Source organism: Helicobacter apodemus (genome assembly GCF_000765745.2).
Taxonomy (GTDB): Bacteria; Campylobacterota; Campylobacteria; order Campylobacterales; family Helicobacteraceae; genus Helicobacter_D; species Helicobacter_D apodemus.
Genome location: NZ_JRPC02000012.1, coordinates 1 through 57281 on the forward strand (window position 1 = coordinate 1; position 57281 = coordinate 57281).

The window sequence follows — 57281 nt, forward strand, 5'->3', positions numbered from 1 at the left end:
TATATAAAGACTAATCATCCTTATCCCCCTTTACTTAATCCTAAGAGATTATATAAGAAAGAAAGCATAGAAGTAAAATCTCAAAGAGAGGATAAGGAGGGTAAAGAAGAGCTAAAGAGTAAAGAGATTAAAAGCAATAATGAGGTAAAGAGTAAGGAGATTAAAGAGGATAGAAATAGAGAAACTAAAGAGGGTAAAGAAGTAGAGATTCAAAGTAAAGAAACTCAAAGTAATAGTAAAGAAACGAAAGAGAAAGAAACGCAAAATATAAAAGGGATTATTAAAGAAATAAGTAAGCAACAAGAGATACAAAATCAAAAAGAGAATAGGGAGGAATTAGTAGAAGTAAAAACAGAGATAAATAAAGGGATAGGGGATAGAGATAGTGAAAATGTAGAATCTAAGAATGAAGAATCCTTACAACCTTATGCTAATTTAAGTTATGAGAGTATTCCTGCTTCCCTTGCTTGGGATTTGAATTTGCCATTAGTTGGGGGGTATAATGGTATTTGGCTTTATAATAGCTCTGCAGGTGGGGAGGCAACACAATTCTTTTTTGGTTATTGTGAGGGGATTGAATTTTGCACACTATGTTGGAGGTTTAAAGAATACAAAAGTGCGTATATTTATTTATATCAAAATTATTTAGAGAGTAAAAATATTATATTTTCTTTTAATGCTTGGCAAAAGGGTGCAGAAAAATTTGGTAATTTGTTAGATAAAAAAGTTCCCATCTTTAGTATTACTAGAGATTATATTAGTCGATTAAAAACAGGTGTTAATCATATTGTTAGCACAGAGTCTATAACTAAGTTTAAAAATTTTTCTTTAAAGGATGAAATATCATTTCCGCAAATTTATTATCGTGGAGCTTATAAAAATAAACCCGATATTAATATCCTCAAGGGGAATAATTTTTCTTTAATGTGGGGAGACTTGGGAGGGCTTGGGTTAAGATTGAAATGGCTCAAAAATGCCATTTCTAAAGTTTATTTTATCCCTATTGATGCAATTAGTGGAGAGAGGGCTTTTTATACTTTTATGCAATTATCTAAAATCTTACATTTTAATCTTCCACAAAATTCCAAAGCTTTTAGTGGTAAGGTTAATAGGTATGAGGGTTTAATAATGCTGCCTTGTAACTTAAGAGTGGATACAAAAGATGTTGATAAACACATACAAGAAATACAAGTATTGATTACAACCTATCAATTGCATCCAAATTACGATAATAAGCTTATAAATATAATGAATTTTATAAAGGTTAAAGCACCACAAGATAATCTTGTTTTGTATGTTAAGCAAGAGGAATTTAGAGTATTAATGGAAAATAAAACTTTATTGCGATTGCTTCAAGAATATTTTAAGAAATATTTTAGTGCATTAAGGGGTTATATCAAAAATACTCAAGACAATCTTTTTAGCGAACAAGATATATTAAACTATTTTAAAAATCATCCGCAACTTGCCTTAGAATTTAAAAAGCAAGTTCAAGGAGATATTGAAATTATTAAATCGCAATCTCCCCATATTATAGATTCTTGGAAATATTATCAAGAGTTTCTTAGGATTTGTGAGGAAGGATAAGGAATAGCAACTTATAGCTTTCTTGGCATTTTTAATACATTCAAGTTTTAAGAACAAGATAAATTTAGATTATTTAAGAATTGTAAGTAAGAGGATTACAAACAATAGATAATAAAGGTATTTTAAGTATCAAAACTGCATAAAAGTTGCAAAGTATAAGGATTAGGCAGTATCAAACAAACTTTAAGTGTCAAGAAAAAGAATATTTGCGGTATTGTTAATTCCGATATAATGAATTTTTTTCTATAATCTCCTTGCATTTGGAGTTACTAAAATAAGTTTTATGTAATTGATAAATCTTAAATTTGGCATTTTAAGATATTAGGTAGATGTTTGGAATCCTAGATTATTGAGTAAGCATTTATCATAAATTTTTAGAATTCTTAAATTCTTTTAGAGAAAATATAAAAATATGAGGAGATAATATGAGATTAATGCCTAAAGAATTAGACAAACTAATGCTTCATTATGCCGGAGTATTAGCTAAATCGCGTAAAGAACGCGGAATTAAACTCAATTATGTAGAATCCATAGCCCTTATTAGTATGGAGGTTATGGAGCTTGCCCGAGAAGGAAACAAAAGCGTAGCAGAATTAATGCAATTTGGTAGAGAGATTCTTAGAGCTAATGAAGTAATGGATGGCGTAGCAAGTATGGTTGATGAAGTGCAAGTAGAAGTAAGCTTCCCTGATGGCACAAAGCTTGTAACAATCCATAATCCCATTGAGGATAATGGCAAACTTACTCCTGGTGAATATATCTTAAAAAATGAGGATATTATCCTTAATGCCAATAAAGAATCTATAAGCATTAAAGTCTCTAATAAAGGTGATAGACCCATACAAGTAGGTTCTCATTTTCATTTTTTTGAAGTCAATACACTCTTAGAATTTGATAGAAAACAAGCCTATGGCAAACGTTTAGATATTGCCTCTGGCACCTCTGTCCGTTTTGAACCTGGTGAAGAAAAAAGCGTAAATCTGATTGATTTTGGGGGCAAACAAAAGATTATTGGATTTAATGACTTAAGCAATATTCCAATAAATCAAAACAATAAGGCGGATAAGGATAGGATATGATAAAGATTTCAAGAAAACAATATGTTTCTATGTATGGACCAACTACTGGTGATAAAGTGCGTCTAGGGGATACAAATTTATTCGCAGAAATTGAAAAAGACTATACGACCTATGGCGAAGAGATTAAATTTGGTGGCGGAAAAACTATCCGTGATGGTATGGCTCAAAGTGCAAGTATGTATGAAAATGTGCTTGATGTGGTTATTACCAATGCAATGATTATTGATTATACAGGGATTTATAAGGCGGATATTGGTATCAAAAATGGAAAAATTATAGGCATTGGTAAGGCTGGGAATCCTGATATTCAAGATAATGTATTCCAAACAATGGTTGTAGGTGCAGCAACAGAGGTTATAGCCGGCGAAGGACAAATACTTACAGCAGGTGGGATTGATACACATATCCATTTTATCTCTCCTACACAAATCCCAACCGCACTTTATAGTGGTATAACAACAATGATTGGTGGAGGCACAGGACCCGCAGCTGGAACAAATGCTACTACTTGCACACCTGGAAAATGGAATATACAACAAATGTTACGTGCTGCTGAAGAATATGCTATGAATCTAGGGTTTTTAGGCAAAGGCAATAGCTCTAATGAGGAGGCATTAGAGGAGCAAATTACATCTGGAGCATTGGGGTTAAAAATTCACGAGGATTGGGGTTCTACTCCTGCTGCGATTAACCACGCTTTAAATGTCGCTGAAAAATATGATGTGCAAGTGGCTATTCACACAGATACTTTAAATGAAGCAGGTTGTGTTGAAGACACAATGAGAGCAATTAGGGGGAGAACTATCCATACATTCCATACTGAAGGTGCGGGTGGAGGACACGCTCCAGATATTATTAAGGCTGCAGGAGAGCTAAATATCCTACCTGCCTCTACAAACCCTACAATTCCCTTTACAAAAAATACCGCCGATGAACATTTAGATATGCTTATGGTATGCCATCATTTAGATAAAAAAATTAAAGAGGATGTGGCATTTGCTGATAGTAGAATCCGCCCAGAAACTATTGCTGCAGAAGATACACTCCACGATATGGGGATTTTCTCCATTACAAGTTCAGATTCTCAAGCTATGGGTAGAGTGGGTGAAGTCATCATAAGGACTTGGCAAACTGCGGATAAGTGCAAAAATGAATTTGGGGCTTTAAAAGAGGAATGCGGGGAAAATGATAATTTTAGAATCAAAAGATATATTTCAAAATATACCATTAATCCAGCTATTGCTCATGGAATTTCAGAATATGTAGGCTCTGTTGAAGTGGGTAAATTTGCAGATTTAGTGCTTTGGAAACCTAGTATGTTTGGTGTAAAGCCAGAAATGATTTTAAAAAATGGAATGATTGTAGCGGCAAAAATGGGAGATTGTAATGCTTCCATTCCTACTCCAGAACCTGTTGTCTATGCACCAATGTTTGGTAGCTATGGAAAAGCAAAATATGATTGTGGAATTACTTTTGTTTCAAAAATTGCCTATGATACAAATATTAAAGAAAAATTTGGGCTTCAAAGAATCCTTTTGCCCGTTAAAAATTGTCGCAAGATTACCAAAAAGGATATGAAATTTAATGATGTTGTTACACCCATTAAAGTCAATCCGCAAACCTATGAAGTCAGTGTAAAGGGTAAAAAAATCACTTCTAAATTTGTTGATAAAGTCTCTTTAGGGCAACTTTATAGCTTATTTTAGGGTGTAAATATTAGGCATTATTAATGGATGTGGCTATTGTTTTAATGAATAATGGTGTTTGTCACTTTACTTGTATTGATAGCAAAAGTGCTTCTATGATAAATATCTTTGCAAGATGGCTTTTGGGCTTTATCTATCTTTTACCCCCTCTATGGTGCTTTAATGTGGGGGCGGTGGCTTATTTAAACCCTCTTAAAAGCAAAAAAGTGGGTGTTGGGTTTGCTTTTATAGGGTTTATTTGGCGTGTTTTGTGTGGTTGGAGGAAGAGTGTTGTAAAAATTGAGTTTCAATTTATGCCTTATTTAGCCATTGCAGAGGGAATCTTCACCGCTTGGATTCCATCTTGGCTTATCCTTATAGGATATTGGCACTGATGCAAGTAGAACATATTATTGGCAACATTAAAGATATAGATGCAACGCATTTAGAGATTGATGAAGTGCAAATGGCTTGGTATGATACAAGAAAAAAAATTGCACGTTTAAGCTCACAAAATGGGCAAGTTATAGCAATGAAGCTTATTCAAGCACCAGAATGTGGATTAAATAATGGAGATATTCTTTTTTTAGATGAAAATAGAGCAATCATTATCTCTATTTTGCCTACTTGGGTGCTTTGTATGCAACCAACGCATTGGCATATTATGGCTAGATTATGCTATGAGATTGGGAATTTGCATATACCACTTTTTTGCAATAAAACCACAATGGAGTTTCAAGCACCCTTTGAAAAACCATTACAAAGAATCCTCCAAAGGCAAGGTATCGCATTTGAAAAAAAATGGTGCGTGCTAGATTCTAAAGATAGAATCAATATTACCTATCCTATTGCAAGTGAGCCAAAAATTATTCAAAGCCAACATTTTTCTATCAAAATTACAAAAAAGGAATAAATTGAACTTTTTGCTTTTACAAATCAATGATACACTTTTTCCCATAGGTAGCTATACGCATTCTTTTGGATTAGAAAGCTATGTGCAATTAGGCAAGATAAAAAATAAATATGATGCTAGAGATTATCTTAAAGCTTATTTGCATACGCAAATGTTATATACTGATTTACTAGCCATAAAGCTTATAAGAAAAGCACATTGTTTAGAGGAAATTTTTGAAATAGAATCTATTATTGCAGCAGCAACCTCTGCAAGAGAAGTTTTAAATGCTATACGAAAATTAGGGCTGCGATTTATAAAAACTATTAATGCTATAAAATTAGAGCAAAAAGCATTCTTTACAGCCTATACACAAACAAGCAAGAATCCTATTTATGTGGTTGCCTATAGTGTATTTTGTGTAGCTTATGGATTAAATTATCAAGATTCTTTATGCCATTATTTATATGCCCAAAGCTCTCAAGCTTTAACTAACTGCGTAAAACTCATTCCGCTTGCACAAAGTGATGGGCAAGAAATTTTAGCTTCTTTACATAAGGAATTTGATATTTTATGCCAAAAATTAGAGTGTCTTAAAAAACAAGATTTGTGTAATAACGCTATTGCAAATGAAATTAAAGCAATGCAACATCAATATTTACCCACAAGATTATATATGTCATAAAGGAGAAATATGGTAAAGATAGGCGTATGCGGACCTGTGGGAAGTGGCAAAACTGCCCTTATAGAATCCCTTACACGCAAGATGAATGAACAATATTCCCTTGGGGTTATTACCAATGATATTTATACACAAGAGGATGCAGAGTTTATGAGTAAAAACTCTGTGCTTCCTAGTGAGAGAATAATAGGAGTAGAAACAGGTGGTTGCCCTCATACTGCTATTAGAGAAGATGCTTCTATGAATCTTGAAGCCATAGAAGAAATGCAGGAGAGATTCCCAGATATTGAGATTTTATTCATAGAAAGTGGGGGGGATAACCTTAGTGCGACATTTAGTCCAGAATTAGCGGATTTTACCATTTTTGTTATTGATGTGGCACAAGGAGATAAAATCCCAAGAAAAGGTGGTCCGGGTATTATGCGTTCAGATTTGCTTATTATCAATAAAATTGACTTAGCCCCTTATGTGGGTGCAAATTTAAGCATAATGGAAGCAGATACTAAAAAAATGCGTGGGGATAAGCCATTTTTATTCACCAATATCCGCTCTCAAGAGGGAGTTAATGCGGTGATTGAATGGATAAAAAAATACGCACTTTTAGAAGATTGTCTATGAGTAGCTTTACACAAGAGAGTATTTTAAAGCTTAAAACCAAAAAAGGGTTAAATGGTAAAAATATCATTGATGAGATGTTTTTTACTCCACCCTTAAAAATAATAAGCCCATTAGAAGATGGAGATATGGCTGAAATTATGCTTATATCCGTATCTGCTGGGCTACTTAAAGATGATAAACAAGATATTGCTATACATATTGGCAAAGAAAGTAAAATAAGATTAACTTCACAAAGTTATGAAAAAATACACGATACACAAGGTGGTTATGCCAGCAAACAAACACAAATCATAGTTGAAGAAAATGCTTTTTTAGATTATGCCCCTTTACCCACATTGCTTTTTAAAAATGCTTCTTTTAAAAACACAATGGATATTTATCTTTATAAGAATGCTAAATTACATTATAGTGAGATCTTATGTGCTAGAGCTTGTGGTGAAATATTTGATTTTTTAGAGTTTCGCTCAAAGGTTTGTATTTATAAAGACAATAATTTGGTATTTTTTGAAAATATGCACCTTAAGCCTGCAGAAATGGATTTACAAAATCCTTGCCTTTTTGATGAATATACCCATATTTTAAGTATTATTATATTTGATGATACTATAAATATCCAATCCTTAGAGCAAAAAATCCAAAATAGCTCTTTAAATGTCGGAATAAGCACAAATAATGGGGCTATCATCATTAGAGCACTTGATAATCAAAGTGAAAGATTGCTCCAATTTAAACAGGATTTAGCCCTAAGCTAAATATTAGGAGTAAATAAATAAATTTGAAACAGAAAGCTTTGTTTCAATTTTTGAATTTTTGTGCCTAGAAAAAGTGGAATCTTAGAGTTTTACCCCCTCTAAGAGCAAATAAAGCTGATATTTCACATTTATTAAAATATTTCGATAGTGGAGTTTTAATGTTTAAGCTTACAAAAATGTATGAGGAGGTGGGTAGATGGACTTAATACTAAAAAGGGCATTCTTTACCTTTTATCCTTAAAATAACAAAAGGTAAGTCAAAGGCTTTTACTAGATTTAGCTAAAGTCTTAGAATGAGCTATTACAAGGAAATTTTATTTTTGCTTTTACCTTTGTTTTTCTTGAAATTCTCTTTTTAATCTAGGTATTACTAAGAAGTAGAATCTTAAATACCCTCCTTTATACCAATTTTTATCCGCTTCTATAAGCATTTCTCCAAGCTTATAAGTAAAGTATTGTTTTCCTTTTAAAGCTTCCTTGTAATCTGCATAGGATTCCAGTTTAGGAAGCTTGTCGGCGGGATTTTTTGTAAGGTTTTTTGGTATTTCTCTTGCTCCATTTTATGTTGAGCTTTTAGATAGCTAAGAGCATAGGGCATTCTGATATATCCTAAGAAGCTTTTAGAGTTTAGGATTAAGCAACTTCCTAATTTATAGGCTAGATGATTTTTTACCCTGTTTGCAGCTCCAGTGAGTAAATGTTTTTGTGTAGGGGGATTTATATCCGGAGTGGTAAAAGTTATCTTATGGAATAATTTAGGAAATGGTGGCAAGGGGGTATTGAGGTCGCAATCTTTAAAATAAGCAAAGCGGTTTTTAGAGCGGTTGCAATAGAGGCAATCATAGAGCAATTCTAGTTTTTCTAAGGCATTATCTAGGGATTGCAGCTTTGCTTCTAAGGATTTGGGAGAGGAATTTGTCTTTTTGGTAAATATAGTGAAAATCATTTGTTTCTCTTTGAGTATGGAGTGTAGTTTGCTCTTGTGTCCAAAGCTCATATACTGGATCATCGCGTAGCCAAAATCTATGTTCTTTGATACATAGTGCCAGATTTCCTGCATAAATGCTATTAGATTCTTTATGCCACTAATCACGCTTTAGCCCCTATAATACTACCGCTTGGGATAAATGCACCCTTAAGTATTGCACTCTCTTGCCCACACCAAATGTGGTCTCCTATATAAATGCTTTTGCTAAAATTTGTTCTTTGGAAGTTATTAGAATCAAAAATCAAATGATGATCGCAAGTGTTAAGCCAAATACTCCACGAAAACATACAATCATTCCCAATAATGATGTGTTTGCTCTCATAGACTTTAATACTTACACCATTAAAAGTAGAATCATCACCAATATAGCAAACTCCATTTGTGGTAGTTGTTATCGTGCCATTGAAGCGGATATTATTTCCAATAAAAACTAAGCTATTATTGCCATAAAAGTGATATTGATGTTATGACTAACCCCTGCGAAATATAAAATATTATGAGAGCCTACAAAATTTACTTTGTGATTCTTTTGTTGGTTTAAATCTCCATAGATAATATTATGCTTTTCTTTGAGAGTTTTTTGCATTTTTTAACCTAGAAAATAAAAATTAAATCCTATTTTTACTCTTTTTATAATTAAAAAGCCCTAAATTTACCTTGTTGTGTTTTAAAGCGATAAAGGATAGATTTTTGCAAAATTTAAGAGGTTTGAAATGACGCAACGCGATCTTGCAGGTAAATTAGATATTAATGTGAAAACTTTGAGGAAGCGGAAAAAAGATCGCCCAAAGGTTTATAGACTCTTGATGATTGGCTTAAAGGCAGAAAACGCACTGGTAAGCTTCAAAGAAAACATTGAAGCATTAGAGCAATTAATCCAAAGTCAAGAGGGAGAGGAATGTACAATAAACATTAATGATTTGGAAAAATAAATACCCCTAAAAACTCTTTAGATTCTAAACTTAAAGTTTATGTATAGAATCTTAAAACCTTTGCAAAGCTCAAAAGATAGCCTTAATAAAGGATAAGATAATCTAAACTTCCTTAAGGATTTTAATATTTTAAAACTTCAATCAGGGATTCCCTTTATTAAACCATAGCACAAGTTCATTGCATTTTATGCCTAAGTGCATCTAATGATGGGCTAATCTTGTAAAAAAAGTGCTAGAGAATCGCTTAGAAAATAATCTTTTGCATAGATTTTATCGCCCCTTTTTTCAACCTTTTTTTCTTCTAAGAGTATTTTTAAATGTTTGGTTTGAGTAATTTTCTTTTCTGCCACTCCAACACAAGAGCGAAACCCTAAAAATAAAGTTTCTAGCTCTATATCTTGGGGGCTTAAAACTTCTTTGCTTTCTTTATCTTGGTTTTTTTCTTGGATATAGGTTTTTATATCTTTTTGTGTATAACTCCTTATATCATTAATGCAACTAACCGCACCTGCACCAACTCCTAAATAAGGCTTTCTCTCCCAATAATTAAGATTATGTTTGCAACGATAATCCCTTGCGTAGTTACTAACTTCATATTGATAAAATCCACAAGATTGTAAATAAGACTTAATAAAATGCCCCATACTAGGGAATTCTTCAAAGTCTCCCTCTCTTTCTTGTTTGTTTTGTAAGAAAAATTTACTCCCCTCATCAATGCTTAATTGATAAGCAGAGAGATGATTAATTGGCATTTGTGAAGCTTGTGCTAATTCTAGCTCTAAAATTTCTTTTGTGCAAAAAGGAGTGCCATAAATCAAATCTAAGCTTACATTTTCTATTTTTGCTTGTTGGATTACTTCAAAGGCTTTAGCAATGCAATCCTTTTGGTGAATCCTCTCTAGGAATTGTAGTTTTTTATCAAAGAAGCTTTGCACCCCTAGGCTTAAGCGATTAACCCCAAGACTTTTTAAACTTTTAAGCCATTGCAAAGTTAGTGAGTTAGGATTAGCTTCAATATTGACCTCACTATTATTTGAGATATAGGGTTGCAAGGTTTCAAAGATAGGTTTATAAAAGCCAGAATCAATGACATTAGGCGTCCCCCCACCGATATAAACAGAAGAGAATTGAGAGATTTGTAAATATTGTATTTGACGCTGCAAATGTTTATGGAGTGCTTCCATATAAGAGGTTTTGAGATGATTTTGATTGGTAGCAGAGTTAAAAGCACAATAACCACATTTGCTATCACAAAAAGGAATATGTAAATATAGAGCAACTTCCATAGCCTACCTTATAAATAAAAATGTATGCTAATGTGTTTTTGTTGAATCCCCCTTTATTTTTAAAAATTTAAGTAAATTTTCGTAATAATGTAAGAAATATTTAGGAGTTTAGGTTGTTGTTACGGGTATGGTTTTGCCTTTTGTCGCTTTTAACAATCTTAGAAGCTAAGGGCTTAAAAGAACTTCTTTATCAATCCTCTAAAAACTCTCTTTTAGAAGCACAAGAATACCAGACAAAGGCTTTGCACTCTCAAAAACAAGCTCTTTATGCAGGCTATTTACCAAAGGTTGAAATAGGCTATGCTTATACAGAATTTAAAAATCCTGATATTTTCTATCCTAAAAATACTAATGGTGTTTATTTAGAAGCTTCTTGGTTACTCTTTGATGGGCTAAAAAGAGAGGGGAAGCTTACTAGTGCAGATTATCAAATACAATCTTCTAAATTCCAAACACAAGCAACACAAGAGCAGATTCATCTGCAAATTATCCAAACTTATTTTCAAGCCCTAAGTGTAGAATCTCAAATCAATGCTTTAAAGTACCAACAAAAAGAGCTAGAAGAGAGTATTGCTAAATACCAAATACTTGTTTTTTCAGAGCTTACTTCCAAAGATACTTTAGAAGCTATTAAGGCACAATTTTCACAAAATGCTTATCAATTAGAAAGTGCTAATGTCGCTTTAAGGGCTTATAAGGAGCGTTTAAGCCTTTTAAGCGGAGTGGAAGTGGAGGATTTAAACCCTAATACGCAGTTAAAAAGCATTGAGGTTTATAAACCAAGTAGTGATACCTTTGCTTTGCAATCTAAGTTTTATCAAGTTAAAGGTATAGAAGCCACAACTTCACAATATACTTATCTCCCAACCATTACCTTTTATAATCGTTACACCAATTTTGATTATCGCCATAGGAATATCCCTACGCTCCCTTTTCCTTTAGCCTTGCAAGAACCTAAATACCAAAATGTGTTTAGGATTGATATTTCTATGACTATTTTTGATACCCTTGCAACTTTTAGGCAAAGGGAATCTTCTAAGTTTTTAGCATTAGCTGCAAATGCGGAATATTTTTACCAAAAGGACTTGCAAAAAAGGGAGCAAGTTATCGCTAAAAATGCCCTAAATAGCGCTAAAGAAAAGATAAAATGGGCAAAATCTAGTTTGGATTCTGCAAATATTGCTTATGCCTATGCCAAAGAAAAGTTTAACGCAGAGCTTATTGATTATACCCAATACCTTAAATCCCTTTCTTTATTATTAAATGCGGAATCTTTTTATGAGGAATCCCGTTTTGATTATGAGATTAAAAAGGCAGAATTTCTCTTTAAGAATGGGGAAAAATTAAGTGATTATTTATAAGGTCTGGTTATGCGGTGGTTGAATGTTTTTGTTGTTTTATTAGGGTTTTTACCTGTTATTGGTAAAGAGAGTATAGAAAGGGGAATTTATGCAACCTTTATCGTGAGAGCTTCCCAAAGTGCTACTTTAAGCCTTGCAAGTAGTGGGATTGTAGAATCTATTTTTGTAGAGGTTGGAGATAAGGTGGAAAAAGGGGATAGGCTTTTGCAGCTTAAAACAAAAGAACTTTATCAAAAGTTACAAATTGCTAAGGCTACAATGGAGGCTTTAGAACAAAAATACCAATTTATCACACACCAATATGAACGTTACCAGAAATCCCAAATGGCACTTGATAAGAACACTTTAGAAAAAATCAAAACTGAATATTACACAAGTGGTTTTGAACTAAAAAAAGCACGAGCTAATTATGCTTTGCAAAAAGAATTGCTAGATAATGCAACCCTTTATGCACCCTTTAGTGGAGTGATTGTTGCTAAAAATGTAGAAGTTGGTGAGGCTATAGGTGGCTCTCCATTGTTGGGTTTAGAAACTTTTGACAAAAAGGCTATATTAGAATTTGATTCAAAGTATTTTCAAGAAGTCAAGGTGGGAGATAAATTCATCATCTCTCTTAATGGAAAGAAGCAAGAAATACCTTTAGTGTTAAACAAGGTTTATCCTAGTATTAATACAAAGAGCAAAAAAGCTATGGCGGAGGCTTTGATAGTGGATATAGAAATTCCTTCAGGGACTTTTGGTGATGGATTTATTGTGGAGTAGGAATGTCTAAAATTGCCATTGCTAGACCTATTACTACTTTGATGTTTGTTTTAGCTTTGATGTTTTTTGGTGTGAATGCCTTAAGGAATCTTAGTATCTCCCTCTATCCTAATGTAGATGTTCCCATCATCACCATTACGACTTTTTATCCCGGGGCTAATCCAGAAATTATTGAGGGAAAAATAACCGATAAAATTGAAGAAGCCATTAGTGGTATAGAATCACTTAAAAAAATTACTTCCCTTAGTGCGGATAGTGTTAGTGTGGTAGCGGCGGAATTTGAGCTAGAAAAACCTATTGAAATAGCGGCTAATGATGTGCGTGATAAGGTTTCAGGCGTAAGTTTTGGGAGTGAAGTAAAATCTCCTATTGTTGAGAAAGTTAATATTGGGGGAGCTCCTATTATTTCTTTGTTTATTGCCCCTAAAGAGTCTTTTGCTAATACGCAAGAAACTTTAGCCTTTCATACTTATGTTAATGGAAACATTAAGCCTTTGTTGCAACGTATTAAAGGAGTGGGGAAAGTCAATCTTGTAGGGTTTTTAGAGCGAGAGATTAGAATATACCCTAATTTGGGTGCTTTAAATAAATATAATCTCTCTTTTAATGATATTGCCTATGCAGTTTCTACGCAAAATATTGAAATTGATGGTGGGAGGCTTGTTGATAAGCAAAGAGAGTGGAGGCTTGTAACAAAGGCAGATGCACAGAATATTCAAGGATTAGAGGATATTATTGTCGCTAACAACATTAAGCTTAGTGATATTGCTAGAGTTGAAGATTCTACACAAGAGGCTAGGAGCTTTTCTTCGCTCGGGTTAAAGAGTGATACTTATGAGGGTATTTTATTAGAGATTCAAAAAATCACCGGAGCTAATGAGATAGAAATTGCTAAAGCAGTGCAAGAGTTATTACCCATTTTGCAAGAGCAAAATGCAGAGTATTCCATAAAAATTGTGCGGAATACTACTTCTTATATTCAAGATAGCATTAATGCGGTGGAATTTGATTTAATCTTAGGGGCGTTTTTAGCGGTTTTTATTGTTTTTTTCTTTTTAAGGAATATAAGGATTACTTTTATTTCAAGTCTTAGTATCCCTGCTTCTATTTTGGGGACTTTTGCTTGTATGCAGCTTTTTGGAATGACTTTAAACCTCGCTACTATGATAGCCCTTACCTTAGCTATTGGTATTATTATTGATGATGCGATTGTAGTTATTGAAAATATTTATAAAAAATTAGAGCTTGGGTTATCAAAGCTAGAAGCTGCTTATGAAGGGGTAAAAGAAATTAGCTTTGCTTTAATTGCTATTTCTGCAATGCTCTTAGCGGTGTTTTTTCCTATTGCTAATCTAAGTGGTGTAGTAGGGAGGTTTTTTACTTCCTTTAGTATTACACTTGTAGCGGCTATTCTTATTTCTTATGGGATTGTGATTACTTTTATCCCTATGCTTAGTGCTAGAATTGCTAATGCTAAAAAAAGCCTTTTTTATCACAAAAGTGAGAAATACTTTAAGGCATTAGAGATTTTATATATTCGTCTTTTGGAATGGGTTTTAGCCCGATATATTTTGGTCATTGTTGGTATTTTTAGTCTTTTTGTGGTTTCTTTGTTTTTAATTACTAGACTTGGGGTGGAGTTTCTCCCTGCAGAGGATAAGGCGGAGTTTGATATAAAAATCCTTGCAAAACCGGGAATCTCGCTAGAGGAGATGCAAAGACAAAGTTTAGAGATTCAAAAGTTTTTAGAAAATATTAAAGAAGTAGAATATAGCCTTTTAAACATTGGCTTTACATCAGAAAAAAAGGTTTATGAAGCAAAGATTTATGTGCGTTTAGTGCCTTATAATAAAAGAGAGAGGAAACAAAAGCAAATCATAGAATCTTTGCGGCATTCTTATAAGGCATTTGCTAAAAATTTTAATATTGATATTACTATTATTGAAATTCCTCAAATTAGCTTAGGAGAGGATGATTCCCCTTTTCAAATGGCGATGTATTCTTTGGATAATGAAAGCCTTAAGCAAAGTTTGCAAAAGCTTTTAGATTTTATGCAAAGTAGCGGAAAATTCCTCGATATACATACAGATATTAAGGATAAAACGCCCGAGTATAGGATTATTATTAATCGTGCAATAGCAAGTGAATATGGGTTTAGTGCTAAAGAAATTGCTCTTGTTTTAAATAGTGCTTTTAGTGGAAGTGGAGCTATTTCTTATTATCGCGAAAATGGGAAAGAATATGATATTGTTTTGCTCTCCCCCCAAAAAAGTCAAATTTTAGACTTGCAGTCTCTAAGTTTGCGTAATGCTAAGGGTGAAAATGTGTTTTTAAGTGGTTTAATAGTCATAGAGGAGATTAGCGGAGTTACTTCTATTAAGCATTATGATAGACAAAGAAGTGTGATAGTTTATGCGAATTTAAGTGATGGCATTAGCCTAGGGGAAGCTACAAAGTTTGTTGAGGAGCAAAAGGGAGAGTGGTTAGATAAGGGTGTAAATTATAAAATTGAAGGTTATGCAAAATATTTAAAAGAAACTAATGCTGCTTTTATTACCGCAAGTTTGAGTGCTTTTGTCCTTATTTATTTTATCTTAGCGGCTTTATATGAATCTTTACTGCAGCCTTTTATTGTTATGGTTACTTTACCCTTAAGCTTTACTGGAGCTTTTTTGGCATTATTTTTAAGCAATGAACCTTTAAGTCTTTTTAGCATTATGGGATTATTGCTTTTAATGGGATTGGTGGGGAAAAATGCGACCTTAATCATTGATGTGGCCAACCAAAAAAGAGCCGAAAAAATGGGATTAGAAGATTCTATTTTACAGGCTGGAGAATTGCGTTTGCGTCCTATTTTGATGACCACTTTTGCAATGATTTTTGGAATGTTGCCCCTTGCTTTAAGTGCAGGTGCTGGGAGTGCAATAAAATCCCCTATGGGGATTGCGATGATTGGCGGATTATCCCTTTCTATGTTTTTAAGCTTACTGATTGTGCCAGCATTTTATAAGCTTTTAGCCCCACTTGATGAAAAGATAAGGAGCTTTTATAAATAAAGATTTATTGTGCTATGTTACAACTTAAATTAGCATTTCTTGTTAAGAAGTTTTTTACAAAAAGCAAAGTAATATTTCTTGCAGTATTTAGGTAGTGAGAAATTAAGGAATTTTTATGTTTCCTATCAAAAAAAAATTAAAACTTATTGGCAGTGTTCTTGGGCTTTCTACCAATAAAACTTCTATTCTTTGCATTGATAATTTTTATAATATTTCAACCTTTTTGTTAGAAAATAAAGTCATTGATAAAACTTTACAGCTTTCAAAAAAATTAGAACCTCTGCATCATTTTAGTAAAGCTGTTGCTATCTCTTATGAAACTTCTAGGATAGTTGTTGGTTTTACTAAAAATAGCGAAGGCATTGTTTTAAATGTAGGAAAAAATATCGCTCCTATTACTTCCTTAACTTGGCAAAAACTACCCATTACTAATATAGTATTCTCTCCAAAAGATAGATATATTGCTGTTGGAGGACAAGATGGAAGAGTATTAGTATATTTTGGTGAAAATTGTCAATTACTTACTAGCTTTCCCCCTGTCTCTGATGCGATTTCTTCCCTTAGGTTTAGTGAAGATGAGGAGTTATTATTTGCAGGCTCTTTTAATAAAGATACCTTTATTGTAAATTTGTTAAAGAATGTGCAAATTGCCCATATGGATTTTGATTCTGTGATTGAAGATGTAGTGTTTTATGATAATAATACAAAAATTTTTTGTGTTACTAGAGATGGCAAGACTATTACTTATGATATTTTAAAAAAGAGCATTATTAGCGAGAACTTGTTAGGCAAATATTGGCTTACTATTACTAGGAAGTTACCCAATGAGGATTTTGCTATTGTAGCAGGGAGGGATAATATTTTACGCATAATGCACCTTTCTACTAATACTTTAATAGATAGCATTATCTTAAAACACATAGGTGTTACTGCTATGTTTGTTTCTGAAAATATGCTTTATATAGGGTATAGTGATGGGGTTATTGAAATTATTGATATGGAAGAAACTAAAGAGGAAATGTTAAAAGTTTTAGAGCAGAGTGATTTAAAAGCTGCTATTAAAATTCTTCAAGAAAAAAATATTTTTTTGCAGCTTTTAAATGAATATATTACAAAAGTTGAAACATTATGGAAAGAAACTTTAGAGCGGGCTATTGATTTGTTAGCTAAGAATAATATAGAGGAAGCAACAACACTTGTAGAGCCATTTATGCGTGATAAAAAGAAAAAAGAGGAATTTGATTATTATTGGCAACAAAAAGAAAGTGTGGCAAAATTTATGGATGCTATTGAGGCAAAAAATTATGGGCAAGCTTATACATTAGCACAGCAACATCCTTATATTCAAAATACGGTTGCTTATGGGGAATTAGAGGATTTATGGGAGAAATGTTTTACGGGGGCTAAGAAACTTCTTATTGCAGATCATAAGTTAAACCTTCCTAAGGCTCAAGCTTTGTTAAAAATCTTTGTAAATGTTAAGTCTAAAAAAGAAATGATTACTATGCTTTTAAATAATACCAGCAAATTTTTACGCGCTGAAACGGAATATAAAGCAAGGAATTATGGGGAATATTTCAAGATTTGTGAAAAATTTAGTTTTTTAAAAGAAACATCGCTTTATAAAAATGCCTTGTATATAGGGGAGCAGATTTTACAAAGAATTAATGCCTTAGAGAATCAAGCAAATTATGCTAAAGCTTTAGAGCTTTGCGGATTACTTGCTTCTATGGTTCCATTTGCAAGCATTGCTAATGAGAAAATTAAAACCATTGAAAATAAAAATGCATTTATAGATCTTTACAAAGAAAGACGACTTGTAGAGGCTTTTGCTATGATAGAGGCTAATTATGAGCTCTATTCTTTACAAGAGTCCAAAAATCTTTATGATGAATTTAAGAGCAGTGTTAAAGTGGCTTTTGAATATGCACTTAAGGGAGAGGGAGAATCTGCTCTTAATGCTTTAGCGGAGTATCTTAATGTTGAAACTTTTCGTGATAAAATTGCCTCATTGCTAAAAGTAGCTTATTTGGCAGAGTTTAAATTAAATGCCCCTAGTGCTGAGAATGAAACACAAAACATCAATTGGAGAGAAAGTTTTAGGCATTATATTGACCGCTATGGTAAAGATGAGGAATTAAAGCAAGTAGCAGAGAATTTAGGGCTACTAGATGTGCTTGAGGGCATCTCCTATGAGGGAAATCCAAAGGGGTATTTAAATACCATAGTTGCAATTTCTTTACTTTGTATTGATAATCAACCTTTGCAATCCTATGAAATCTTGTGAAAACCAAATATAGGAATAAATAATGCAAACTTCTAATCGTTACCCTACTAGAGAAATACAAGTTGGAGGAGTAAAAATAGGCGGGAATTCCCCAATTTCTGTGCAAAGTATGACTTATTCAAAGACTGCAGATATAAAAGCAACTAAAGAGCAAATTGATCGCTTAATGTTTGCAGGTTGCGATATTGTTCGTGTAGCAGTAAGTGATGAGGAGGATGCTAAAGCCCTAAAAGAATTAAAAACTTGTATCTCCCTTCCTTTAGTCGCTGATATTCATTTTCGCTATAAATTTGCACTTATTGCCGCAGAGAGTGTGGATTGCATTCGTATAAATCCCGGAAATATTGGTTCAAAAGAGAAAATAAAAGCGGTTGTGGATGCTTGTAAGCAACGGGATATACCTATTAGAATAGGGGTCAATGCGGGAAGTTTGGAGAGAGCTTTTGAAAATAAATATGGTGCTACCCCTAAGGGAATGGTGGAATCTGCACTTTATAATATCAAGCTTTTAGAGGATTTTGGTTTTAGCAATCTTAAAGTCTCCCTTAAAGCTAGTGATGTGGAGAGGACTTTAGAGGCTTATAGAATGCTTCGCCCTCTTGTGGATTATCCCTTTCATCTAGGGGTTACAGAAGCGGGAGATCTAGAATCTTCGATGATTAAAAGTTCTATGGCTCTTGGTGGGCTTTTGTTAGAGGGTATTGGCGATACTATGAGAGTTTCTATTACCGGGGAGCTAGAAAAAGAAGTGGAGGTAGCGCGTTCTATTTTGCGTTATAGTGGCAGACAAAAAGAGGGTATTACTTATATTTCTTGCCCAACTTGTGGGAGATTACAAGCGGATTTAGTGCCTTTACTCCAAGAAATTAAACAAAGAATGCCAACTATAAAAACCCCTATGCAGCTTTCTATTATGGGTTGTGCAGTGAATGCTTTGGGAGAGGCTAAACACGCTGATGTAGCTATTGCTTTTGGTAATGGAGATGGGTTAATTATCAAAAGGGGTGAGATTGTCGGTAAATATAAAGAATCTGAACTTATTGATGTGTTTATTCAAGAAGTGTTAGCCACAGAGCAAGAATTAAAAAAATAGAGGTTTGATATTACTATTTATATTAGGTGATAGGGAGAAAAATGCTTGAAGATTTAAAGCCTCATATACAAGATTTGCGTAAATGTCTTATTAATATTACGATTGCTTTAATGGTTACTTTTAGTGTCTCCTTTTATTTTTGGGAGATTATTTTAGAATGGATGATAGCACCTCTTAGTGTTGCACTCCCTAATGGGCAAGAAAGTGTTATTTTCACACAAGTAGGGGAAGCTTTTTTTACCGCTATAAAGGTGGCTTTTTTTAGTGGTTTCATTTTTGCATTGCCGGTTATTTTTTATCAAATTTGGGCTTTTGTAGCACCAGGTCTTTATGACAATGAGAAAAAAATGGTAGTCCCTTTTGTGATTTTTGGGACTTTTTTCTTTTTATGTGGTTGTGCGTTTGCGTATTATGTGGCTTTTCCTATTGGCTTTACCTATTTGATTAACTTTGGAACTCAACTTTTTACCGCATTACCCAGTATTGGAGAGTATGTAAGCTTTTTTGCAAAGCTTATGGTAGGTTTTGGAATCTCTTTTGAACTGCCTATTATAACTTTCTTTTTAGCAAAAATTGGGTTGATTACAGATAGGACATTAAAAGAATATTTCAAATACGCCATTGTTTTTATCTTTGTGTTAGCGGCTATTCTAACGCCCCCTGATATACTCTCTCAATTTTTAATGGCAATTCCTTTAACTTTGCTTTATGGACTTTCTATATTAATCGCAAAAATGGTTAATCCTTATAAGGAAGCACAAGAGTAAGGTAAAAATAGTGGATGTATTATCTTTGCGAAGTTATGATTATATACTGCCTAAAGAGCTTATTGCTAAATATCCTGCAAACCCTAAAGAAAACGCTAAACTTTTAGTTTATAACCGCAGGGATAAAAACATCATTCATAGTAATTTTTGGAATTTTGCTAACTTTTTGCCTCAAGATACACTTTTAGTTTTTAATGATACAAAAGTTATTCCTGCTAGATTCTATGGAAAAAAGGTATTAAAAGATTCTAAGATAAGTCAGCAGGGGGCAAAGATTGAAGCACTTTTTCATAAGGAATTAGAGAGTAATTCTTATTTGCTACAATGCAAGGGGAGACTTAAAGAGGGAGAAAGAATCGCCTTTGTGGGGAATATTATTGCAGAGATTATAAAAGATAAGGGAATGGGGTTTAAAGAGGTGAGATTTTTTGAAGTGGCAGATGGGGTTTTAAAGCCTTTAAAAAAAGAAAAGTTTTTTGCTTTTTTAGAGCAATATGGACATATCCCTCTCCCTCCTTACATTAAAAGGGAAACTAAAATACAAGATAGGGAGGATTATAATGCAGTTTTTGCTAAACACCTAGGAGCTATTGCCGCTCCAACGGCTTCTTTGCATTTTAGTGAAGGAACTTTTAATGCTTTAACCCAAAACTTTAAACACACTTATGTAACCTTGCATATAGGGGCTGGAACTTTTATGGGTGTAAGTGTTGATAATATTTTAGAGCATAAAATCCATAAGGAATCTTTTTATATCTCTCAAGAAAGCCAGCAAAAAATTTCTGAAGCTACCCATATTACTGCTATTGGCACGACGGCTACTAGAGTAGTAGAATATTTTGGATTAACAGGATATGGGCGTGGAGAATGCGATTTATTTTTGCATTTACCTAATAAGCCCCTATTAACTAAAGCACTTTTAACAAACTTTCATTTACCTAAAACTACACTTCTAATGCTTGTAGCTTCTTTTGTTGGATTAGAGGAGATGCAAAGGATTTATAAAGAGGCGATTAAAGAGAAGTATCGTTTTTATTCTTATGGCGATGGAATGTTAATACTATGAATTTAGCATTACCTTTAGAGAGCTTAGAAAAGCTAGAATCCTATAAGGAGTTTTTACAAAAATGGAATAAAATTCATAATTTAAGTGGAGCTAGAGATTCTAAAGAGATCTTAAAGAATATAGAGGATTCTTTGCATCCTCTAAGCATTCAAACCCTTAATCTAACAGAAAAAAAGATGCTTTTTGATGTAGGAAGCGGGAATGGGTTCCCAGCAGTCCCTCTTGGAATTGTCCTAAAAATACCTGTGATTTTGTGTGAGCCTAATGCTAAAAAGGCTGCTTTTTTACAAAATTTAAAAGCACAATTAGCTTTAGAGAATTTTGAAATTTTGCGTCAAAGGGTAGAGGAAACTAGGTATCATAAAAGCATAGATTTCATAACCTCTAGGGCGACTTTTAAGCTTTCTTCCTTTGTAACAAAGGTTAGGCATTTAATCCATAAGGAAACTTTAATATTGCTTTATAAAGGAAGTAGGGTTCAAACTGAAATGATGGAATCTCTAGAATTTAAGCAATACCAAAGAGGCTTAAGACATTATCTTGTATTCAAAGGAGAATCATTATGCAATGGTTATTAATCTTGGCTTTGATTGTAGGCATTTATTACTTTTTTATCCGCAAACCCCATAGAAAAGAAAGCCCTAAAAAACAAGAAGAAATTATGGTTGAATGTGAAAAATGTGGGATTTATGTCTCAAGTAAAGAGGCTATTATCCAAAGTGGTAAATATTATTGCTCTAAAGAATGTTGTTTAAAATAAAGGAAAATAATGCTTATTTTAAATCATCCTTTTATTAAGCCTTTGCAGCTTGTTTTAATAAAAAGTAAAGAGGATATTCAAAATTCTTTGCCTACAGATTTTTTGATATTAGACGAAAATTTAGAGTTAGCAAAATTTTGTTTTGAAGCTAATGTAGAGTATGCCTCTATGGTAACAGATATTACTAAGGCCTTATTGCTAGTGAATCTAGGAGCAAAGTTTTTAATGACTAGAAATTTACAAATAGCAAGAGATTTGCAGCACTTAGCAGAGACTTATCTCTTTGATTCTAAAGTTTTGTTGGTAATTAGCAAAGAAGAAGAGATTAAAGAGGCTGCAAAAAAGGGTATTGATGGAGTAATTTTTTGGAAGTTTTAGAGGAGTTTTATCCTTTTAGCTCTTTGCCTAAAGAGGAAATTTCAGCTTTAAAAGAAATTATGCGGATAAAAAGATACCAAAAAGGAGAGCTTATTCTTTATGAAGAGGAGAAAATCTCCTCTCTTTATTTTTTATTACAAGGCGAAGCAAAGATTTATAAAGTTAATCGTTTTGATGGAGAAATTTTTTTAGGGTTTTTAAAAGAAGGATTTTTGATTGATTATAAGCAAGACTTTAAGACAAAATCTTTTGCGAATGTAGAATGCAAAGTGGAATCCCTTGTCGCTTGCTTTGAAGCTGAAAAATTTAATATTCTTTTGGGGGATTATCCAAAAATCTTGCAAGTTTTCTTTAAAGAGTTATTAAAAAAGATGACTTTATATGAAGAGCTTATTCAAAGAGAATTAGTTTTTGATAGCACAGCTAAAGTAGCGTATGCTTTAAAATTTCATTTAAAGGATTTTAATATTCATAGAAAGAATGAAAGTGCGGCATTTTTGAATATTCAGCCAGAAACCCTCTCAAGAATACTCAAAAAACTTCATCGTGAGGGGATTATACAGACTAATAAAGTAGGTAAAATTGAAATTTTAGATGAAGATAAACTCCAAATGATTTTTAAACAGGATATAAGATAGCAAAAATTACGACTGGTCTTATTGTAATTGGCAATTTATCATTAAAATAAATTTTCAAAACAGCAAGGATTTTACACATTTAAATCCTGCTTTAAAGGAGTTTGAAACTAATCTTGATATTTTGTGCTTTAGTGATAATCATAAGCCAAATTAGATTCTATTTTTGATAAATGGATATTTTTAAAAGCTCCATAGAGGATTAAACCTCTCTAATAAGCTTCATGGGGATAAAATTTTAGAGGCTAATACTTCAAAATAGATACTGCTAACAATCAAAGGATGCGTATCCAAAAAATGGCTTATCTTTTAAGTCATTATGCTAATTGGTGGATTAGAAAAATTTGTTGGAAAAACACAGATTCTAACTCAAGCAAAGGTTAAAGAGGTAGTAAGTATTAGTAGGGAGATTTTAACAAAATTAGAAACTGCAACTTTAAGTGAAGATATTGCCACACAATCTAGCGAGGAGTTTATTGTAGTGGCACAATTGTTAGAGGGGTTGCATAGGATTTAAAAGAAATTAAGCTTATAGAGAAGTTTAGTTTGTTTTTAACGATTCATTAATGCCAAGAGGCTTTCTTTGGGATTTTTACCTTGTATAATTAAAGCAACTTCCTTGGCAATAGGGGTGTAAATATTGTGCTTTTGTGCTAGGGAATAGATTTCTTTAGCGGTATAAATCCCCTCAGCTATCTCTTGAATTTCTTTTAAAATGTTCTCTAAAGATTTACCTTCAGATAACCCAAGACCCACACGAAAATTTCTTGATAAGGTAGAATTAGAGGTTAAAAACAAATCTCCAGCTCCTGATAATCCTAAAAAAGTCTCTTCTTTAGCACCAAAGAATTGACCAAAGCGAGACATTTCTACCAATCCTCTAGCCACTAAAGAAGCCTTTGCGTTATTACCAAGCTTTAAACCCTCACAAATCCCGCTAGCAATGGCAATAACATTTTTATAAGCCCCAGCAATCTCTCCGCCAATTACATCATCATTAGCATAGGGTTTGATAAAATTTGGGAATAAAGGTAACCATTCTTTAGCGTATTCTAATTTGTAGGAATGAATATTAAGCGCACAAGGTAAGTTGTCTGAAACTTCCTTAGCAAAGCTAGGTCCTGCTAAAAAACTAGGTGTTGCTTGGGCGTAAAACTTTTCAAAAATATCACTCACAAATAGCCCATTAGTAATGCCTTTTGATGCGACTAAAATCTTAGAATCTTTTGGTAAAGGAGAAGTGCTAAGCCAAGAGGGCAGAGCATTAGAGGATATTGCAACGATGAAAAAATCACTTTTTTGTGCTTCTTCTTGAGTGATTTGATAAGGAAGATTAAGGTTTTTTCTTGAGATGATAAAAGTCTCATTTTTATGCCTAAAAGCAGAGGCTAAAGCTCTCCCCCAAGCACCACCTCCAAATACACTAATTGTTGCCATGATTGTCCTTATTGCTTTTATAGAAGAATTTTAATAAAAATATATTAAAATCTTACTTCATCGTGATTTTGTCAATAAAGAGTGCAAATGGCATTAGAAAATATCAAAGAAAAGTTAAATAGACTTAATCTTTCCCCCACTTTTGGTGTTATTATTAAAGTTGAGCAAGGATTCTTATTAGCTAATGGCTTATCCCCTAGCATTGGTGATATTGTAAAAATCGTTAATGAAGATAATAATGCTACCATAGGGATGGTGAGTGCTTTAGAGGAGAGCAGTTTTAAAATCACACCCTTTTCTTTTGTTGAAGGCACTAAGGTTGGGGATAAGGTGTATCTTAATACTAAAGGATTACAAATCCCTGTTGGGAATGAGCTTTTAGGTAGGGTAATTAATCCTTTAGGAGAACCTATTGATGGCAAGGGAGAATTAAGAGCAGAGGGTTCTATGCCTATTATTCGCCCTCCTATTGCTGCTATGAAGCGAGGAATGATCAATGAGGTTTTTAATGTAGGGGTTAAAAGTATTGATGGGCTTTTAACCTGTGGAAAAGGACAAAAGCTTGGAATATTTGCCGGAAGTGGAGTTGGAAAATCTACTTTAATGGGGATGATAGTAAGGGGTGCAAGCGCTAAGATTAAAGTGGTTGCCCTAATTGGTGAGCGAGGAAGGGAAGTCCCAGAATTTGTAGAGAAAAATTTAGGGGGAGACTTAACTAATACCGTTTTAGTGGTAGCTACAAGTGATGACTCTCCTTTAATGCGTAAATATGGTGCATTTGCTGCAATGAGTATTGCAGAATATTTCAAAAATAAGGGTGAAGATGTGCTTTTTATGATGGATTCTGTAACGCGTTTTGCTATGGCACAAAGAGAGATTGGATTAGCCTTAGGTGAACCACCTACAAGTAAAGGCTATCCGCCCTCTGTTTTAACATTATTGCCACAACTTATGGAAAGAGCAGGGAAAGAAAATAATCAAGGCTCTATCACCGCATATTTCACGGTTTTAGTAGAGGGGGATGATATGAGTGATCCTATTGCCGATCAAAGTCGTAGTATTTTAGATGGGCATATCCTCTTAGATAGAAACTTGACAGATTTTGGTATTTATCCCCCTATTAATATTTTAAATTCCGCTTCAAGATTAATGAATGATATTGCCACACAAGAACACATACAAGCAGCAAGGAAGTTTAGGAGATTTTATTCTTTGTTAAAAGAAAATGAAGTTTTAATTCGTATTGGTGCTTACCAAATGGGAAGTGATAAAGAATTAGATGAAGCCATTAGCAAAAAAGAGGGAATGGAAAATTATTTAAAGCAAGATCATAATGAGGTGTTTAGCTATGAGGCAAGTATTAATGAGCTTATTACGCTTATGCAATAGTTAAATAGATAAGGGAATAAAAAGCTGCGGTATATTAGAGAGCTTAACACTTAGGCTCTCTGCATCTGTTAGGGATGACCAAATGGATTTTTTGGTATTTTTAAGCGGGAGGATTTGTAGAATCTGTTTTTCTCTATTAAGCCAAAATATTGGGTTTATCGTATTAGAGCGTAAAATTTCTATTTTTTTATCAAAGATTTTTGCAGTATGCTCATAATAGTTAATGGCTTCTTTGTGGTAGTTTCCATCAGGATCAAAATCATAAAGTTTTATTTGTAAGCCTATTTGCGTTGAAAAATCAAAAACCACAGAGGAGATTTTTTCGGCTTCTTCTGTGTTTTTTGGGATAATAACAACACTAGTTTTAAGGCTATCTAAGGCGGTATTGTTAAGTTTAAGTAGAGGAATCCCTAGACTAAAGAGAAAAGTTTGGTATTTTTTTAAAAGGGAGCTTTCTAGCAAAATTAATCCAATATTTTTAGCTTTTTTATCTTTTTGAATAATTTTTATAAGCGAATTTTCATAAAATTCTACACCCCAAGCAATATTGTCTTTATTTAAGGCAGGATTGTTTTTTAAAGATTCAAGCTTTTCAAAAGAATTAGCGTTAAAAAAACACAAATGCAATCGTTTATTTTTAAACTTATTAAAAAGCCATAAGGTTTGTTGAATACAAGAATCTAGGTATTGGCAATGGAGCATATCAATATATAAAACAATATCTTTCCCAAAAGGTGTGGGGAATTGCCCTACTTCTTCTTTGATTCGGCGGTAAATATCCCAAAGTGTTGTTGGATCACCGACTAAAAGCAAAGAATCATTAGGGAGTATGGTAGTAGAGTATTTTGGTAAGATGAGTTCATTAGAGCGATAAATCGCTGCAATTTTCCATTTTTTTTGCTTTATAATACCAAAAGGACGATAAGCATAAGGGCTACCAAAGGGAACATTAACTTGCATAATTTCACCCTCTTGCAGTCCGATATTTTTTGCTATCCTTGGAGTGTTTGGAAAGTTTTCAAAGAGTTTTGCACTTAAAAAGGCTGCTTCATTAATCATTATAAGGTGATTATCCTCTTCATCTAAAGGTATTTTGCCTAAGAGGTGAATTTGGATATTTTTGCTAAATTTACGAATAATTGTGTAAATAATGGCTCTTTCTTGAACTTGGTCTGTAATGATGTAGCAATCTGTGATTTGGGGCGTTAAAATCTCTTTTAATCGGTGCGAAGAGCAAGGGTCAAATTGGTAAGTCTCATTATGTTTTGAATGAGCGGGCAAAAGTTCTTTATCTAAAGAGACAAAGATATAAGAGTTTTTATCAAAATGCTTATGAGTAAGGGTAGCTACAAATTCTTTTGCTACAATTCCATCTAAAATTAAAAGCACTTTTCTCATTCTTAAGCCTTATCAAAAAATCTTGAAAATGTAGCAAAAAAAGGTTAAAAATGGAATTTAATTTACAGCAAGTCTGTGGTAACGCTAGAGCTGGAATGTTAAAATTAGCCCACGGAGAAGTTCTAACACCTATTTTTATGCCTGTTGGGACACAAGCAAGTGTAAAAGCTTTAGACTTTATAGATTTATTAGCCCTAAAAGCCCCCATTATTTTAGCTAACACTTATCATCTTTATTTGCGTCCTAATGATGAAGTTATTAGGCAATTAGGGGGATTGCATAATTTTAGTAAATTCCCTAAAAACTTTTTAACCGATAGTGGAGGATTTCAAGCTTTTAGCCTCTCTAATAATGTTAAAGTTTCTAATGAAGGAATTTTATTTAAAAGCCATATTGATGGGAGCAAGCATTTTTTTACACCTAAGAAAGTCTTAGATATTCAATACAATTTAAATAGTGATATTATGATGGTTTTAGATGATTTAGTGGGTTTGCCAGCCCCAAGAGAGAGGATTTTAGAATCTATTAATAAAACAAGTCTTTGGGCAGAAGAATCTATTCAATACCATAATTTTAAGAAATACCAAGCACAAGAGGAAGGGAGAGCGTTTAATAATCATATTTTTGCTATTAATCAAGGGGGGGTTGATAGGGAGTTAAGAGAAATAAGTGCAAAAGATTTATGCTCAATGGGGGATTTTGATGGATATGCTATTGGGGGATTAGCTGTTGGGGAATCTAATGCAATGATGTATGAGACGCTAGAATTTACGCTTCCATTTTTACCAAAAGATAAACCACGTTATTTAATGGGAGTTGGAACACCTAGAGATATTATAGAAGCTATTGCAAGGGGCGTTGATATGTTTGATTGTGTAATGCCAACAAGAAATGCAAGGAATGGGACTCTTTTTACTAGTGAGGGAAAGATTGCTATTAAATCTACTAGGTTTAAGCTTGATACAAAACCATTAGATGAAGAATGTTTTTGTTATACTTGCACCAATCATACAAGGGCTTATTTACACCACCTTTTTAGAGCAGGAGAAATGAGCTATTTTCGATTAGCGAGTATTCATAATTTAGCTTATTATTTAAGCTTAGTAAAGAATGCTAGAGAAGCTATTTTTCAAGGCAGGTTTGAAGAGTTTTATAAAAAGGTTGTAGAAATTTATTAAATATATCTTAAAAGCATAAAAATATTGTTATAATAATAAAAGCTGTATAGCTTTAATACATTATTGAATTTTAAAAGGTATTACTTATGGTAGAGTGGAGTCCAGATTATAGCATTAAGAATCATCATCTTGATGCTCAACACCAAGAGTTGATGAAATATGTAGGTTTAGCAAAAGTTATTATTAATATGGAGCCTGCCGTTAAAGAAGCTAAATTAAAACTATTGATTTCAAAACTTCTAATTTATGCAAAAGAGCATATAAAAGATGAAGAAGAGTATATGAAACGTATTAATTATCCCTTTTTTAAGGAGCATCGTGCTTCTCATATGGTTTTTATGAAAAATCTTAAAGCAATTGTTTCTAACTTTAATGATATTGACAAAACGAGTGTAAAACTTTTTGAATTTCTTGATCATTGGCTTTTAAAACATATATTAGAAGAAGATAAGAGAATAGAAGCTTTTCGGAATTGTTTAACAGAGATTAATGAATTGCCTTATAACTTGCAACAAAAGACAAAAATATTAGATGAAGCATATGATATTTCTAATGAGGTTAAGCACCGCTATGTTTGCCTTTGCCATTTAAAAGTTCATGAGGTTTGTGATACTTTAGATAAAGAATTACAAAGAGAGCATTCTTATATTTGTTGCACTACTTGTAAAAATCCTATTATTAAGCTTGATACTGAATTAGAAAAAGATGAAAACAAATTTGATGATTTACTAAAACAATATTATATTGAATAGGAAAAATAACTAGTAATGCTTGAAAAAACACGATTTAATAGAATTGATAATATTCCTCTGTTCCTACAACAAAAAGAAGAAGAGCTGGGGGTAAAGCTTGATTTTGATTTATTAGATACACGGACTGTATGTATTAAAAATGATGATAATATTCCAAAATTAGTTACTGATACGCGTATATTTAATAAAGATTCCAATTATACTGCTGATGTAGTTATTAAGCAACTTCATACCATAGATATTTATAAATTTCCAGAAACAGAGAAAGAATTTTATTTTGAATTAAAAGAAGTCCCAAAGTATCGTCTTGATGCTATTTTAACTTGCCGAACCCCTTTAGTATTCCATCATACCTTAAAGGCTGATATTTATCATTTGCTTTATAAAACAATGTTGCTTAATGGATATTTAATAAAAATTAGAGAATACAAAAATCTAGTGCTTCAAATTAATGAATTTGTAAAACAAGTTATTAATGATGCTCATCCTACAAAAGTTTTATTAAATGTAGCAGTAGGTGTTGCTCCAACACCGAAAAAAGAGGAAAGTTTAAATTTTTGTTTTGATGAAAAGGATTTTGCTTATTCAAATATTTCACGAACTATAACAACAAAAAATTTTTTAATGACTTTTAAAAAAGGGGATTTATTATTCGAATATATTAAACCAATACCCTCTAAGGCAGGAAGGAATTTAAAAGGAGAAAAAATCACTCTTGATGAGAAAATTGCTCCTTGCCCTATAAAGATAAAAAATGGAATACATAGAGAAGATGAAGTTGCTATTAAGTTTTTTGCAGCACAAGATGGGTTTTTAAAAGAAGTTGGACCTTATACTTATGCAATTAGTGATAATTTGGTTCTTTCTAATAGTTTTGATAGTATCCAAGAAGTGCAAGCTGATAAAATGGTGAAAATTAATAGTGTTGTTGATTCTAAATCTACTATTTATGCAGATTTTTGTTTTATTGCCGCACATCAAGGTAATGTTAAAGCACATACCGTTGTTATTGATTCTTTAGAGAAAGGCAAGGTTGAAGCAAGATTTGCTTTTATTAATGCTTCTGCAGGTGGTGTTATTAAGGCAGATTATGTCTATATTAAAGAATTACGCTCTAGCAATCAAGTTTATACTCGTTATTCTTTAGTAACTGATAATATTGTTGGGGATTTTAATATTTTAGAAGTTGATCCAGAAAACTTTGTCTTTTTACATCGGGACAGGCTTAGCTATATAAGATTAGTTGATGAGATGAGAAAAAAAATGCGTTTTTTTCGTCAAAAAATGACTAATTTACGTAATTATTTATTTACCTCACAATCTAAAGCGTATGCGGTAAAAAATCAAGACCGTAATAAACCAGTCCCAAAGGGTTATTCAGATACCCTAAAGCAACGTGATAAGACTTTAAAAGAATACAAAGAAGCCTTAAAAGAATATAATAATCTTGTTAATTTATGGTATATCGGCGAAAAAAAATTAAAAGATATTAATGAGGCAGCTTTTCACGCAAGCGTGATTATACGCGGGAGTTCGCAAGGACAAGAAACTTTATTAAAATTTAGGGCTTACGAACACGAAGTTGAAAGATTATTTAATACTATTGTGCCTCAAGTCAATAATGCCCTTACTTTTAAGATTGTAAAAGAGGGTGAAATTGGTCATTTGCGTCAAACCGATATTGTTGAAACTGAATATACTGAGTGGATAGATAAATTTAATCCTTATGCTGCCAATGAAAAAAACGAAAAAGATAAAGAAGATGATTCAAAAGAAGCTAACTCTTAATCCTTTATCCAAATTTCACTATCTTATCATCTCTCCTTTAAGCTAGAGGTTATTATTTTTTTAATAAAATATCAGGTTTATTCTCTAGAAACAGGGGAAATTTTGTAGGAAAGGAACGTATATGCAATCAAATTCTGCATTAGAGTATGATTACTCCATTGCAAAGTTATTTCTTTTTGCAACTGTCGCATTTGGCATTATTGGATTATTATTGGGTGTTATTATCGCTTTTCAAATGGCGTTCCCAAATCTTAATTATCTAGCAGGTGAGTTTGGAACTTTTGGAAGACTTAGACCATTGCATACAAATGGCATTATTTATGGTTTTACACTAAGTGGTATTTGGGCTACTTGGTATTATGTAGGACAAAGAGTCTTAAAGATTTCTTATAATGAATATCCTTTTTTAAGGTTTATTGGATATTTGCATTTCTGTCTTTATATCCTTTTAATGATTTTAGCAGTTATTAGTTTATTTGCTGGATTAACACAATCTAAAGAGTATTCAGAACTTGTTTGGCCTTTAGATCTTTTGGTGGTTATCGTTTGGGTTTTATGGGGATTTAGTCTTTTTGGTTCTATGGCTTTAAGGAGAGAACAGACAATTTATATTACTTTATGGTATTTCATAGCCACTTTTGTTGCAATTTCTGCACTTTATATCTTTAATAATCTTTCTATACCTACTTATTTTGTCTCTGGTGTAGGTTCTATATTGCATTCCATTTCTTTCTATGCAGGGACTAATGATGCTATGATTCAATGGTGGTTTGGGCATAATGCTGTTGCTTTTGTCTTTACTTCGGGAATTATTGGTATTATTTATTACTTTTTGCCTAAAGAATCCGGACAACCTATATTTTCCTATAAGCTTACTTTATTTTCGTTTTGGGGATTAATGTTTGTGTATATTTGGGCCGGAAGCCATCACCTTATTTATTCAACAGTTCCAGATTGGATGCAAACAATGGGATCAATTTTTTCTGTTGTTTTGATTTTACCCTCTTGGGGAACCGCGATTAATATGCTCTTAACAATGAAAGGGCAATGGCATCAATTAAAAGAATCTCCCTTGATTAAATTTTTAATCCTTGCTTCAACTTGGTATATGCTAACTACCTTAGAAGGTCCTATTCAATCTATTAAATCTGTCAATGCTTTAGCCCACTTTACAGATTGGATTATAGGGCATGTGCATGATGCAGCACTTGGTTGGGTTAGTTTTACAATTATTGCAGCTTGCTATCATATGACGCCAAGATTATTTAAACGTGAGATTTACTCTAAAAATCTTATGGATATTCAATTTTGGATTCAAAGTGCAGCAATTGTTTTATATTTTTCGAGTATGTGGATTGCAGGTATCACGCAAGGTATGATGTGGAGAGCCACCGATGAGTTTGGTTCTTTAGCCTATTCTTTTATTGATACCGTTACGGTGCTAATGCCTTATTATGTTATTAGGGCTATTGGCGGTGCCTTATATTTCTTAGGATTTATTATATTTACTTATAATATTATTATGACAATTGTTGCAAGTAGAGAGCTTGAAAGAGAGCCAAATTATGCAACTCCTATGGCAGCGTAAAGGAGGATTAGATGTTTCATTGGTTAGAAAAAAACCCATTTTTCTTTACGGTAGTATTTTTATTAGTATTCTCCATTGCAGGATTGGTAGAGATACTTCCTGATTTTGCAAAAGCATCACGTCCAACAGAAAATTTAAAACCTTATACTTTGCTTGAAACCGCTGGGCGTCAAATTTACATTAAAGAGAGCTGTAATGCTTGCCACTCACAACTTGTTCGTCCTTTTAAAGCAGAAACTGACAGGTATGGTGCTTATAGTCTTAGTGGAGAATATGCTTATGATAGACCTTTTTTATGGGGTTCAAAGAGAACTGGTCCTGATTTGCATCGTGTTGGGGATTATAGAACAACAGATTGGCACGAGCAACATATGCTAGATCCTGCCGGTATTGTTCCAGGCTCCATTATGCCAGCTTACCCTCATCTTTATAAGAAAAACATTGATGTTGATACTGCTTATGCAGAGGCTTATACGCAAAAAGTTGTGTTTGGTGTGCCTTATGATACAGAAAATAACCCTAAATTAGGAGATTTGGAAACTAGTAGAGCAGAAATTTTAGCAGAAGCTCAATTAATTGTTGAAGATATGAAAGATCCAGAAATAAAAGCTGCTTTACAAAGAGGAGAGATTAGGCAAATTGTCGCTTTAATTGCTTATTTAAATAGCTTGGGACAAAAAAGAAGGGCTAATTAAAGTGGATTATGAGACTATACGAATCATTCAAGGTTATGCTTATTGGTTTATAACTCTTTTGTTGGTTATTTTACTTTATACTTATGTGTATCATTTATATAAAAGCCAAAAGAGTGGAAAGATTGATTATGAAAAATATGCAAGACTTGCATTAGATGATAACTTAGAGGATAATCTCATAGAAATTAGAAATAAAAAAGAAGGAAAAAAGGAAAGCTAAATGGAATGGTTTAACTTAAGTGATAGTGTAAATCAGCTCGCACTTATTGGTGCAATATTAATCCTAGCTTTGACTATTTTTATTGCTGGTAGCTATATTAGAAAAATGAAAAATAGTAAGGCTGAAGGTGAGCTGACAAGCGAAGATTGGGATGGAATTAAAGAATTTAAAAATGATATTCCAGTTGGTTGGGGATTGGTTTATTTGGTGCTTATTATTTGGGCATTATGGTATTGGTTTGTAGGGTATCCACTAAATTCTTATTCACAAATTGGTGAATATAATCAAGAGGTTAAAGCTTATAATGCTAAATTTGAAGAGCAATGGAAAGATGCTGATACAGAAATACTTGTTAAAATGGGGCAGAATTTGTTTTTAGTGCAATGCTCCCAATGCCACGGAATTACAACAGAGGGTATCAATGGTGTAGCAGCAAATTTATTAGATTGGGGTAGAGAAGAAGGAATTATTTTGACTATGAAAATAGGGAGTAAAGGTTTAGATTATCCACTAGGTGAGATGCCACCCATTAATCAATTATCCCCAGAAGTTGCCAATGATGAAGAATCCCAAAAAGCCATTGCTGCTTATATAATGGCTGAAATCTCTGATGTTAAGAAGACAAAATATCCCGATTTAGTGCAGAGAGGAAAAGATCTTTATATTGCTACTTGTAGTGCTTGTCACGGGGAAGATGGAAAAGGTATGGGTGGATTAGCTCCAGATTTAAGCAAATATGGAACCATAACTTTTGTTGCTGAAGTTTTAGAAAAGGGTAAAAAGGGGCATATAGGGAATATGCCATCTTTTAAAAACCAAATGCTAACAGATATCCAAAAAGAAGCATTAGGATATTTTATTTATTCAGATAAAAATTAAGGAGTGGTTTAATGAATGGATTATTTGGAATTAATGGACTTAGTGGGTATTTTCTTTCTGTAGCATTATTATTAGTTATTGTATTTGTTTTAGGCTATTTAGCCATAACAACGCAAAAAAATCAAGTTAATAATCCTTATATTATTGAAAATCCTAGTGCATTAGAAAAAAAGAGTATGGATAATGCTAAACATTATAAGATACAATAAGGGGTAAATGATGATTCGCTTTAGCAGTTTAGAGAAAATTTTGTTTGCAGCACATATTGTTATAATCATAGTTTCTATAGCGGTTGCATTTATTCCTGATATGCTTCTTTATATTGGTTAATCAATGAACTATAAGTTAAAAATAGGGTTTTTTGCTCTATTTTTTTCTATAAGTTTGTATGGCAAATCTTATGTTTTAGATAATCAAAATCAAATTTTAGATAAAACCGCAGATTTTATAGAAGTTTTAGCTAATGAAGTTTATGAAAAGACGGGTGTAGGCTTGTATATTGTCGCTCTTGAGGATTTAGAGGGGATGAATCTTCAAGAGAAAGAATTACTCTACAAAAAGGATCTTAAAAACCCTTATATTCTTTTATTTTTTGTTAAAAAAGAAAAAAAAATTGATATTATCACCACAGAGGATAGTGCTAAAATGTTTGATAAAAAAGAAGTCTATTGGGATTATATTGTGCCATTAATTCCAAATTCTGATAAAGAGCTTACCCAACAAAACATTTCGGCATTCCTATTAAATGGTTTTATGGATATTGCTGATAGAATAGCCCAGTTCCATAAAGTGGAGTTAAAACATAGTTTTTCTACTACCAATAAAGGAGTTGAATTAACTACTAAAATGATACTTTATTTAATGCTTTTTATTTTATTGATTGTATTTGCATTTGTATCCTTAAGAAAAAGTAAATGAATAAAAATTATTGGCCCTTAGGAATTTTTTTATTTGCTTTAGTAGTTGTAGGCTTGATTGTCCTTACTATTAAAACTGCTATTACAAATCCTGTTGAATTGCAAAGAATGTGTCAAAGAAGTTCACAAGATGTTGATGAAAATATCAATGAAATTACAAAACTGCAAACAGAGTTTTTAAAAAAATATGTTATTAACTTTGAGGGTGCAAGAGAGCAAACTTCAAAGGAATTTCGGCAGGCTTTTATTAGGATAACTTCAAAAGAAAGTGGAGCAATACAAAGTAATGCTAAGGTTAATTTTTATCTCACTCGTCCTCATACTGCTAGAGAAGATAGGGATTTAGGAAAGGCGGAATTTGTAGATGGATTATGGCAAAGCCCTAGTTTTAGTGTTGAAAGTTTAGGGCGGTATCAGATAGAAGCCTATGTAGAAATTGGTAAAGATTCTCTTTGTATCTCTAAAGAGTATAGAATCAAACAATAAAAGCAAAACTTCCCATTAGTTATACCCTTAGAGTTTTTATCCTTTCTTTATAATCTCCACTAAAGATATAGCTCCCCGCTACTGCAATATCTACCCCACTTTTTTTTAACTCTAAGATATTTTCATCACTAACCCCACCATCTACTTCAATAAGACAATTTGGGTTACGCACTTCAAGCATATCCTTTAGTTCTTTGATTTTATCTAAGGTATTGGAGATGAATTTTTGTCCCCCAAAACCGGGATTTACACTCATTACTAATACCATATCAATATATTCTAAGAGATAATAAATACTATCTAAACTTGTATGAGGATTAAGCACAATAGCAGGAGAGATTCCATAGTTTCTAATTTTTTGAGCAAGAGAGTTTGAATGTTTCTCCTCTTCAATATGAAAAGAGATATATTTAGGCTTAAAAGGGGCGAATAAATCCACAAAAAAATTATTGTTTTGCACCATTAAATGAATATCAAGGGGCTTAGTGGAAGCCTTAGCAACAGATTCTACTACAACTGGACCTATGGTAAGATTGGGGACAAAATGCCCATCCATAACATCAATATGCACTAAATCACAACCGCATTCACAAATAGCTTTGATTTCTTCTTCAAGTTTTCCAAAATTTGCCGCAAGAATACTAGGGGCTATTAACATAAAAATTCCTTAGGATTTAATCAATAATAATGTAGAAATTGTAGCAGATAATAATTCCACCTTTTTAATTATTGGTGAATAATAATGAAAAAACTATAAAATAATTATTTTTAGCTATAATTTTGAAATTTTAATTTTGGAGTTAAATATCTATGCAAGATAATCTAGCACAAGATTTAGAAAAAATTTTTACTACTATTAAAGATTCTTCTTTACATATTTATCAGATTCTTAGAAATAATATGGGAGAAACCACCCAATCAAAAAATTCAACCGGTGATTTGCAATTACAAGCCGATGTTTTAGCCGATGAAATTTTACACAAGGCTTTTAAGACTTTAGAATGTGTGAAAGAAATTTGTAGTGAAGAACAAGAGATGAGCATAGAACTTCATAATAATGGAATTTATAAAATTGCTTATGATCCCCTTGATGGCTCTTCCTTAATGGGAGCAAATTTAAGTGTTGGGAGTATTTTTGGCATTTATCGTGGAGAGTTTTTGCCTAAAAATCTTGTTGGGGCAGCTTATATAGTCTATGGAATGGTGGTTGGAGTAGGCATTGCCTCTAAACTTAAAGAAGGTGTTGATTATTTTGTCTTTAATGGAGAGGATTTTAAACTTCAAAAAACCTTGTTTTTAAAAAAAGAAGGTAAGCTTAATGCTCCTGGTGGAACGCAGAAATACTGGAGCAAGACACATCAAGATAAAATGAATAATTTATTTCAAAAAGGTTATCGTTTGCGTTATAGTGGAGGAATGGTTCCTGATTTGCACCATATTTTGATAAAAGGTGGTGGCTTGTTTTCTTATCCTTCTACAACCGATGCCCCAAAAGGAAAATTAAGAATGCTTTTTGAGGTCTTTCCTTTTGCCTTTATTTTTGAAAACGCAGGAGGAGGAGCCACTGATGGCAAGCAAAGGCTTTTAGAATTAGTTCCAAATCATTTACACGATACAACACCTTGTTTTTTTGGGAGTAATAAGGAGATAGAGATTGCCAAGAGATGATAATTTTAAAGAAGCATTAAAAGAATTAAAAGATTGTCAAGCAAAGCATAAAATAACAAGTTGTTTCCTTTGTGATGATGCAGTGGGTTGTGATAAAAAAGAGAGTTTTGAAGATTTAGTAATGCGGAATTTAGATACAAAAATACATTCTTTACAAGACTGTCAAAGGGAGCACAATATAAGAAGCTGTAGTGTTTGTAAGGAATTACTAAATTGTGAGATAAGAAACGCCTATGTTGATGCTGTTTATTTAAGTATGAATAAAGGAAGTGGAGGAAGCTTTGAGTTCTAAATTTTATATTACTACACCTATTTATTATGTAAATGATATTCCCCATATTGGACACGCTTATACAACTATTATTGTTGATGCTTTAGCTAGATTCCACCGTCTATTAGGGCAAGAGGTCTTTTTTTTAACAGGAACCGATGAGCATGGACAAAAAATTGAGCAAGCAGCTGCTAAAAAGGGCAAAAATCCTAAAGAATATGTTGATGAGATTTCTAAGAGATTTAAAGATATTTGGGAAAGCTTTGGGATTAGTTATGATAAATTTATCCGCACAACCGATTCTTATCATATTCAAACCGCACAAAAAGCATTTTTGAAAATGTATCAAAGAGGGGATATTTATAAGGGTGAGTATGAAGGGAATTATTGTATCTCTTGCGAAGCATTTTTTACAAAATCCCAACTTATAGAGGGTGGAAGATGTCCAGATTGCAAGAAAGAGACGACTTTAGTAAAAGAGGAGAGCTATTTTTTTAAACTTAGTGCTTATCAAGAGAGGCTTTTGGAGTTTTATAAGCAACATAGTGATTTTATTTTTCCAAAATCACGTTATAATGAGGTAATAAGATTTATAGAAGATGGTTTAGAAGACTTATCTATTACAAGGACAAGTTTTGATTGGGGGGTTAAGCTTCCTAGTGAAATTGCCAATAAAGATTCTAAAAAGCATATAATGTATGTTTGGTTAGATGCCTTAATTAATTATTTGAGTGCCTTAGGTTATGAGAATGAGTCAGATGATAAAATGGAGTTTTGGCCTGTTAATTACCATATCGTTGGGAAAGATATTTTACGATTCCACGCAATTTATTGGCTTGCGTTTTTAATGAGTTTAGAGTTACCTTTACCTAGGCATATTGCAGCACATGGGTGGTGGACAAAAGATGGTGCTAAAATGAGTAAAAGCGTAGGCAATGTAGTCAATCCACAAGAAATTGTCAATGCTTATGGTTTGGATTGTTTTAGGTATTTTATATTACGCGAAGTTTCCTTTGGACAAGATGGAGATTTTTCGCAAAAAGCCTTGATAGAGAGGATAAATGCTGATTTAAGCAATGATTTAGGGAATCTCCTTAATCGTCTTTTAGGGATGAGTGCAAAATATTTTAACAACCATTTAAGGGTTGATATTCAAGCTTTCAAAGCACATTATAAAGAGGAATTAGAAAGTATCCATAAAATTTTAATGGGGCTAGAATTACTCATGCAAGAAGTGCAAATTCATCGTTATTTAGAGGAGCTTTGGAAGATCTTTGCTCTTGCTAATGGCATGATTGCAAAAAAAGAGCCTTGGAGATTAGTTAAAGAAGATAAAATGCAAGAAGTCGCAGAGCTTTTAGTGTTTATTGCTAATCTTTTGATTAAAGCTGCCTTTTGTCTCTCTCCTTGTATGCCAAAAACTGCTAAGGAGATTCTTGATGTTTTCAATATTCCCTTAGAATCAAAGCATTATTTAGAGTTTATTAAGAATAACCAAATTATATCAGAAATGGTTTTAATGCCTATTATGGCTCTTTTTCCTAAGATTGAAACACCTCTTTTAGAAGAAAAGCAAATAAAAACCCAACATTTCATTACTAAAGAAGAATTTTCTAAAATAGAAATTAAGGTTGGAACTATTCTAGGTGCAGAGATTATGCCAAAGAGTGAAAAACTTTTAAAGTTACAAGTAGATTTGGGTGAAGAAAGAGAGCGTCAGATAATAGCTGGGATTAAATCTTATTATACTACTCAAGAATTGATTGGTAAGCAAGTGTGTGTATTGGCTAATTTAAAACCAGCGAAATTAATGGGCGAATTAAGTGAAGGAATGATTTTAGCAGTTAGCGACGATGATGGCTTAAGTTTAATACAACCACAGGCTATAAAGAAAAATGGAAGCCAAATTAGTTAGTGGAGCAATTAATGAATAAAAAAGGGATACAAATTAGTGTTAATGAAATTGTTGAAATCACTTTTGGAACACTTTTAAATAAGCCTAGCATTTCTTTTTTTAGTCAATTTTGTTATGAAATAGAATCGATTCAAAAAGGTGCTTTATTTATTGCTAATGATGAAAAAGATATTGAAATGGCTATTCAAAAGGGGGCTTTTGGAATCCTCTTTAGTGGTGAAATAGCCATGAGTGATGAGGAAGTAGCTTGGATTAGTGTAGAGAATTTAGAGGAAGCATTATTTAGGATTTTGCGTCATTATCTAATCATTTATAATAAAATATTATTTTCCCTCTCACAAGATGAATATGAATTAAGCTCACAAATATTTCTTCCAAAGGAGAATTTGAGTTTTTTTAATGGTTCTTTAGTCGCATTAATGAATCATATTTTAGAGACACCATCTGTTTATATATTAGCCCTTTTGCCTTCAGCTTATCAGGAGAAATTGCAAAAACAACAAGAAATTCAAATTTTTTCTGATAAAAAAATTAATGAAGAATCCTTGCCCTTTATGGTAACTTCTTATTCCCTCTTTGGAATAAAGATTTTTTATCATTCTATGGATTATGAGCTTCCTCTACCCAAACTTTTTTTTCAACTCCTAGCAAGAGTATTGAATTTTGCTGAAGAATATTCTTTATCTGTAGATTTAAATAAATTAGAGAGAATTTCAAACTTTAAACCCCTCTACCTTGATGAACGTGGATTTATTTCAAGACCCGGAACTACTAATCGTGTGCTTTTAGCCTGTGAGGATGTTAAACTTTATGAACAATACCTTGTTTATTTTACAATGTATGCAAAGTGGGCAAAATTAATGCTATTTGTTCCTAATATTTATCACGAGCTTTACGCGCCTTATGGAGAAGTCTATAGTTATGCAGATAAAGAGGAATTGTTTGGGTTGCTTTTAGAGAAGCATTATAATTTTGCTTTAATTTTGGGCGAGAATACTCAAGTATTTGAAGAACAATTCCAATTCCACGAGCTAGAACAGAATCTTTTTGATTGGGTTGAGAAATAAAAAGCTAAAACTCCCCTAACTTTACAAACATTTTACCTATTGTATTTTTTCCCTTTACAGAGATGCTTTATAATTTTCTATCTTGAAATTACATAAAAAGGATTTTGTATGCAAAGAAGAGATTTTTTAAAGACAAGCTCTATAGCACTTTCTTATATTGGCTTTTTTGGGGTATTACCCTTGGGAGCAAAAGAGAATCATTTAATAGGATTTAAGGCACTTCCAGCTAGCACACAAGATGCAGTAATCGTCCCAGAGGGCTATGAGGTAAAACCACTTATTAGCTTTGGCGATCCTTTATTTAGTGATGCAATGCCTTGGAGTGAGAAAAAAATTATAGATAAAAATAGGATTATAAATGCTACAAGAGTTTTTGGTGATAATAACGATGGTATGGCATTGTTTCCATTAAATAACAATCGGTATATTTTAGTTGTCAATAATGAATATATTAATCCTGAATGGCTTTTTAGTGATAATGGTAAAAATATGGATTCTAGTAAGGTTGCTTATGAGCAAAACTTGTTAGGGGTGAGTATCTTTGAGATAAAACAAACAAAAAATGGTTTTTTTAAGGTTGTGTTGGATTCTCCTTATAATCGGAGAATTACAGCACATACACCTATGCAAATTAGTGGGGTGGCAAAGGGGCACAAGAGTATGCAAACTCAAGCGGATGAAAAAGGTGAGCTAATCTTAGGGACACTCAATAATTGTGCAAATGGACAAACGCCTTGGGGAACTTATTTAACCTGTGAAGAAAATTTTGATAATTTTTTTGGGGCAAGCGATTCTAATTATCAATTTACACAAAGTCAAAAACGTTATGGAATGAAAGCTAGGAGTAATTATGGTTGGGAGCTTGATTGCCGTTTTGATGTTTCTAAAAACCCTAATGAACCTAATCGGTTTGGTTGGGTTGTAGAAATTGATCCTTATAATCCTAATTCCACTCCTATGAAACGCACTGCATTAGGGAGATTCAAACACGAAAATGTTGAGATTGTCTTAAGCAAAGAAGGTTATGTTGTTGCCTATATGGGTGATGATGAGGCTGATGAGTTTTTGTATAAATTTGTCTCTAAAGAAAAATTTGATTCTAAAAATCCTAAGAAAAATAAGAATCTCTTAGAGGAGGGAACTCTCTATGTTGCAAGAATACAAGGAGAAAATTTAAGCGGGGAGGGGGAATGGATCGCATTAAATTATGGTCAAAATGGACTAGATTCCACAAATGGATTTTATTCCCAAGCAGATATTTTAATCAATACGCGTCTTGCAGGAAGCATTGTTGGTGCCACACCAATGGATCGTCCTGAATGGATTGCTGCTGATCCTAAGGGAGAATTTGTTTATGCAACATTAACTAATAATAAAAAACGCGAAATGGCAGATGCGGCAAACCCTAGAGAAAAAAATATCTATGGACAAATTATACGTTGGAATCCAAAGGGCAAGAATCACTTAAACACCAAGTTTAAATGGGATATTTTCTTACTTGCTGGTAACCCAATGCAATATCCCAATGATTTGCGTAAGGGGACAAGCAATATCACTAGTGAGAATATGTTTAATTCGCCCGATGGTTTAAAATTTGATAAGTTTGGTAGGCTTTGGATTCAAAGCGATGGTGATTATTCTAACAAGGGGGATTATGCAGGAATGGGGAATAATCAAATGCTCTGTGCTAACCCAGCTACAGGAGAGATTAAGCGATTTCTAACTGCACCTATTGCAAGCGAAGTTACAGGAATTGCGTTTAGTCAAGATTATAAAACAATGTTTGTAGGAATCCAACATCCCGGAGAAAAACTTGCTCCAAGTCATTATCCAGATGGTGGAGATTCTACACCTAGAAGCACAATCGTGCAAATTACCAAAAAAGATGGCGGAATTATCGGTAGTTAAAAAATTTGTGTATATTTGTTATACAAATAAATAAGCACCCAATACCGCACCGCTTTACCAAGAGTAATAAACACAATAGCTTTGAATATAGAATAGCGATACACACCCAGAGCAAGTGCAAAAATATCACCTAAAATGGGTAAAAAACTAAAGAAAGCATAGAGAAAGCCTCTTTTTTGAATCTTATCTGCATAGCGGTGGATTTTTTGGTGCGTGTTTTTAAAATATTTAAGGTAGAGAGAATCCCCTAAATATCCGATTGTATAGGTACTTAATGCACCTAATGTATTGCCAAGTGTTGCGACAATCCATACCCAAATCCACGCATAATCAAGAGCCAAAAAGGCAATAACAAAAGCTTCTGAACCTAAAGGATAGAGACTGCTTGCTAAGGCACAAACAAAAAATAGCCCCAAAAGTCCTAAGTTATCCATATAGCCGCCTAAAATATTTACTAAAATATGTAGATTCTACCAATACTATTTACTCTAGCTCTTGATAATTTATTATTTAAAATAAATGGGGATTTTAACCTATTTCAAAGCAAAATTTTTAGGGAAAATGCAAGAATTTAATTTTCTTTAAGTTTTGCAAGAAAGTTTCTGGAAAAATTCTGTAAAATTTATTGTAGAATTTTAGCGTTTATAATTAGGAGAGGAAATGAAAATTGCTATACCCGTTTATGATGAAAAATTAGATATTTTTGGGAATACTGGGCATACTCCATTTTTTGCTATTTTTGAGCAAAAAGGCTCTGGAATGTTTAAAAAGATTGATTTTGTAGAATTAAGGCAAAATCCTCGTGGGAATGTAGAAGCTAGTGGGGGTTGTTCACATAAAGATGAAGATATGAGTAAAGAGGAGCAAATAGCCCATAAAAATGAACATAATGTTTTAGGGGAGATTATCCACGATTGTAAGATTGTGCTTGTGAAAAAAGCTTGTAAAAATACCGCAAAGATTTTTGAAGAATGTGGGATTAAGATTTGCAAAATAAGACAAGATTGTCAAAATGCTAAGGATTCTTTGAAGTATATTACTTTTTAAGATGGAACAACTATTGCTTTAGACTCAATGAATTTTATGAAAAGGTTTTTAGTATGCAAGGTGGATATTATAGCTCTGTTGGTGGTATAGCAACGCAAATTAATCGTCTTGATGTGATTGCTAATAATATTGCTAATGCCAATACAACAGGTTTTAAACGAGATGATGTTGTAATTGGTGATTTTTTACGACTTTATGAGCAACATAAAGATTTTCTTCCAATTAAAGAGCAAACTAAAGATGCCGCAAAATTTTATAATCGTTCTTTGAATCGTGTCCCACAGATTGTTGAGGAATTTACTGATAGGGCTTTAGGTGGAATGATGATGACAGAGAATACCCTTGACTTTGCACTAGGGAGAGAAAATGCCTATTTTATGGTTGAAACTCCTAGTGGGATTCGTTTTACACGTGATGGCTCTTTTACACTCAATGAAGAGGGTAGATTAGTAACTAAAGAAGGTTTTCCTGTCTTGCCGCGTGAATATATCGATGCTCCCCAATATATTGATTTTATCAATGGTTTTCAAATGGAGGTAGATACAAATGGGAATATCTTTACACGTTCTTTAAATAATGAAGAGATAAATGAAACACTTTTATTTTCTAACTTAGCTGTAGCTTCTTTTGAAAATCCAAAGTATTTAAAAAAAGTGGGTGATAATCTTTACCAATATCCAGAAGAACGTTATAATGAAATGGAGTTCTTAGGGCAAAGTGGAGCTGTTAGGCAAGGATTTTTAGAAAAAAGTAATATCAATGTCATCTATGAAATGACGGGATTAATTGAAACCAATCGTTTGGTAGAGGCTTATTCTAAGGTGCTAAAAACACACATGGATGAGCTAAACACTGAAGCTATTACAAAATTAGCCACAAAAGCATAAAAAGGATTTTACAATGATGAGAGCACTTTATACCGCAACTACTGGGATGTTAGCACAACAATTACAAATTGATGTAACTTCTAATAATATTTCCAATGTTAATACTTATGGGTTTAGAAAAGAGAGAGCAGAATTTGTAGATTTATTCCATCAAGTCTTGCAATATGCTGGTTCTAGCACTTCAGAAACCACCCTTTCTCCTACTGGTATGGAAGTGGGTTTAGGTGTTCGCCCAAGTGCAGTGCAAAAGATATTCTCTCAAGGAAATTTTAAAAATACAGAACAAAGGCTTGATATTGCTATTACAGGGGAAGGATTTTTTCAAATAGAATTACCTGATGGGACGATTGCTTATACAAGAGATGGATCTTTTAAGCGGGACAATGAAGGGAGAATGGTTAATTCACAAGGTTATTTATTGGTACCTAATATAACTATTCCTGGTGAAGCTACACAAATAAATATCGGAGCAGATGGAACTGTAAGTGTTGTAGAAAATAATCAAACTAATGAATTAGGGCAAATTGAAATAGCTAATTTTATTAATCCCGCAGGACTTCACGCTTTAGGGGATAATCTTTTTTTAAACACTAATGCTTCAGGAGATCCTGTAACAGGAACTCCAGGATTAAATGGGCTTGGTCAATTACGACAAGGTTTTGTTGAGCAAAGCAATGTGAAATTAGTTGAGGAAATGACGGATTTGATTGTAGGACAAAGAGCCTATGAGGCAAATTCAAAATCAATTCAAACTGCAGATTCTATGCTACAGACTGTCAATGGACTAAAGAGAAATTAATAGTTTGACTTAGAGCAAACTATTGACACTCCGGGCAAACTCCAAACAATGCTACAGAAACATCTTTAATTTTATAAAGTGTTCGTTTTTCGCAAATTTTTTGTAAAGCTTTGATAGAAGAATCAAAATGTATATCTTGGATATTCCCACACTTTTCACAAACAAGATGAATGTGCGGTTGTTTAATGAATTCATATTTTTGTTTTTGATTGGGTAATTTTACTTCAACAATGATACGAGCCTCTTGCATAGAAGTTAGATTCTTATAAATCGTTGCTAGGGACATTGAAGGATGAGTTTCTTTAATATTTTCATAAATTTCTTCGATACTAATATGCCCATTTTTTTCAATTTCTTTTAAAATAGCCATTCGTTGAGGGGTAATTTTTAAATTGTTTTGTTTTAAAATTTTTTCAAACATAGCTTAAACCTTAAATTTAGATACAGAAACTGCTTGTTTTAAAGCTTTAAAGCAATTCCTACAAGAGAATATAAAATTATAATAATTAAACTATTTTTATACGCCGCTATTCTATAGATAATTACTTTTTTTGTCAATAAAAATTTTCCAAAATTGTGTTAGGAGAAATTAATTACTTTGAGATAGCAATAATTTTGAAAAATTTTATTCCTTTTAAAGTTCATTTATTATAGAATGTGGGCTAGAGTAAAATACGCATTAAAGTTTTGAGGTTTATAAAATTGTTTGGTGTTATTACAGAGAGCTTTCAAAGTGCTATTAATAAAATTCGTTTTCAAGACGATGAGAAAGCTTTAAAAAAAGCTTTAGAAGAACTTAAAAAATCACTTCTAAAGTCTGATGTGCATTATAAAGTCCTAAAGCATCTTTTAGAAGAAATAGAGCAAAAAACTAAGTTAGCAGGTATTGGTAAAGATAATTTTTTAAAGGCATTAAGAGAATCTTTAGTAAATATTTTAACGACTTCTAGTAATTATGGATTCATCTTTGCGCCAAAACCTCCTACTATTATTTTGATGGCTGGTTTGCAGGGAAGTGGAAAAACAACAACAACGGCGAAATTAGCTCATTATTTGAAGACAAGACAAAAAAAGGTTTTACTCGCAGCTTGTGATTTACAAAGATTAGCAGCTGTGGAACAATTACGGCAATTAAGTTTTCAAGTAGAAGTTGATTTTTATTATGAGGAGCATAAGACGGCTATTGAGATTGCTAAAAGAGCTAAAGAAAAGGCTATTGAAGGGCTTTATGATGTTTTATTGGTGGATAGTGCAGGACGTTTGGCTATTGATGAGGTTTTAATGAATGAGTTGTATGCTATTAAAGAAGCTATTAATCCTAATGAGATTTTTTATGTAGTTGATAGCTTAAGCGGTCAAGATGGTGTCAAAAGTGCTGCATTATTTCACCAAAAAATGGATTTAACTGGCGTTATTTTAAGTAAATTTGATGGCGATAGCAAAGGTGGTATTGCTTTATCTATTGCTCATCAATTAGGTATCCCACTCCGATTTATTGGAGTAGGGGAAAAGATTGTAGATTTAGAAGTCTTTATCCCTGATAGAATCGTGGGTCGTTTAATGGGTGCTGGGGATATTCAATCCCTTGCAGAGAGAACAGCAGCAGTTATTAGCGAAAAAGAAGTTAAAGATATTTCTAAAAAGATTAAAAAGGGGAAATTTACTTTTAATGATTTCTTGACACAACTTGATAATGTTAAAAAAATTGGCTCTATGCAGTCTATTATCTCGATGTTACCGGGTCTTGGTAATGTAGCAAGTGCTTTAAAAGATGTTGATTTAGATAATTCTAAGGAAATTAAACAGATGCGAGCAATGGTGGCTTCTATGACCCCTAAAGAACGAAATAATCCAGATTTACTTAATGGGAGTCGTAAAAAACGTATCGCACTTGGGGCAGGTGTAGATGTAAGTGATGTGAATCGCTTCTTAAAGCAATTTGAGAATGCTGCTAAAATGGCAAAGAGATTTTCTAACAAGGGGGGTATGGCGGATTTAATGGGACTAATGAAAGACGCTAAAATGGGACAACTAAGGCGTTAGGCTTAATAAATCTGTTGAAAGTAGAAATAATTTCTACTTTCAACAGATTTATCATCTGTGATATTTTAGTTTTTTAAGGAGTAACCTTTGGCAACAGTTATCCGCTTAACAAAAATGGGACGCAAAAAAAAGCCTTTTTATAGGATTGTAGTAACAGATAGTAGAAAAAAACGTGATGGTGGTTGGATAGAATCTATTGGCTATTATAATCCTTTAGTAGAACCATCTATTATAAAATTTGATAAAGAACGTTTGGAATATTGGGTTAAAGTTGGTGCTAAGATGAGTGAGAGGGTAAAAACTATTACAAAATAATAATGGTAGAACATTTTATCAAAGATTATGTGCAAAAAATTGCTACACAACCAGAAAAAATTGAAGTAGCTAAGAAAGAGTTAGAACCTAATTTTTATGAGATAGAGATTATTTCTTCAATGCAAGATGCTGGAAAACTCATTGGTAAAGATGGTAAGATGATAGGTGCTATTAAAACCTTTATTTTAGGTTTAAAAGCAAAAGAGGGTAATTCTTATAGGATTGTTGTAAAATCGCAAGAATGAAAAAAAGTATTATACAAAAAGATTGGGTAAGTGTTGGGAAGGTTGGTAAATCTGTGGGTGTTAAAGGCAAGGTTCTTTTACATCTCTTAAGTGATTTTCCAGAGACATTACAAAAGGATATTTCTTATTTTACAAAAAATGGAGAATTAACCATAGAAGCCTATGATCCAATCAATTCCATCGCAAAATTTGTCGGGATTGATTCTAGGGAAAGTGCTAAAACAATTACCAACTTAATCCTCTATACCACACAAGAAGCTACAAAGCAATATTGTTTATTAAGGGAAGAAGAATATTTTTGGTTTGATATTATAGGCAGCTTTATTGTAGAAAATGGTGAGGTTTTGGGTAGAGTTCAAGAGGTCGAACGTTTTTGTAAAGAAGATTTTTTATGGATACAAACAAGCAATGAACTCCAAAAACAAAGTTATCCTAAATATTTTTTAATCCCTTATACCAAAAGATATATTCTAAAAGTAGAAGCGAGTAATCCAAAAAATATTCATACGCAATTTTGTAAAGATATTTTAGAAAATAGTTAATGGAATTTATCTTTGTAACTTTATTTCCACATTTAATTCAATCTTATTTTAGTGATTCTATTCTTCATAGAGCTTTGAAGTGTCAAAAAATTGGTGTGGAATTTTGCAATCCTAGAGATTTTAGTCAAAATCGTTATCTTAAAGTTGATGATTATCAAGTAGGTGGTGGGGCTGGATTACTTTTAGAGCCTATTCATTTAAGCCTTGCTTTAGATTCTATTTTAAAAAAACATCCCCAAACCCATATAATTTTTTTAACCCCTTGCGGTAAAACTTTTAACCATAAAGATTCAAAACGATTAGCCAAAAAGTCTCATATTACTTTTGTTTGTGGGCGTTATGAAGGTTTTGATGAAAGGTTAATTGAAGTTTATGCTAATGAAGTTTTAAGCATAGGAGATTTTATTTTAACAGGCGGTGAGTTAGCTGCATTATGTCTTTGTGATAGCATCTCTAGGCAAATACAGGGAGTTTTAGGAAATAGCGAATCTTTGATTGGGGAGAGTTATGAAGTTTCTTTGTTGGAATCACCAAATTTTACAAAACCTCATATTTTTAAAGGTTTATCTATCCCTTCAGAGTATTCAAAGGGAAATCATATTAAAATCAACGATTTAAAATTAAAGACAGCAGAGGCAAAAACTAAATTTCATAGGATTGACCTCTATTGGCAATATCAACAAAGGTTAAAAAATGAGAAATAGATATATTCAACACTTTGAAGATACACAAATTAAGGGCAAAGAGATTCCTCAATTTAAAGCAGGCGATACTCTAAAAATTGGTATTAGAATTTCTGAAGGAGATAAAACAAGGATCCAAAATTTTGAAGGTGTTTGTATTTCTTTGCGTGGAGTGGGAACAGGAAAAACTTTTACTATTAGAAAGATTGGTGCAAACGGTATAGGTGTTGAGAGGATTTTTCCTATTTATTCTGATAGCATTGAGAGCATTAAGGTGCTTAAAATAGGTCGTGTTAGAAGGGCAAAACTCTATTATTTACGCACTAGAAGTGGTAAATCTGCAAGAATTAAAGAAGTGAGAAAACAATCTTAAATTATTGAAGAATTTTCACTTCTTCTTGTAATAAGATATTGTGCTTTTTATAAACTTCTTCTTTTGCGAGGTTAATAAGATTTATGGCTTCTTCAAAGCTAGAGTCTCCTACATTAATGAGAAAATTAGCGTGTTTTGGGCTAAAATATAAACTTTTGCTTTTCCCAAATTTCTTACCTTTTAAACCAATACTTTCAATAAGGAACCCCGCATAATTATTTGGGGGATTTTTAAAACAACTCCCAAAACTAGGTTCTTTTGGTTGATTGCTACGCATAGTTTTTAATGTTTTTACTAAATTTAAATCAAATCCTTTTTCCTTTTTAAAAATCCCTGCAAAGATTAATGTGTTAATTTCACTATTGCGATAACTTAAATGCAAATCTTCAACAGCAGTAAATTCTAAGCTATGGGAATGCTTAATTGAAAGGATTCCTAAGAGAATAGATTTTATCTCATATTCTTTTAAACCCGCATTCATTTTGATAATTCCTCCTATACTTCCTGGTAATTCCCCTAAAATTTCAAAACCTCTTAAGTTGTGCTTTTTAGCATAAGAAAAAAGCTTTCCACTAGGAGTTAATGCCCCTACTTCTAAGCTATCTCCACAATCTTTAATATAATCAAAATTTTTGTTAAGCAAAATGAGATTTTTTGCTAATGGGGAAATGAGGAGATTATTAGCTTTACCTATAATTTGTGGAATGGAGTGTTGCAAAAGCTGAAAATAGTCTTGAGGAGTTTCTATGATATTAATAGTGTGTAGAGTGCCTATTTTGGCACTAGAATAAATGCTAAAATCAATGGATCTTTGAAACATTAAAAGATAAAGGTTGGAATCATATTAAAGATTTTGGTTGTAAAATCTATGAGCATATTTAGCATCCAGGGCATTGTAAAAATTATTACAATAATAACTGCTAAAATTTTAGGGACAAAAGTCAGAGTCATTTCATTAATTTGGGTAGTAGCTTGGAATATGCTAATCATTAAACCCACTACTAAACCAACTAACAACATAGGAAGGGAAAGAATAAGCGTTATTTTATAAGTTTCAACAGCAAGACCTATAAGTTGTGCGTCCATTAATATTTCCTTGTTGTTTGTATGAATCTTGGATAGATTATTTCTCTAAGGAATTTTCTAAAATTTGCTTAAAGCTTTCAATTTCCCAACTTGCACTTCCTATAAGCACACCATCAACACTTGGAATCTTGAATATTTCTCGTATATTTTGGGATTTTACACTTCCTCCATACAAAAGAGGGATTCTACCTAAAATTTGCTTCAAATATGTGTGGATTTGTGTGATTTCCTCTAAAGTTGCACTAATGCCTGTCCCAATAGCCCAAATTGGTTCATAGGCAATTAAGAGTTTGGGATAATCTAAATCAATCCCTTGAAGTTGGGATTGTAAAAATGTTAAAGTTTTCTCTAATCCTTCTTTTTTTGTTGAAAGGGATTCCCCAATACAATAAAATATTTCAAAATCTCTTTGACTGAAGTATTCAAATTTTTTTGCACAAAATACTTGTGTTTCTCCTAGATATTCTCGTCTTTCGCTATGCCCTATAAGGAGGGATTGTATCCCAAATTCCTCTAACTGCTCTTCCCCAATCTCTCCTGTAAAAGAGCCATTTTTTGTAAAATACGCATTTTGAGCCCCGATTTTAAAGTTTTTAAAATAATTGTCTAAAAGAGCGGTGTTTGGAGGAAAAAGTCTGATTTGATGAGGAATGTTTTTTTGATTTAAAAAATTCTCTAAGTGATTACAAAATGCTAAAGTCGTTTTTCTTGTATGGTTGGTTTTAAAATTACTTGCGATGATTTTTGACATTTTCTCTCCTTAATAAAGTATTTTAAGATTATAGCAAAGTTTGAAACACTCTATAGAAACCCTATAAAGTGTTATAATTACGTTTTAAAGGAGTAGTATGAAGTTTTTAGGACTACTTTATAATGGGGCAAAATTAATCTTTAGTTGGAACAAAAGTGATAGATTATGGCAAATGCCATTTTTTGCCGGACTTGGAATAGCGATAATTTTATTTGTTGCAGCTTTTTTAGGTCGTTCTGATTTAGGATTAATAGCAATTATTGGGGCAAATATTTTTTTATATGTTCCAGATACTCCTCTTTATCATAAAATGATTCTTTGTATGGCTTGTGCTTTTGGTATTATTACTTCTTTTACTTTGGGACTTATCGGCAATACTTTTCCCTCTCTTATCCCTATTATTACATTTTTAGTTACAATGATAAGTGCGCAAGTCGTGCGATATTTTAGCATAGGGGCTCCGGGATTCTTCTTTTTTACTTTTGCGATGATTTTGGGGACTTATATTCCTTTGAAGGTAGAAGATTATCCAACGGCTATTGGTCTTGTAGCATTAGGAACGATGGTTGCAAATGTTATGGTCTTATTGTATGCTCTAAGTGTTATCTATATCTTTAAATCCCATATTACAAAGCCTATCCCAAAGATTGGGGAATTTGGTTTTGGTGTTATTATTATTGACCCAATCATTATTGCCTTTTTTGTAAGTTTTTCTATGGTTTTACAAGGATTTTTAGAGCTAGATAGAGGATATTGGGTGGGCGTTAGTTGTGCAGCGGTTTTAACTGCGGTAACCTTTAAACAGATTTGGATTAAACAATTCCAGCGAATTTTAGGGACAATTGTTGGTGTAAGTTTAGCTTATATTTTTCTGCACTTTACCTTTACACCTTTTGAGTTTGCACTTTTGATGATGGTTTTAATGTTTTGTGCAGAATTTTGTGTGGTTAGAAATTATGCCTTAGCAATGGTTTTTTTAACCCCTTATTCTACTTATTTAGCTGAAATTAGTAGTTTTATGCAATATGACCCAGATGTTATTATCCAAGCAAGAGTGCTTGATATTAGCATTGGGAGCATTATAGGGCTTATAGGTGGAGCTATGATATATTGGAATACATTGCGTAGAACCTTAGAAAAAATTGCTTATAAAATCTTTCTTAAATTCTAGGATTGATAATCCTATTAAAAAATATAAAAATTGTATTGCAGGTTTTCTAAATGGGGATTTAGAGGCAAAATTATAGGGATAAAAGACCCTTAGTTGTTTTGAAAATTAGCTTGGTTGCTTGTTAATGATTTAGCAAATCAAATAGAGAAAAACACAACATTATATTAAAGAAATAGAAAAACTTAAATCATAATCGTGAGGTTTTAAAAAGAGGAGAAAGAGATTTATGAAGTTTCATAATTTAAGGGAGAATCTTTGGGAGTGTGATACCTCTTTGGGATTGATATTTGCCTTTTTTATCTTTATAGCTTACTTCACAACTCTTATCTCCTTCTAAAAATAATACTTGTGCAATTCCCTCATTAGCATAAATTTTTGCAGGAAGTGGAGTGGTGTTGCTAATTTCAATAGTAATATGTCCTTCAAATTCTGGTTCAAAGGGTGTAACATTTACGATAATGCCACATCGTGCATAAGTGCTTTTGCCTAAGCAAATCGCTAAAACATTGCGTGGAATCTTGAAGTATTCAATGGTTCTTGCAAGTGCAAAAGAATTTGGGGGAACGATACAAATATCACCCATAAAATCTACCACATTAGCAGAATCAAAGTTTTTAGGATCTACCACCATTGCATTAATGTTTGTGAAAATTTTAAATTCATTGCTTACGCGAATATCATAACCATAACTTGATAATCCATAGCTTACTACCCCTTGACCTATTTGATCCTCACAAAAAGGTTCAATCATTTTGTGTTTTAGAGCCATTTCTCTTATCCATAAATCCTCTTTAAGTCCCATATTCTTCCTTGCTATTTTTTATTGATTTTATGCTATTATAGCAGATAAATTAACACTCCAAAAAAAGTGTTTGTGAAATTTATTGATAGATAAGGTTTTTATATGGATTTTAAGGAAATAAAAGAGCTTATTAAGATCTTTGATGAAAGTGGTTTAAGCACACTTAGTATTACCAAGCAAAATGCTAAAATTAAACTTGAAAAAAAGGCATTAGGACAAGCTATTTTAGAATCTCCTACTCTTGCCTCTCATACTACCTTGCAAGAAACATCGCAAAACATTCCTTTAGAAGTTCCTATAGCAGCTTCATCTCCAACCACAAGTGGAGAGAGTATTAATTCCCCTATGGTAGGCACTTTTTATCGTTGTCCATCTCCTGATACTCCAGCTTATGTTAATGTTGGTGATAAGGTTAAAAGAGGGCAAACTTTGGCGATTATTGAAGCGATGAAGATTATGAATGAGATTGAAGCAGAATTTGATTGCGTAATTAAAGAAATTATCCCTAATGACGCACAACCCGTGGAGTATAATTCCCCTCTATTTATTGTGGAGAAACTCTAATGCCTAAACAAAAAGAAATCCATACTATTTTAATTGCTAATCGTGGAGAAATTGCATTAAGAGCCATTCGCACAATTAAGGAGATGGGTAAAAAAGCTATTGCGGTTTATTCTACTGCAGATAAAGATGCTTATTATTTGGATTTAGCCGATGCTAAAGTCTGTATTGGAGGAGATAAGTCTAGTGAAAGTTATCTTAATATCCCAGCAATAATTTCTGCTGCGGAACTTTTTAATGCGGATGCTATTTTTCCCGGATATGGGTTTTTAAGTGAAAATCAAAATTTTGTAGAGATTTGTAAATATCACGATATTGAATTTATTGGTCCAAATGCTGATGTGATGGCTTTAATGAGCGATAAAAGCAAGGCAAAAGAAGTTATGAAAAATGCAGGAGTTCCTGTAATTCCCGGAAGTGATGGTCCTATTAGGAGTAAAGAAGAAGCTTTAAGCCTTGCAAAAGAGATTGGTTATCCTGTTATTTTAAAGGCTGCCGCTGGGGGCGGGGGAAGAGGAATGCGTATTGTAGAGAGTGAAGCCAGTATGTTTAATGCTTATCTTGCAGCAGAGAGTGAAGCTATTAGTGCTTTTGGTGATGGCACTATTTATATGGAGAAATTTATTGATAAACCCAAACATATTGAAGTGCAAATATTAGCAGATAAATACGGAAATGTTTTACATGTAGGCGAGAGAGATTGTTCGCTACAAAGGAGGCATCAAAAACTTATTGAAGAATCTCCTGCTCCAACCTTGCAAGCAGATATAAGAGAGAAACTTTTAGAAACCGCTATTAGAGCAACTAAGGCTATTGAATATGTAGGTGCTGGAACTTATGAGTTTTTATTAGATTCTAATCAGAATTTTTATTTTATGGAAATGAATACAAGATTGCAAGTTGAACACCCCGTAAGTGAATTAGTAAGTGGTTTGGATATTATTGAGTTAATGATAAGAATTGCGGAGGGTGAAACATTGCCTAAACAAGAAGAAATTGCATTTAAAGGTTGTGCGATTGAATGTAGAATAACTGCAGAGGATCCTGTTAAATTTTACCCTTCCGCGGGTAAAATTACGAAATGGATTGCTCCTGGAGGTAATAATATACGACTTGATACACATGCATATGCCGGATATATTGTGCCTATGTTTTATGATTCAATGATAGGCAAACTCATTGTATGGGGCAGAAATCGTAATGAAGCTATTCTTAGAATGCAACGTGCTTTGGGAGAGTTTTGTATTGAAGGCATAAAAACTACCATACAATTTCATCAAGATATGATGAAAAATGACGATTTTAAAAGAGGCATTATCCATACAAAATACTTAGAAGAGAAATTAGGAAATGGAACAAAAAATGCTTAAAACCTATAAAAAGCAAGGAAGTAAATCTTAGGATTTAAGGAGAATACAATGAAAATCGGTAATACACAAAATAATGAAGCTTTATCTAGTCTCAATAAAGCAAAGGAAGAAGAAAAATCAGCATTAAAAAAAATTGCCTCAGATCGTCCTATTGATGCTACAAATGGTGCTTCTTTAGCTATTGCTAATGAACTTTTAGCACAAGCTAATTCAATGTCTCAAAGCATAAGGAATGCTAATGATGCCTTAGGAGTAATGCAAATTGCCGATGGAGCCTTATCAACCATTACCGATTCCGCTATTAAGATTAATGAGCTATCTGTAGCTTTAGGGAATCCTGCTTTAAATAGTTCCCAAAGGGCTATGATTGAAAATCAAGCAGCCACACTTACGCAATCTATGAATAATTCTGTAAGTCAAGCCACTTTTAATGGTAAAAATGTTTTTAGCGGACAAATGAGTTTTGTAACAGGCAATGGAACACAAAGTATTAACTTGCAAGCCCCTAATACCGATTCTTTAAGTGTAAATAACCAACAAAGTATTTTGGATTTTATCAATAATGTTAATTCAAAACGAGCTGATATTGGTGCTGCTATGAATGGAGTGCAATCTGGAATTAATACCAGTATGAATACCATTGTCAATTTAAAAGCAGCAGAGAGTAACTTGCAATCTAATGATTTAGCAGAGAATTATAATACATTAAATACTGCCAAACTTAAAGAAAATGCGGCTTTATATGCTAATGCCTTTAATACACAAAATTTACAAAATCGTCTTGATGTGTTATTAGGGTAAATTACTATCTTTATTTAAAAGATTTAAAAACTAGAAATATTCTATTAGATTTAATGGGAACTTCTAGGCTTTAATATTGATAGCAACACTTTATTAGGGAGGCAATATCTGTGTTTTTTAGTAAATATTCTGCAAGCGGAAATGATTTTCTTCTTACACACACTTTTAAATACCAAGCAAATTCTTATCGTGATATTGCCAAAATAATTTGCCATCGCCAAAAGGGCATTGGTGCGGATGGACTAATCGTGCTTAAGCCCCATAATATTTATGATATAGAATGGGAATTTTATAATGCCGATGGTAGTCAGCCTAATATGTGTGGAAATGGCACAAGGGCAACTGCAATGTATGCTAGAGATTTTGGTTTAGCCGCACAAAAACAAAAGATTCTAACAAAAGCGGGTGTAATTAATGTGGAATTACAAGAAAATATGGTGGAGAGTGAATTAACCCAAGCTGTAATTTTGCAAAAAGATATTATAGAGTTTAATATAAAATGGTGGCTTATTGATACAGGAGTGCCTCATTTAGTTTGTGAAAATGCCAATCTTAGCAAAGAAGACTTGAAAAGTTTGCGTCATAAATATAATGCGAATGTGAATATTGCTAAGTTGGAGGAAGGAAGGGTGATTGCAAGGACTTTTGAAAGGGGTGTAGAGGATGAAACTTTAGCTTGTGGAACAGGGATGGCAGCTATGTTTTATTATCTTTTTAAGCAAGGAAAAGTCTCTAACTCTACCCTTTTTAATCCAGCTAGTGGAGAAAATTTATACCTCAAAGAAGAAAAAGGGAAAATATTTTTAAAAGGAAGAGTAAAGAAGATTTGCGATTTTATTTATCAAATTTAATCACAAATCTTCCATTTTCTAGGATGATAGAGAATTGCTCTTTAGTATTTAAATCAATTAAAAAACACTCATCACTATTTTCTAACTCATAACGTTCTTTTGGATAGAGAGAAAGCCTACGTTTAACTTCTTCTAAATCTTCACAAAGGGCACTAAAGCCAAACATTATAAGCTTATAAGAAAAATCTTCCATTAGATGCTCTTAATCCTTGCAACACCGCTATCAATAGCAGCTTGAGCTACGGCATTAGAAATAAAACTCTTAAGTCTTGTATCAAAAGGTGAAGGAATGATATATTCTTTGCCAAATTCAAATTTTCTTTGATGGATTTTTTCTAATTCTGCTTTTAGTTGCGTAGGAATCTCTTCTCTTGCAAGTTCTGCTAGAGCGTTAGCTGCAGCTAATTTCATCGCTTCATTGATACATTTTGCTCTAGCTATTAATGCACCTTTAAAGATATAAGGGAAACCTAAAACATTGTTAATTTGGTTGGGATAATCACTTCTTCCAGTAGCAATGATTGCATCAGGTTTAGTTTGTTTAGCAAGTAGGGGGTCAATTTCTGGAATGGGGTTTGCCATAACAAAAATCATAGGATTCTTATTCATATTTTCAATATCTTTAGGCTTTAGGGTATCTCCTCTTGCTAACCCCAAGAGGACATCAGCACCATCTAGAGCTTCTTGGTAACTATTAATCTCTTTATTAATTATAAATTCCTTTTTAAAACT

At 32.8% G+C, this 57281-nt stretch carries 66 protein-coding genes (1 of these 66 running past the window's edge); 52 read left to right on the top strand and 14 right to left on the bottom strand.

Annotation, left to right across the window (positions count from 1 at the left end):
* The 8 genes from LS72_RS05360 to LS72_RS05395 all read left to right on the top strand — a co-directional run.
* The coding region (locus tag LS72_RS05360) for a DUF2972 domain-containing protein (protein ID WP_138155153.1) at window positions 1-1587 on the top strand (1587 nt) is incomplete at its 5' end.
* Window positions 1588-2012: 425 nt separating this feature from the next.
* A complete protein-coding gene (gene ureA, locus LS72_RS05365) occupies window positions 2013-2666 on the top strand; it encodes an urease subunit alpha (protein WP_034554327.1) in 654 nt (217 codons plus the stop codon).
* A complete protein-coding gene (ureB, locus tag LS72_RS05370; RefSeq protein ID WP_034554325.1) occupies window positions 2663-4372 on the top strand; it encodes an urease subunit beta in 1710 nt (569 codons plus the stop codon). Before ureA ends, ureB begins: the two co-directional genes overlap by 4 nt.
* A gap of 23 nt (window positions 4373-4395) precedes the next feature.
* Window positions 4396-4746 (top strand): AmiS/UreI family transporter, encoded by a 351-nt coding sequence (locus LS72_RS05375; protein ID WP_034554324.1) that lies wholly within the window; start codon window positions 4396-4398, stop codon window positions 4744-4746.
* Window positions 4746-5264 carry an urease accessory protein UreE gene (ureE, locus tag LS72_RS05380; RefSeq protein ID WP_034554322.1) on the top strand — a complete coding sequence of 173 codons (519 nt, stop codon included), beginning with the start codon at window positions 4746-4748 and terminating at the stop codon, window positions 5262-5264. The genes LS72_RS05375 and ureE overlap by 1 nt, the downstream gene beginning before the upstream one ends.
* Before the next feature lies 1 nt (window position 5265).
* Window positions 5266-5928, top strand: a complete 663-nt coding sequence (locus tag LS72_RS05385) for an urease accessory protein UreF (RefSeq protein WP_034554321.1) — start codon at window positions 5266-5268, stop codon at window positions 5926-5928.
* A 9-nt stretch (window positions 5929-5937) separates the two neighbouring features.
* Complete coding sequence (ureG, locus tag LS72_RS05390; RefSeq protein WP_034554319.1) at window positions 5938-6543, top strand: urease accessory protein UreG; 606 nt, start codon at window positions 5938-5940, stop codon at window positions 6541-6543.
* Window positions 6504-7295, top strand: a complete 792-nt coding sequence (locus tag LS72_RS05395) for an urease accessory protein UreD (protein WP_238700722.1) — start codon at window positions 6504-6506, stop codon at window positions 7293-7295. The genes ureG and LS72_RS05395 overlap by 40 nt, the downstream gene beginning before the upstream one ends.
* A 466-nt stretch (window positions 7296-7761) precedes the next feature.
* On the opposite strand, the gene LS72_RS10825 is transcribed toward LS72_RS05395, so the two are convergent.
* Window positions 7762-8355: a hypothetical protein gene (locus LS72_RS10825; RefSeq protein WP_194145562.1), complete on the bottom strand. Its 594-nt coding sequence runs from the start codon at window positions 8353-8355 to the stop codon at window positions 7762-7764.
* A gap of 146 nt (window positions 8356-8501) precedes the next feature.
* Here LS72_RS10825 and LS72_RS05405 point away from each other — a divergent pair, with 146 nt between their 5' ends.
* Window positions 8502-8717, top strand: coding sequence for a hypothetical protein (locus LS72_RS05405; protein ID WP_138155155.1), 216 nt, complete (start codon window positions 8502-8504; stop codon window positions 8715-8717).
* Here the strand turns inward: LS72_RS05405 and LS72_RS10830 are convergent.
* Window positions 8714-8869, bottom strand: a complete 156-nt coding sequence (locus LS72_RS10830; RefSeq protein ID WP_194145563.1) for a hypothetical protein — start codon at window positions 8867-8869, stop codon at window positions 8714-8716. The two genes, LS72_RS05405 and LS72_RS10830, sit on opposite strands and share 4 nt — an antisense overlap.
* Before the next feature lie 127 nt (window positions 8870-8996).
* Here LS72_RS10830 and LS72_RS05410 point away from each other — a divergent pair, with 127 nt between their 5' ends.
* Window positions 8997-9215 carry a hypothetical protein gene (locus tag LS72_RS05410; RefSeq protein ID WP_034554315.1) on the top strand — a complete coding sequence of 73 codons (219 nt, stop codon included), beginning with the start codon at window positions 8997-8999 and terminating at the stop codon, window positions 9213-9215.
* A gap of 212 nt (window positions 9216-9427) precedes the next feature.
* On the opposite strand, the gene hemW is transcribed toward LS72_RS05410, so the two are convergent.
* A complete protein-coding gene (hemW, locus tag LS72_RS05415; RefSeq protein WP_034554314.1) occupies window positions 9428-10501 on the bottom strand; it encodes a radical SAM family heme chaperone HemW in 1074 nt (357 codons plus the stop codon).
* Window positions 10502-10614: 113 nt separating this feature from the next.
* Here hemW and LS72_RS05420 point away from each other — a divergent pair, with 113 nt between their 5' ends.
* The 12 genes from LS72_RS05420 (at window position 10615) to LS72_RS05475 (ending at window position 23183) form a co-directional block, all read left to right on the top strand.
* Complete coding sequence (locus LS72_RS05420) at window positions 10615-11862, top strand: TolC family protein (RefSeq protein ID WP_138155157.1); 1248 nt, start codon at window positions 10615-10617, stop codon at window positions 11860-11862.
* A gap of 9 nt (window positions 11863-11871) precedes the next feature.
* Window positions 11872-12624, top strand: a complete 753-nt coding sequence (locus tag LS72_RS05425; protein WP_034553510.1) for an efflux RND transporter periplasmic adaptor subunit — start codon at window positions 11872-11874, stop codon at window positions 12622-12624.
* Between the two features lie 2 nt (window positions 12625-12626).
* Window positions 12627-15680, top strand: a complete 3054-nt coding sequence (locus LS72_RS05430; protein WP_034553509.1) for an efflux RND transporter permease subunit — start codon at window positions 12627-12629, stop codon at window positions 15678-15680.
* A gap of 115 nt (window positions 15681-15795) precedes the next feature.
* Window positions 15796-17967, top strand: coding sequence for a WD40 repeat domain-containing protein (locus LS72_RS05435; RefSeq protein WP_034553508.1), 2172 nt, complete (start codon window positions 15796-15798; stop codon window positions 17965-17967).
* Window positions 17968-17989: 22 nt separating this feature from the next.
* Complete coding sequence (gene ispG / locus LS72_RS05440) at window positions 17990-19060, top strand: flavodoxin-dependent (E)-4-hydroxy-3-methylbut-2-enyl-diphosphate synthase (RefSeq protein WP_034553507.1); 1071 nt, start codon at window positions 17990-17992, stop codon at window positions 19058-19060.
* 41 nt (window positions 19061-19101) lie between these two features.
* Complete coding sequence (gene tatC / locus LS72_RS05445; protein ID WP_034553506.1) at window positions 19102-19827, top strand: twin-arginine translocase subunit TatC; 726 nt, start codon at window positions 19102-19104, stop codon at window positions 19825-19827.
* Window positions 19828-19837: 10 nt separating this feature from the next.
* Window positions 19838-20893 (top strand): tRNA preQ1(34) S-adenosylmethionine ribosyltransferase-isomerase QueA, encoded by a 1056-nt coding sequence (queA, locus tag LS72_RS05450; protein ID WP_034553504.1) that lies wholly within the window; start codon window positions 19838-19840, stop codon window positions 20891-20893.
* Window positions 20890-21471, top strand: a complete 582-nt coding sequence (rsmG, locus tag LS72_RS05455) for a 16S rRNA (guanine(527)-N(7))-methyltransferase RsmG (RefSeq protein ID WP_034553503.1) — start codon at window positions 20890-20892, stop codon at window positions 21469-21471. The genes queA and rsmG overlap by 4 nt, the downstream gene beginning before the upstream one ends.
* Window positions 21456-21653, top strand: coding sequence for a PP0621 family protein (locus LS72_RS05460; RefSeq protein ID WP_194145564.1), 198 nt, complete (start codon window positions 21456-21458; stop codon window positions 21651-21653). Before rsmG ends, LS72_RS05460 begins: the two co-directional genes overlap by 16 nt.
* 9 nt (window positions 21654-21662) lie before the next feature.
* Window positions 21663-22031, top strand: coding sequence for a hypothetical protein (locus tag LS72_RS05465; RefSeq protein WP_034553501.1), 369 nt, complete (start codon window positions 21663-21665; stop codon window positions 22029-22031).
* On the top strand, window positions 22019-22669 hold the full coding sequence (locus LS72_RS05470) for a Crp/Fnr family transcriptional regulator (protein WP_034553500.1): 651 nt from the start codon (window positions 22019-22021) through the stop codon (window positions 22667-22669). Before LS72_RS05465 ends, LS72_RS05470 begins: the two co-directional genes overlap by 13 nt.
* A 316-nt stretch (window positions 22670-22985) precedes the next feature.
* On the top strand, window positions 22986-23183 hold the full coding sequence (locus LS72_RS05475) for a hypothetical protein (protein WP_034553499.1): 198 nt from the start codon (window positions 22986-22988) through the stop codon (window positions 23181-23183).
* 35 nt (window positions 23184-23218) lie between these two features.
* Here LS72_RS05475 and LS72_RS05480 read toward each other — a convergent pair whose 3' ends face one another.
* On the bottom strand, window positions 23219-24103 hold the full coding sequence (locus LS72_RS05480) for an NAD(P)H-dependent glycerol-3-phosphate dehydrogenase (RefSeq protein ID WP_034553498.1): 885 nt from the start codon (window positions 24101-24103) through the stop codon (window positions 23219-23221).
* A gap of 87 nt (window positions 24104-24190) precedes the next feature.
* On the opposite strand from LS72_RS05480, the gene fliI reads away from it, so the two are divergent.
* On the top strand, window positions 24191-25492 hold the full coding sequence (fliI, locus tag LS72_RS05485; protein WP_034553496.1) for a flagellar protein export ATPase FliI: 1302 nt from the start codon (window positions 24191-24193) through the stop codon (window positions 25490-25492).
* Here fliI and LS72_RS05490 read toward each other — a convergent pair whose 3' ends face one another.
* Complete coding sequence (locus LS72_RS05490; RefSeq protein ID WP_034553494.1) at window positions 25493-26890, bottom strand: hypothetical protein; 1398 nt, start codon at window positions 26888-26890, stop codon at window positions 25493-25495.
* A 50-nt stretch (window positions 26891-26940) separates the two neighbouring features.
* Between LS72_RS05490 and tgt the strand changes: the two genes are divergently transcribed.
* From tgt to LS72_RS05540, 10 genes are all read left to right on the top strand, one after another.
* Window positions 26941-28068 (top strand): tRNA guanosine(34) transglycosylase Tgt, encoded by a 1128-nt coding sequence (gene tgt, locus LS72_RS05495; protein ID WP_034553492.1) that lies wholly within the window; start codon window positions 26941-26943, stop codon window positions 28066-28068.
* 86 nt (window positions 28069-28154) lie between these two features.
* A complete protein-coding gene (locus tag LS72_RS05500) occupies window positions 28155-28820 on the top strand; it encodes a bacteriohemerythrin (RefSeq protein ID WP_034553490.1) in 666 nt (221 codons plus the stop codon).
* Window positions 28821-28835: 15 nt separating this feature from the next.
* Window positions 28836-30608, top strand: coding sequence for a flagellar assembly protein A (locus LS72_RS05505; RefSeq protein ID WP_138155159.1), 1773 nt, complete (start codon window positions 28836-28838; stop codon window positions 30606-30608).
* Window positions 30609-30729: 121 nt separating this feature from the next.
* Window positions 30730-32196, top strand: a complete 1467-nt coding sequence (ccoN, locus tag LS72_RS05510) for a cytochrome-c oxidase, cbb3-type subunit I (RefSeq protein ID WP_034552352.1) — start codon at window positions 30730-30732, stop codon at window positions 32194-32196.
* Between the two features lie 11 nt (window positions 32197-32207).
* The gene (gene ccoO, locus LS72_RS05515) at window positions 32208-32891 is read left to right on the top strand and encodes a cytochrome-c oxidase, cbb3-type subunit II (RefSeq protein WP_034552354.1); all 684 of its coding nucleotides are present in this window, start codon (window positions 32208-32210) and stop codon (window positions 32889-32891) included.
* A gap of 1 nt (window position 32892) precedes the next feature.
* Window positions 32893-33111: a cytochrome c oxidase, cbb3-type, CcoQ subunit gene (locus LS72_RS05520; protein ID WP_034552357.1), complete on the top strand. Its 219-nt coding sequence runs from the start codon at window positions 32893-32895 to the stop codon at window positions 33109-33111.
* Complete coding sequence (locus tag LS72_RS05525) at window positions 33112-33990, top strand: c-type cytochrome (RefSeq protein ID WP_034552360.1); 879 nt, start codon at window positions 33112-33114, stop codon at window positions 33988-33990.
* A gap of 11 nt (window positions 33991-34001) precedes the next feature.
* Window positions 34002-34199, top strand: coding sequence for a DUF4006 family protein (locus LS72_RS05530; protein ID WP_034552362.1), 198 nt, complete (start codon window positions 34002-34004; stop codon window positions 34197-34199).
* A 124-nt stretch (window positions 34200-34323) separates the two neighbouring features.
* Window positions 34324-34908, top strand: coding sequence for a hypothetical protein (locus tag LS72_RS05535; RefSeq protein WP_034552364.1), 585 nt, complete (start codon window positions 34324-34326; stop codon window positions 34906-34908).
* The gene (locus tag LS72_RS05540) at window positions 34905-35393 is read left to right on the top strand and encodes a hypothetical protein (RefSeq protein WP_034552366.1); all 489 of its coding nucleotides are present in this window, start codon (window positions 34905-34907) and stop codon (window positions 35391-35393) included. The genes LS72_RS05535 and LS72_RS05540 overlap by 4 nt, the downstream gene beginning before the upstream one ends.
* Before the next feature lie 19 nt (window positions 35394-35412).
* Here LS72_RS05540 and rpe read toward each other — a convergent pair whose 3' ends face one another.
* Complete coding sequence (gene rpe / locus LS72_RS05545) at window positions 35413-36051, bottom strand: ribulose-phosphate 3-epimerase (protein WP_034552368.1); 639 nt, start codon at window positions 36049-36051, stop codon at window positions 35413-35415.
* 152 nt (window positions 36052-36203) lie between these two features.
* Here rpe and LS72_RS05550 point away from each other — a divergent pair, with 152 nt between their 5' ends.
* The 5 genes from LS72_RS05550 (at window position 36204) to LS72_RS05570 (ending at window position 42222) form a co-directional block, all read left to right on the top strand.
* Entirely contained in the window at window positions 36204-37061 is an 858-nt protein-coding gene (locus tag LS72_RS05550) for a class 1 fructose-bisphosphatase (protein WP_052087208.1), read from the top strand.
* Window positions 37048-37353: a hypothetical protein gene (locus LS72_RS05555; protein WP_052087209.1), complete on the top strand. Its 306-nt coding sequence runs from the start codon at window positions 37048-37050 to the stop codon at window positions 37351-37353. Before LS72_RS05550 ends, LS72_RS05555 begins: the two co-directional genes overlap by 14 nt.
* A complete protein-coding gene (gene metG, locus LS72_RS05560; RefSeq protein ID WP_238700724.1) occupies window positions 37343-39247 on the top strand; it encodes a methionine--tRNA ligase in 1905 nt (634 codons plus the stop codon). The genes LS72_RS05555 and metG overlap by 11 nt, the downstream gene beginning before the upstream one ends.
* A gap of 11 nt (window positions 39248-39258) precedes the next feature.
* Window positions 39259-40314: a hypothetical protein gene (locus LS72_RS05565; RefSeq protein WP_034552372.1), complete on the top strand. Its 1056-nt coding sequence runs from the start codon at window positions 39259-39261 to the stop codon at window positions 40312-40314.
* Window positions 40315-40422: 108 nt separating this feature from the next.
* A complete protein-coding gene (locus tag LS72_RS05570; RefSeq protein ID WP_034552375.1) occupies window positions 40423-42222 on the top strand; it encodes a PhoX family protein in 1800 nt (599 codons plus the stop codon).
* On the opposite strand, the gene LS72_RS05575 is transcribed toward LS72_RS05570, so the two are convergent.
* On the bottom strand, window positions 42219-42656 hold the full coding sequence (locus LS72_RS05575) for a YqaA family protein (protein WP_034552377.1): 438 nt from the start codon (window positions 42654-42656) through the stop codon (window positions 42219-42221). The genes LS72_RS05570 and LS72_RS05575 overlap by 4 nt on opposite strands.
* A gap of 226 nt (window positions 42657-42882) precedes the next feature.
* Here LS72_RS05575 and LS72_RS05580 point away from each other — a divergent pair, with 226 nt between their 5' ends.
* From LS72_RS05580 to flgG, 3 genes are read left to right on the top strand one after another with little or no spacing between them, the layout of a single operon-like run.
* Entirely contained in the window at window positions 42883-43269 is a 387-nt protein-coding gene (locus LS72_RS05580; RefSeq protein ID WP_034552380.1) for a NifB/NifX family molybdenum-iron cluster-binding protein, read from the top strand.
* 53 nt (window positions 43270-43322) lie between these two features.
* Entirely contained in the window at window positions 43323-44156 is an 834-nt protein-coding gene (locus tag LS72_RS05585; protein WP_034552382.1) for a flagellar hook-basal body protein, read from the top strand.
* 13 nt (window positions 44157-44169) lie between these two features.
* Window positions 44170-44955, top strand: a complete 786-nt coding sequence (gene flgG, locus LS72_RS05590) for a flagellar basal-body rod protein FlgG (RefSeq protein WP_034552385.1) — start codon at window positions 44170-44172, stop codon at window positions 44953-44955.
* Window positions 44956-44974: 19 nt separating this feature from the next.
* Here the strand turns inward: flgG and LS72_RS05595 are convergent, their stop codons facing one another.
* Window positions 44975-45376, bottom strand: a complete 402-nt coding sequence (locus LS72_RS05595; protein WP_034552387.1) for a Fur family transcriptional regulator — start codon at window positions 45374-45376, stop codon at window positions 44975-44977.
* A gap of 281 nt (window positions 45377-45657) precedes the next feature.
* Here LS72_RS05595 and ffh point away from each other — a divergent pair, with 281 nt between their 5' ends.
* The 6 genes from ffh (at window position 45658) to rplS (ending at window position 49156) form a co-directional block, all read left to right on the top strand.
* The gene (ffh, locus tag LS72_RS05600; protein WP_034552389.1) at window positions 45658-46998 is read left to right on the top strand and encodes a signal recognition particle protein; all 1341 of its coding nucleotides are present in this window, start codon (window positions 45658-45660) and stop codon (window positions 46996-46998) included.
* 87 nt (window positions 46999-47085) lie between these two features.
* Window positions 47086-47313, top strand: coding sequence for a 30S ribosomal protein S16 (gene rpsP, locus LS72_RS05605; protein WP_034552391.1), 228 nt, complete (start codon window positions 47086-47088; stop codon window positions 47311-47313).
* Between the two features lie 2 nt (window positions 47314-47315).
* Window positions 47316-47558: a KH domain-containing protein gene (locus LS72_RS05610; RefSeq protein ID WP_034552393.1), complete on the top strand. Its 243-nt coding sequence runs from the start codon at window positions 47316-47318 to the stop codon at window positions 47556-47558.
* Window positions 47555-48100, top strand: a complete 546-nt coding sequence (rimM, locus tag LS72_RS05615) for a ribosome maturation factor RimM (RefSeq protein WP_034552396.1) — start codon at window positions 47555-47557, stop codon at window positions 48098-48100. The genes LS72_RS05610 and rimM overlap by 4 nt, the downstream gene beginning before the upstream one ends.
* The gene (trmD, locus tag LS72_RS05620) at window positions 48100-48804 is read left to right on the top strand and encodes a tRNA (guanosine(37)-N1)-methyltransferase TrmD (protein WP_034552398.1); all 705 of its coding nucleotides are present in this window, start codon (window positions 48100-48102) and stop codon (window positions 48802-48804) included. The genes rimM and trmD overlap by 1 nt, the downstream gene beginning before the upstream one ends.
* Window positions 48794-49156 (top strand): 50S ribosomal protein L19, encoded by a 363-nt coding sequence (gene rplS / locus LS72_RS05625; RefSeq protein WP_034552400.1) that lies wholly within the window; start codon window positions 48794-48796, stop codon window positions 49154-49156. The genes trmD and rplS overlap by 11 nt, the downstream gene beginning before the upstream one ends.
* Before the next feature lies 1 nt (window position 49157).
* On the opposite strand, the gene LS72_RS05630 is transcribed toward rplS, so the two are convergent.
* Genes LS72_RS05630 through LS72_RS05640 form a run of 3 tightly spaced genes read right to left on the bottom strand, consistent with a single transcriptional unit; the run spans window position 49158 to window position 50993 of the window.
* Window positions 49158-49976: a UDP-N-acetylmuramate dehydrogenase gene (locus tag LS72_RS05630; RefSeq protein WP_034552403.1), complete on the bottom strand. Its 819-nt coding sequence runs from the start codon at window positions 49974-49976 to the stop codon at window positions 49158-49160.
* Complete coding sequence (gene fliQ / locus LS72_RS05635; RefSeq protein ID WP_034552406.1) at window positions 49976-50242, bottom strand: flagellar biosynthesis protein FliQ; 267 nt, start codon at window positions 50240-50242, stop codon at window positions 49976-49978. The genes LS72_RS05630 and fliQ overlap by 1 nt, the downstream gene beginning before the upstream one ends.
* A gap of 37 nt (window positions 50243-50279) precedes the next feature.
* Window positions 50280-50993, bottom strand: a complete 714-nt coding sequence (locus LS72_RS05640; protein ID WP_034552410.1) for a triose-phosphate isomerase — start codon at window positions 50991-50993, stop codon at window positions 50280-50282.
* 97 nt (window positions 50994-51090) lie between these two features.
* Here LS72_RS05640 and LS72_RS05645 point away from each other — a divergent pair, with 97 nt between their 5' ends.
* Window positions 51091-52164 carry an FUSC family protein gene (locus tag LS72_RS05645; protein WP_034552413.1) on the top strand — a complete coding sequence of 358 codons (1074 nt, stop codon included), beginning with the start codon at window positions 51091-51093 and terminating at the stop codon, window positions 52162-52164.
* Window positions 52165-52405: 241 nt separating this feature from the next.
* Here LS72_RS05645 and dcd read toward each other — a convergent pair whose 3' ends face one another.
* Complete coding sequence (gene dcd / locus LS72_RS05650) at window positions 52406-52966, bottom strand: dCTP deaminase (protein ID WP_034552415.1); 561 nt, start codon at window positions 52964-52966, stop codon at window positions 52406-52408.
* A 102-nt stretch (window positions 52967-53068) separates the two neighbouring features.
* On the opposite strand from dcd, the gene accB reads away from it, so the two are divergent.
* The 4 genes from accB (at window position 53069) to dapF (ending at window position 56549) form a co-directional block, all read left to right on the top strand.
* Entirely contained in the window at window positions 53069-53530 is a 462-nt protein-coding gene (gene accB, locus LS72_RS05655; protein WP_034552417.1) for an acetyl-CoA carboxylase biotin carboxyl carrier protein, read from the top strand.
* A complete protein-coding gene (locus LS72_RS05660) occupies window positions 53530-54897 on the top strand; it encodes an acetyl-CoA carboxylase biotin carboxylase subunit (RefSeq protein ID WP_034552419.1) in 1368 nt (455 codons plus the stop codon). The genes accB and LS72_RS05660 overlap by 1 nt, the downstream gene beginning before the upstream one ends.
* 48 nt (window positions 54898-54945) lie before the next feature.
* A complete protein-coding gene (locus tag LS72_RS05665; protein ID WP_034552422.1) occupies window positions 54946-55698 on the top strand; it encodes a flagellin in 753 nt (250 codons plus the stop codon).
* Window positions 55699-55808: 110 nt separating this feature from the next.
* The gene (gene dapF / locus LS72_RS05670; RefSeq protein ID WP_034552424.1) at window positions 55809-56549 is read left to right on the top strand and encodes a diaminopimelate epimerase; all 741 of its coding nucleotides are present in this window, start codon (window positions 55809-55811) and stop codon (window positions 56547-56549) included.
* Here dapF and LS72_RS05675 read toward each other — a convergent pair.
* Both LS72_RS05675 and LS72_RS05680 read right to left on the bottom strand, forming a co-directional pair.
* Window positions 56533-56742, bottom strand: coding sequence for a hypothetical protein (locus tag LS72_RS05675; RefSeq protein ID WP_034552427.1), 210 nt, complete (start codon window positions 56740-56742; stop codon window positions 56533-56535). The genes dapF and LS72_RS05675 overlap by 17 nt on opposite strands.
* Window positions 56742-57281, bottom strand: partial view of a malic enzyme-like NAD(P)-binding protein gene (locus tag LS72_RS05680; RefSeq protein WP_034552429.1) — the 3' portion only. Its footprint extends 693 nt past the window's final position; only the last 540 of its 1233 coding nucleotides appear in the window; its start codon lies off the right edge, out of view — the gene reads right to left on this strand; it ends in the stop codon at window positions 56742-56744. Before LS72_RS05680 ends, LS72_RS05675 begins: the two co-directional genes overlap by 1 nt.

Excerpts from the sequence above, each read along its gene's own strand:
- ureA (WP_034554327.1), top strand. The coding sequence starts at position 2,013 with ATGAGATTAATGCCTAAAGAATTAGACAAACTAATGCTTCATTATGCC.
- ureB (WP_034554325.1), top strand. The coding sequence starts at position 2,663 with ATGATAAAGATTTCAAGAAAACAATATGTTTCTATGTATGGACCAACT.
- LS72_RS05375 (WP_034554324.1), top strand. The coding sequence starts at position 4,396 with ATGGATGTGGCTATTGTTTTAATGAATAATGGTGTTTGTCACTTTACT.
- ureE (WP_034554322.1), top strand. The coding sequence starts at position 4,746 with ATGCAAGTAGAACATATTATTGGCAACATTAAAGATATAGATGCAACG.
- ureG (WP_034554319.1), top strand. The coding sequence starts at position 5,938 with ATGGTAAAGATAGGCGTATGCGGACCTGTGGGAAGTGGCAAAACTGCC.
- LS72_RS05395 (WP_238700722.1), top strand. The coding sequence starts at position 6,504 with ATGGATAAAAAAATACGCACTTTTAGAAGATTGTCTATGAGTAGCTTT.
- LS72_RS10825 (WP_194145562.1), bottom strand. The coding sequence starts at position 8,355 with ATGCAGGAAATCTGGCACTATGTATCAAAGAACATAGATTTTGGCTAC.
- LS72_RS10830 (WP_194145563.1), bottom strand. The coding sequence starts at position 8,869 with ATGCAAAAAACTCTCAAAGAAAAGCATAATATTATCTATGGAGATTTA.
- LS72_RS05410 (WP_034554315.1), top strand. The coding sequence starts at position 8,997 with ATGACGCAACGCGATCTTGCAGGTAAATTAGATATTAATGTGAAAACT.
- hemW (WP_034554314.1), bottom strand. The coding sequence starts at position 10,501 with ATGGAAGTTGCTCTATATTTACATATTCCTTTTTGTGATAGCAAATGT.
- LS72_RS05425 (WP_034553510.1), top strand. The coding sequence starts at position 11,872 with ATGCGGTGGTTGAATGTTTTTGTTGTTTTATTAGGGTTTTTACCTGTT.
- LS72_RS05430 (WP_034553509.1), top strand. The coding sequence starts at position 12,627 with ATGTCTAAAATTGCCATTGCTAGACCTATTACTACTTTGATGTTTGTT.
- LS72_RS05435 (WP_034553508.1), top strand. The coding sequence starts at position 15,796 with ATGTTTCCTATCAAAAAAAAATTAAAACTTATTGGCAGTGTTCTTGGG.
- ispG (WP_034553507.1), top strand. The coding sequence starts at position 17,990 with ATGCAAACTTCTAATCGTTACCCTACTAGAGAAATACAAGTTGGAGGA.
- tatC (WP_034553506.1), top strand. The coding sequence starts at position 19,102 with ATGCTTGAAGATTTAAAGCCTCATATACAAGATTTGCGTAAATGTCTT.
- rsmG (WP_034553503.1), top strand. The coding sequence starts at position 20,890 with ATGAATTTAGCATTACCTTTAGAGAGCTTAGAAAAGCTAGAATCCTAT.
- LS72_RS05460 (WP_194145564.1), top strand. The coding sequence starts at position 21,456 with ATGCAATGGTTATTAATCTTGGCTTTGATTGTAGGCATTTATTACTTT.
- LS72_RS05465 (WP_034553501.1), top strand. The coding sequence starts at position 21,663 with ATGCTTATTTTAAATCATCCTTTTATTAAGCCTTTGCAGCTTGTTTTA.
- LS72_RS05475 (WP_034553499.1), top strand. The coding sequence starts at position 22,986 with ATGCTAATTGGTGGATTAGAAAAATTTGTTGGAAAAACACAGATTCTA.
- LS72_RS05480 (WP_034553498.1), bottom strand. The coding sequence starts at position 24,103 with ATGGCAACAATTAGTGTATTTGGAGGTGGTGCTTGGGGGAGAGCTTTA.
- fliI (WP_034553496.1), top strand. The coding sequence starts at position 24,191 with ATGGCATTAGAAAATATCAAAGAAAAGTTAAATAGACTTAATCTTTCC.
- LS72_RS05490 (WP_034553494.1), bottom strand. The coding sequence starts at position 26,890 with ATGAGAAAAGTGCTTTTAATTTTAGATGGAATTGTAGCAAAAGAATTT.
- tgt (WP_034553492.1), top strand. The coding sequence starts at position 26,941 with ATGGAATTTAATTTACAGCAAGTCTGTGGTAACGCTAGAGCTGGAATG.
- LS72_RS05500 (WP_034553490.1), top strand. The coding sequence starts at position 28,155 with ATGGTAGAGTGGAGTCCAGATTATAGCATTAAGAATCATCATCTTGAT.
- LS72_RS05505 (WP_138155159.1), top strand. The coding sequence starts at position 28,836 with ATGCTTGAAAAAACACGATTTAATAGAATTGATAATATTCCTCTGTTC.
- ccoN (WP_034552352.1), top strand. The coding sequence starts at position 30,730 with ATGCAATCAAATTCTGCATTAGAGTATGATTACTCCATTGCAAAGTTA.
- ccoO (WP_034552354.1), top strand. The coding sequence starts at position 32,208 with ATGTTTCATTGGTTAGAAAAAAACCCATTTTTCTTTACGGTAGTATTT.
- LS72_RS05525 (WP_034552360.1), top strand. The coding sequence starts at position 33,112 with ATGGAATGGTTTAACTTAAGTGATAGTGTAAATCAGCTCGCACTTATT.
- LS72_RS05530 (WP_034552362.1), top strand. The coding sequence starts at position 34,002 with ATGAATGGATTATTTGGAATTAATGGACTTAGTGGGTATTTTCTTTCT.
- LS72_RS05535 (WP_034552364.1), top strand. The coding sequence starts at position 34,324 with ATGAACTATAAGTTAAAAATAGGGTTTTTTGCTCTATTTTTTTCTATA.
- LS72_RS05540 (WP_034552366.1), top strand. The coding sequence starts at position 34,905 with ATGAATAAAAATTATTGGCCCTTAGGAATTTTTTTATTTGCTTTAGTA.
- rpe (WP_034552368.1), bottom strand. The coding sequence starts at position 36,051 with ATGTTAATAGCCCCTAGTATTCTTGCGGCAAATTTTGGAAAACTTGAA.
- LS72_RS05550 (WP_052087208.1), top strand. The coding sequence starts at position 36,204 with ATGCAAGATAATCTAGCACAAGATTTAGAAAAAATTTTTACTACTATT.
- LS72_RS05565 (WP_034552372.1), top strand. The coding sequence starts at position 39,259 with ATGAATAAAAAAGGGATACAAATTAGTGTTAATGAAATTGTTGAAATC.
- LS72_RS05570 (WP_034552375.1), top strand. The coding sequence starts at position 40,423 with ATGCAAAGAAGAGATTTTTTAAAGACAAGCTCTATAGCACTTTCTTAT.
- LS72_RS05575 (WP_034552377.1), bottom strand. The coding sequence starts at position 42,656 with ATGGATAACTTAGGACTTTTGGGGCTATTTTTTGTTTGTGCCTTAGCA.
- LS72_RS05580 (WP_034552380.1), top strand. The coding sequence starts at position 42,883 with ATGAAAATTGCTATACCCGTTTATGATGAAAAATTAGATATTTTTGGG.
- LS72_RS05585 (WP_034552382.1), top strand. The coding sequence starts at position 43,323 with ATGCAAGGTGGATATTATAGCTCTGTTGGTGGTATAGCAACGCAAATT.
- flgG (WP_034552385.1), top strand. The coding sequence starts at position 44,170 with ATGATGAGAGCACTTTATACCGCAACTACTGGGATGTTAGCACAACAA.
- LS72_RS05595 (WP_034552387.1), bottom strand. The coding sequence starts at position 45,376 with ATGTTTGAAAAAATTTTAAAACAAAACAATTTAAAAATTACCCCTCAA.
- LS72_RS05610 (WP_034552393.1), top strand. The coding sequence starts at position 47,316 with ATGGTAGAACATTTTATCAAAGATTATGTGCAAAAAATTGCTACACAA.
- rimM (WP_034552396.1), top strand. The coding sequence starts at position 47,555 with ATGAAAAAAAGTATTATACAAAAAGATTGGGTAAGTGTTGGGAAGGTT.
- trmD (WP_034552398.1), top strand. The coding sequence starts at position 48,100 with ATGGAATTTATCTTTGTAACTTTATTTCCACATTTAATTCAATCTTAT.
- rplS (WP_034552400.1), top strand. The coding sequence starts at position 48,794 with ATGAGAAATAGATATATTCAACACTTTGAAGATACACAAATTAAGGGC.
- LS72_RS05630 (WP_034552403.1), bottom strand. The coding sequence starts at position 49,976 with ATGTTTCAAAGATCCATTGATTTTAGCATTTATTCTAGTGCCAAAATA.
- fliQ (WP_034552406.1), bottom strand. The coding sequence starts at position 50,242 with ATGGACGCACAACTTATAGGTCTTGCTGTTGAAACTTATAAAATAACG.
- LS72_RS05640 (WP_034552410.1), bottom strand. The coding sequence starts at position 50,993 with ATGTCAAAAATCATCGCAAGTAATTTTAAAACCAACCATACAAGAAAA.
- LS72_RS05645 (WP_034552413.1), top strand. The coding sequence starts at position 51,091 with ATGAAGTTTTTAGGACTACTTTATAATGGGGCAAAATTAATCTTTAGT.
- dcd (WP_034552415.1), bottom strand. The coding sequence starts at position 52,966 with ATGGGACTTAAAGAGGATTTATGGATAAGAGAAATGGCTCTAAAACAC.
- accB (WP_034552417.1), top strand. The coding sequence starts at position 53,069 with ATGGATTTTAAGGAAATAAAAGAGCTTATTAAGATCTTTGATGAAAGT.
- LS72_RS05660 (WP_034552419.1), top strand. The coding sequence starts at position 53,530 with ATGCCTAAACAAAAAGAAATCCATACTATTTTAATTGCTAATCGTGGA.
- LS72_RS05665 (WP_034552422.1), top strand. The coding sequence starts at position 54,946 with ATGAAAATCGGTAATACACAAAATAATGAAGCTTTATCTAGTCTCAAT.
- LS72_RS05675 (WP_034552427.1), bottom strand. The coding sequence starts at position 56,742 with ATGGAAGATTTTTCTTATAAGCTTATAATGTTTGGCTTTAGTGCCCTT.